Annotated in this window: 54 protein-coding genes and 1 pseudogene; 26 read left to right on the top strand and 29 right to left on the bottom strand. The window is 72.3% G+C overall.

From position 1 onward, the window contains the following. The 5 genes and pseudogenes from ACGFXC_RS31955 to ACGFXC_RS31935 all read left to right on the top strand — a co-directional run. Positions 1-999: pseudogene (locus ACGFXC_RS31955) on the top strand (2-oxoglutarate ferredoxin oxidoreductase subunit alpha); the annotation flags it as partial. Continuing rightward, entirely contained in the window at positions 992-2,062 is a 1,071-nt protein-coding gene (locus ACGFXC_RS31950) for a 2-oxoacid:ferredoxin oxidoreductase subunit beta (protein ID WP_393718370.1), read from the top strand. The pseudogene ACGFXC_RS31955 and the gene ACGFXC_RS31950, both read left to right, overlap by 8 nt. Before the next feature lie 161 nt (positions 2,063-2,223). Beyond that, the gene (locus ACGFXC_RS31945) at positions 2,224-3,078 is read left to right on the top strand and encodes an SDR family oxidoreductase (protein WP_393718369.1); all 855 of its coding nucleotides are present in this window, start codon (positions 2,224-2,226) and stop codon (positions 3,076-3,078) included. Between the two features lie 99 nt (positions 3,079-3,177). Next, positions 3,178-4,200 carry an EamA family transporter RarD gene (rarD, locus tag ACGFXC_RS31940; RefSeq protein ID WP_393718368.1) on the top strand — a complete coding sequence of 341 codons (1,023 nt, stop codon included), beginning with the start codon at positions 3,178-3,180 and terminating at the stop codon, positions 4,198-4,200. Between the two features lie 205 nt (positions 4,201-4,405). Continuing rightward, the gene (locus tag ACGFXC_RS31935; protein ID WP_393718367.1) at positions 4,406-5,722 is read left to right on the top strand and encodes a M28 family metallopeptidase; all 1,317 of its coding nucleotides are present in this window, start codon (positions 4,406-4,408) and stop codon (positions 5,720-5,722) included. A 21-nt stretch (positions 5,723-5,743) separates the two neighbouring features. Here the strand turns inward: ACGFXC_RS31935 and ACGFXC_RS31930 are convergent, their stop codons facing one another. The 4 genes from ACGFXC_RS31930 to ACGFXC_RS31915 form a co-directional block, all read right to left on the bottom strand. Further along, positions 5,744-6,160, bottom strand: a complete 417-nt coding sequence (locus ACGFXC_RS31930) for a hypothetical protein (protein WP_393718366.1) — start codon at positions 6,158-6,160, stop codon at positions 5,744-5,746. Continuing rightward, positions 6,157-6,360 (bottom strand): hypothetical protein, encoded by a 204-nt coding sequence (locus tag ACGFXC_RS31925; RefSeq protein ID WP_251050317.1) that lies wholly within the window; start codon positions 6,358-6,360, stop codon positions 6,157-6,159. The genes ACGFXC_RS31930 and ACGFXC_RS31925 overlap by 4 nt, the downstream gene beginning before the upstream one ends. A 106-nt stretch (positions 6,361-6,466) precedes the next feature. After that, positions 6,467-7,678 carry an outer membrane lipoprotein carrier protein LolA gene (locus tag ACGFXC_RS31920; RefSeq protein ID WP_393718365.1) on the bottom strand — a complete coding sequence of 404 codons (1,212 nt, stop codon included), beginning with the start codon at positions 7,676-7,678 and terminating at the stop codon, positions 6,467-6,469. 227 nt (positions 7,679-7,905) lie between these two features. Continuing rightward, positions 7,906-8,916 (bottom strand): polyprenyl synthetase family protein, encoded by a 1,011-nt coding sequence (locus ACGFXC_RS31915; protein WP_393718364.1) that lies wholly within the window; start codon positions 8,914-8,916, stop codon positions 7,906-7,908. Positions 8,917-9,106: 190 nt separating this feature from the next. Between ACGFXC_RS31915 and ACGFXC_RS31910 the strand changes: the two genes are divergently transcribed. Together ACGFXC_RS31910 and ACGFXC_RS31905 are read left to right on the top strand one after the other, a co-directional pair. Next, the gene (locus ACGFXC_RS31910; protein ID WP_393718363.1) at positions 9,107-10,624 is read left to right on the top strand and encodes a peptide MFS transporter; all 1,518 of its coding nucleotides are present in this window, start codon (positions 9,107-9,109) and stop codon (positions 10,622-10,624) included. Between the two features lie 22 nt (positions 10,625-10,646). Next, positions 10,647-12,653 (top strand): CocE/NonD family hydrolase, encoded by a 2,007-nt coding sequence (locus ACGFXC_RS31905; protein WP_393718362.1) that lies wholly within the window; start codon positions 10,647-10,649, stop codon positions 12,651-12,653. A 20-nt stretch (positions 12,654-12,673) separates the two neighbouring features. Here ACGFXC_RS31905 and ACGFXC_RS31900 read toward each other — a convergent pair whose 3' ends face one another. Genes ACGFXC_RS31900 through ACGFXC_RS31890 form a run of 3 tightly spaced genes read right to left on the bottom strand, consistent with a single transcriptional unit; the run spans position 12,674 to position 13,916 of the window. Continuing rightward, the gene (locus tag ACGFXC_RS31900; RefSeq protein WP_393718361.1) at positions 12,674-12,868 is read right to left on the bottom strand and encodes a DUF397 domain-containing protein; all 195 of its coding nucleotides are present in this window, start codon (positions 12,866-12,868) and stop codon (positions 12,674-12,676) included. A gap of 20 nt (positions 12,869-12,888) precedes the next feature. Then, entirely contained in the window at positions 12,889-13,083 is a 195-nt protein-coding gene (locus ACGFXC_RS31895) for a DUF397 domain-containing protein (RefSeq protein ID WP_393718360.1), read from the bottom strand. Next, positions 13,080-13,916: a Scr1 family TA system antitoxin-like transcriptional regulator gene (locus ACGFXC_RS31890; protein ID WP_393718359.1), complete on the bottom strand. Its 837-nt coding sequence runs from the start codon at positions 13,914-13,916 to the stop codon at positions 13,080-13,082. Before ACGFXC_RS31890 ends, ACGFXC_RS31895 begins: the two co-directional genes overlap by 4 nt. A 115-nt stretch (positions 13,917-14,031) precedes the next feature. On the opposite strand from ACGFXC_RS31890, the gene ACGFXC_RS31885 reads away from it, so the two are divergent. After that, on the top strand, positions 14,032-14,262 hold the full coding sequence (locus tag ACGFXC_RS31885) for a hypothetical protein (RefSeq protein WP_393718358.1): 231 nt from the start codon (positions 14,032-14,034) through the stop codon (positions 14,260-14,262). Positions 14,263-14,362: 100 nt separating this feature from the next. Next, entirely contained in the window at positions 14,363-14,737 is a 375-nt protein-coding gene (locus ACGFXC_RS31880) for a hypothetical protein (RefSeq protein WP_393718357.1), read from the top strand. Here ACGFXC_RS31880 and ACGFXC_RS31875 read toward each other — a convergent pair. Beyond that, a complete protein-coding gene (locus ACGFXC_RS31875) occupies positions 14,728-15,534 on the bottom strand; it encodes an HAD family hydrolase (protein ID WP_393718356.1) in 807 nt (268 codons plus the stop codon). The two genes, ACGFXC_RS31880 and ACGFXC_RS31875, sit on opposite strands and share 10 nt — an antisense overlap. A 141-nt stretch (positions 15,535-15,675) precedes the next feature. Here ACGFXC_RS31875 and fahA point away from each other — a divergent pair, with 141 nt between their 5' ends. The 10 genes from fahA (at position 15,676) to ACGFXC_RS31825 (ending at position 26,020) form a co-directional block, all read left to right on the top strand. Beyond that, positions 15,676-16,905: a fumarylacetoacetase gene (gene fahA, locus ACGFXC_RS31870; protein WP_393718355.1), complete on the top strand. Its 1,230-nt coding sequence runs from the start codon at positions 15,676-15,678 to the stop codon at positions 16,903-16,905. A 132-nt stretch (positions 16,906-17,037) separates the two neighbouring features. After that, positions 17,038-17,808, top strand: coding sequence for a GntR family transcriptional regulator (locus ACGFXC_RS31865; protein ID WP_393718354.1), 771 nt, complete (start codon positions 17,038-17,040; stop codon positions 17,806-17,808). A gap of 67 nt (positions 17,809-17,875) precedes the next feature. Further along, the gene (locus ACGFXC_RS31860) at positions 17,876-18,103 is read left to right on the top strand and encodes a ferredoxin family protein (protein WP_393718353.1); all 228 of its coding nucleotides are present in this window, start codon (positions 17,876-17,878) and stop codon (positions 18,101-18,103) included. A 14-nt stretch (positions 18,104-18,117) separates the two neighbouring features. Next, on the top strand, positions 18,118-19,464 hold the full coding sequence (locus ACGFXC_RS31855; protein ID WP_393718352.1) for an ABC transporter substrate-binding protein: 1,347 nt from the start codon (positions 18,118-18,120) through the stop codon (positions 19,462-19,464). Next, positions 19,461-20,360 (top strand): ABC transporter permease, encoded by a 900-nt coding sequence (locus ACGFXC_RS31850; protein ID WP_393718351.1) that lies wholly within the window; start codon positions 19,461-19,463, stop codon positions 20,358-20,360. Before ACGFXC_RS31855 ends, ACGFXC_RS31850 begins: the two co-directional genes overlap by 4 nt. Next, positions 20,357-21,097, top strand: a complete 741-nt coding sequence (locus tag ACGFXC_RS31845; RefSeq protein ID WP_393718350.1) for an ABC transporter ATP-binding protein — start codon at positions 20,357-20,359, stop codon at positions 21,095-21,097. The genes ACGFXC_RS31850 and ACGFXC_RS31845 overlap by 4 nt, the downstream gene beginning before the upstream one ends. 63 nt (positions 21,098-21,160) lie before the next feature. Next, positions 21,161-23,917, top strand: a complete 2,757-nt coding sequence (locus ACGFXC_RS31840; RefSeq protein WP_393718349.1) for a fumarate reductase/succinate dehydrogenase flavoprotein subunit — start codon at positions 21,161-21,163, stop codon at positions 23,915-23,917. Positions 23,918-23,975: 58 nt separating this feature from the next. Next, a complete protein-coding gene (locus tag ACGFXC_RS31835) occupies positions 23,976-24,605 on the top strand; it encodes a hypothetical protein (protein WP_393718348.1) in 630 nt (209 codons plus the stop codon). Positions 24,606-24,697: 92 nt separating this feature from the next. Further along, on the top strand, positions 24,698-25,312 hold the full coding sequence (locus ACGFXC_RS31830; RefSeq protein WP_393718347.1) for a hypothetical protein: 615 nt from the start codon (positions 24,698-24,700) through the stop codon (positions 25,310-25,312). 108 nt (positions 25,313-25,420) lie between these two features. Continuing rightward, positions 25,421-26,020: a Uma2 family endonuclease gene (locus tag ACGFXC_RS31825; RefSeq protein ID WP_393718346.1), complete on the top strand. Its 600-nt coding sequence runs from the start codon at positions 25,421-25,423 to the stop codon at positions 26,018-26,020. Between the two features lie 57 nt (positions 26,021-26,077). On the opposite strand, the gene nuoN is transcribed toward ACGFXC_RS31825, so the two are convergent. From nuoN to ACGFXC_RS31755, 14 genes are read right to left on the bottom strand one after another with little or no spacing between them, the layout of a single operon-like run. Next, a complete protein-coding gene (nuoN, locus tag ACGFXC_RS31820) occupies positions 26,078-27,706 on the bottom strand; it encodes an NADH-quinone oxidoreductase subunit NuoN (protein WP_393718375.1) in 1,629 nt (542 codons plus the stop codon). 23 nt (positions 27,707-27,729) lie between these two features. Further along, positions 27,730-29,331, bottom strand: coding sequence for an NADH-quinone oxidoreductase subunit M (locus ACGFXC_RS31815; RefSeq protein ID WP_393718345.1), 1,602 nt, complete (start codon positions 29,329-29,331; stop codon positions 27,730-27,732). A gap of 1 nt (position 29,332) precedes the next feature. Beyond that, on the bottom strand, positions 29,333-31,228 hold the full coding sequence (gene nuoL, locus ACGFXC_RS31810) for an NADH-quinone oxidoreductase subunit L (RefSeq protein ID WP_393718344.1): 1,896 nt from the start codon (positions 31,226-31,228) through the stop codon (positions 29,333-29,335). Between the two features lie 12 nt (positions 31,229-31,240). Beyond that, positions 31,241-31,540: an NADH-quinone oxidoreductase subunit NuoK gene (gene nuoK, locus ACGFXC_RS31805; protein WP_030864698.1), complete on the bottom strand. Its 300-nt coding sequence runs from the start codon at positions 31,538-31,540 to the stop codon at positions 31,241-31,243. After that, positions 31,537-32,352 (bottom strand): NADH-quinone oxidoreductase subunit J, encoded by an 816-nt coding sequence (locus tag ACGFXC_RS31800; RefSeq protein WP_393718343.1) that lies wholly within the window; start codon positions 32,350-32,352, stop codon positions 31,537-31,539. The genes nuoK and ACGFXC_RS31800 overlap by 4 nt, the downstream gene beginning before the upstream one ends. Beyond that, a complete protein-coding gene (nuoI, locus tag ACGFXC_RS31795) occupies positions 32,349-32,882 on the bottom strand; it encodes an NADH-quinone oxidoreductase subunit NuoI (RefSeq protein ID WP_393718374.1) in 534 nt (177 codons plus the stop codon). Before nuoI ends, ACGFXC_RS31800 begins: the two co-directional genes overlap by 4 nt. A 60-nt stretch (positions 32,883-32,942) precedes the next feature. After that, positions 32,943-34,301 (bottom strand): NADH-quinone oxidoreductase subunit NuoH, encoded by a 1,359-nt coding sequence (gene nuoH / locus ACGFXC_RS31790; RefSeq protein ID WP_393718342.1) that lies wholly within the window; start codon positions 34,299-34,301, stop codon positions 32,943-32,945. Continuing rightward, the gene (locus ACGFXC_RS31785; protein WP_393718341.1) at positions 34,298-36,805 is read right to left on the bottom strand and encodes an NADH-quinone oxidoreductase subunit G; all 2,508 of its coding nucleotides are present in this window, start codon (positions 36,803-36,805) and stop codon (positions 34,298-34,300) included. Before ACGFXC_RS31785 ends, nuoH begins: the two co-directional genes overlap by 4 nt. Continuing rightward, positions 36,802-38,151, bottom strand: a complete 1,350-nt coding sequence (nuoF, locus tag ACGFXC_RS31780) for an NADH-quinone oxidoreductase subunit NuoF (RefSeq protein WP_393718340.1) — start codon at positions 38,149-38,151, stop codon at positions 36,802-36,804. Before nuoF ends, ACGFXC_RS31785 begins: the two co-directional genes overlap by 4 nt. Next, the gene (gene nuoE / locus ACGFXC_RS31775; protein WP_393718339.1) at positions 38,151-38,900 is read right to left on the bottom strand and encodes an NADH-quinone oxidoreductase subunit NuoE; all 750 of its coding nucleotides are present in this window, start codon (positions 38,898-38,900) and stop codon (positions 38,151-38,153) included. The genes nuoF and nuoE overlap by 1 nt, the downstream gene beginning before the upstream one ends. Next, positions 38,897-40,231: an NADH-quinone oxidoreductase subunit D gene (locus ACGFXC_RS31770; RefSeq protein ID WP_393718338.1), complete on the bottom strand. Its 1,335-nt coding sequence runs from the start codon at positions 40,229-40,231 to the stop codon at positions 38,897-38,899. Before ACGFXC_RS31770 ends, nuoE begins: the two co-directional genes overlap by 4 nt. Next, positions 40,231-40,953 carry an NADH-quinone oxidoreductase subunit C gene (locus ACGFXC_RS31765; protein ID WP_393718337.1) on the bottom strand — a complete coding sequence of 241 codons (723 nt, stop codon included), beginning with the start codon at positions 40,951-40,953 and terminating at the stop codon, positions 40,231-40,233. The genes ACGFXC_RS31770 and ACGFXC_RS31765 overlap by 1 nt, the downstream gene beginning before the upstream one ends. After that, positions 40,950-41,504 carry an NADH-quinone oxidoreductase subunit B family protein gene (locus ACGFXC_RS31760; protein ID WP_007265818.1) on the bottom strand — a complete coding sequence of 185 codons (555 nt, stop codon included), beginning with the start codon at positions 41,502-41,504 and terminating at the stop codon, positions 40,950-40,952. Before ACGFXC_RS31760 ends, ACGFXC_RS31765 begins: the two co-directional genes overlap by 4 nt. A 15-nt stretch (positions 41,505-41,519) precedes the next feature. Continuing rightward, positions 41,520-41,879, bottom strand: coding sequence for an NADH-quinone oxidoreductase subunit A (locus ACGFXC_RS31755; RefSeq protein WP_045946775.1), 360 nt, complete (start codon positions 41,877-41,879; stop codon positions 41,520-41,522). A gap of 831 nt (positions 41,880-42,710) precedes the next feature. Between ACGFXC_RS31755 and ACGFXC_RS31750 the strand changes: the two genes are divergently transcribed. The 4 genes from ACGFXC_RS31750 to ACGFXC_RS31735 all read left to right on the top strand — a co-directional run bounded on the left by ACGFXC_RS31750 (position 42,711) and on the right by ACGFXC_RS31735 (position 44,788). Continuing rightward, complete coding sequence (locus ACGFXC_RS31750) at positions 42,711-43,586, top strand: C40 family peptidase (protein WP_393718336.1); 876 nt, start codon at positions 42,711-42,713, stop codon at positions 43,584-43,586. Between the two features lie 150 nt (positions 43,587-43,736). Beyond that, positions 43,737-44,027, top strand: coding sequence for a hypothetical protein (locus ACGFXC_RS31745; RefSeq protein WP_393718335.1), 291 nt, complete (start codon positions 43,737-43,739; stop codon positions 44,025-44,027). Between the two features lie 69 nt (positions 44,028-44,096). Continuing rightward, the gene (locus ACGFXC_RS31740) at positions 44,097-44,339 is read left to right on the top strand and encodes a hypothetical protein (RefSeq protein ID WP_393718334.1); all 243 of its coding nucleotides are present in this window, start codon (positions 44,097-44,099) and stop codon (positions 44,337-44,339) included. Then, positions 44,336-44,788, top strand: coding sequence for a DNA-binding protein (locus ACGFXC_RS31735; protein ID WP_393718333.1), 453 nt, complete (start codon positions 44,336-44,338; stop codon positions 44,786-44,788). The genes ACGFXC_RS31740 and ACGFXC_RS31735 overlap by 4 nt, the downstream gene beginning before the upstream one ends. A 58-nt stretch (positions 44,789-44,846) precedes the next feature. On the opposite strand, the gene ACGFXC_RS31730 is transcribed toward ACGFXC_RS31735, so the two are convergent. Next, positions 44,847-46,130, bottom strand: coding sequence for a geranylgeranyl reductase family protein (locus tag ACGFXC_RS31730; protein ID WP_393718332.1), 1,284 nt, complete (start codon positions 46,128-46,130; stop codon positions 44,847-44,849). A 99-nt stretch (positions 46,131-46,229) separates the two neighbouring features. Here ACGFXC_RS31730 and ACGFXC_RS31725 point away from each other — a divergent pair, with 99 nt between their 5' ends. Further along, complete coding sequence (locus ACGFXC_RS31725; protein WP_393718331.1) at positions 46,230-46,760, top strand: GNAT family N-acetyltransferase; 531 nt, start codon at positions 46,230-46,232, stop codon at positions 46,758-46,760. A gap of 60 nt (positions 46,761-46,820) precedes the next feature. Here the strand turns inward: ACGFXC_RS31725 and ACGFXC_RS31720 are convergent, their stop codons facing one another. Both ACGFXC_RS31720 and ACGFXC_RS31715 read right to left on the bottom strand, forming a co-directional pair. Next, positions 46,821-47,747, bottom strand: coding sequence for a glutaminase (locus ACGFXC_RS31720; RefSeq protein WP_393718330.1), 927 nt, complete (start codon positions 47,745-47,747; stop codon positions 46,821-46,823). A 6-nt stretch (positions 47,748-47,753) separates the two neighbouring features. Next, a complete protein-coding gene (locus tag ACGFXC_RS31715; protein ID WP_393718329.1) occupies positions 47,754-48,446 on the bottom strand; it encodes a demethylmenaquinone methyltransferase in 693 nt (230 codons plus the stop codon). A gap of 168 nt (positions 48,447-48,614) precedes the next feature. Here ACGFXC_RS31715 and ACGFXC_RS31710 point away from each other — a divergent pair, with 168 nt between their 5' ends. Next, a complete protein-coding gene (locus ACGFXC_RS31710) occupies positions 48,615-49,373 on the top strand; it encodes a DUF3152 domain-containing protein (protein ID WP_393718328.1) in 759 nt (252 codons plus the stop codon). Between the two features lie 24 nt (positions 49,374-49,397). Here the strand turns inward: ACGFXC_RS31710 and ACGFXC_RS31705 are convergent, their stop codons facing one another. The 4 genes from ACGFXC_RS31705 to ACGFXC_RS31690 form a co-directional block, all read right to left on the bottom strand. After that, entirely contained in the window at positions 49,398-50,051 is a 654-nt protein-coding gene (locus ACGFXC_RS31705) for a hypothetical protein (protein WP_393718327.1), read from the bottom strand. Positions 50,052-50,057: 6 nt separating this feature from the next. Then, positions 50,058-51,257 (bottom strand): cyclic dehypoxanthinyl futalosine synthase, encoded by a 1,200-nt coding sequence (gene mqnC / locus ACGFXC_RS31700; protein ID WP_393718326.1) that lies wholly within the window; start codon positions 51,255-51,257, stop codon positions 50,058-50,060. 73 nt (positions 51,258-51,330) lie between these two features. Then, positions 51,331-53,091 carry a serine/threonine-protein kinase gene (locus ACGFXC_RS31695; protein WP_393718325.1) on the bottom strand — a complete coding sequence of 587 codons (1,761 nt, stop codon included), beginning with the start codon at positions 53,089-53,091 and terminating at the stop codon, positions 51,331-51,333. A 379-nt stretch (positions 53,092-53,470) separates the two neighbouring features. After that, positions 53,471-54,334, bottom strand: a complete 864-nt coding sequence (locus ACGFXC_RS31690) for a menaquinone biosynthetic enzyme MqnA/MqnD family protein (protein WP_393718324.1) — start codon at positions 54,332-54,334, stop codon at positions 53,471-53,473. Positions 54,335-54,572: 238 nt separating this feature from the next. Between ACGFXC_RS31690 and ACGFXC_RS31685 the strand changes: the two genes are divergently transcribed. Beyond that, positions 54,573-54,776 (top strand): cold-shock protein, encoded by a 204-nt coding sequence (locus tag ACGFXC_RS31685; protein ID WP_007265804.1) that lies wholly within the window; start codon positions 54,573-54,575, stop codon positions 54,774-54,776. The last annotated feature ends 222 nt before the right edge of the window (positions 54,777-54,998 follow it).

The following is a 54,998-nucleotide window of genomic DNA, read 5'->3' as shown; positions in this document are numbered from 1 at the left end:
CAGGCGGAGGACGAGATCGCGGGGATCGGGGCGGCGCTGGGCGCGGCGTTCGGTGGTGCGCTGGCGGTGACGACGACGTCGGGGCCGGGGGTGGCACTGAAGTCGGAGACGATCGGGCTGGCGGTGTCGCTGGAGCTGCCGCTGCTGATCGTGGACATCCAGCGCGGTGGCCCCTCCACGGGTCTGCCGACCAAGACCGAGCAGGCCGATCTCCTCCAGGCCATGTACGGGCGCAACGGCGAGGCCCCCGTCCCGATCGTCGCCCCCCGCACCGCCGCCGACTGCTTCGACGCCGCGATCGACGCGGCCCGCATCGCGCTCACCTACCGCACCCCGGTGTTCCTGCTCTCGGACGGCTACCTCGCCAACGGCTCCGAGCCCTGGCGGATCCCGGACGTGGCGGACCTGCCCGATCTGAAGGTGCAGTTCGCGACCGGCCCGAACCACACCCTGGCGGACGGCACCGAGGTGTTCTGGCCCTACAAGCGCGATCCGCAGACCCTGGCCAGGCCCTGGGCCGTGCCGGGCACCCCGGGCCTGGAGCACCGGATCGGCGGCATCGAGAAGCAGGACGGCACGGGCAACATCTCCTACGACCCCGCCAACCACGACCTCATGGTCCGCACCCGCCAGGCCAAGACCGACGGCATCGAGGTCCCCGACCTGGAGGTCGACGACGCCACCGGCGACGCCCGGACCCTCGTCCTGGGCTGGGGCTCCACCTACGGCCCCATCACCGCCGCCGTCCGCCGGCTGCGGCTCGCGGGGCACCCCATCGCGCAGGCCCACCTGCGCCACCTCAACCCCTTCCCGAGGAATCTCGAAGAGGTCCTGAAGCGTTACGACAAGGTAGTGGTGCCCGAGATGAACCTCGGACAGCTGGCCACCCTGATCCGGGCCAAGTACTTGGTCGACGCCCAGTCGTACACCCAGGTCAACGGAATGCCCTTCAAGGCGGAGCAGCTCGCGACGGTTCTCAAGGAGGCCATCAATGACTGAGGTGACCGACGCTCCCCATCACCTGCTGTCCCTCGTGCCCAAGGCCGAGGCGAAGCAGTCGATGAAGGACTTCAAGTCGGACCAGGAGGTGCGCTGGTGTCCGGGCTGCGGTGATTACGCCGTCCTCGCCGCCGTGCAGGGCTTCATGCCCGAGCTGGGCCTGGCCAAGGAGAACATCGTCTTCGTCTCCGGCATCGGCTGCTCCTCCCGCTTCCCCTACTACATGAACACCTACGGGATGCACTCCATCCACGGCCGGGCCCCCGCCATCGCCACCGGCCTCGCCACCTCCCGCCGCGACCTCTCCGTCTGGGTCGTCACCGGCGACGGAGACGCCCTCTCCATCGGCGGCAACCACCTCATCCACGCCCTCCGCCGCAACGTCAACCTCAAAATCCTCCTCTTCAACAACCGGATCTACGGCCTCACCAAAGGCCAGTACTCCCCCACCAGCGAAGTCGGCAAAATCACCAAGTCCACCCCCATGGGCTCCCTCGACGCCCCCTTCAACCCCGTCTCCCTCGCCCTCGGAGCCGAAGCCACCTTCGTCGCCCGCACCATCGACTCCGACCGCAAACACCTCACCGAGGTCCTGCGCGCCGCCGCCGACCACCAGGGCACCGCACTCGTCGAGATCTACCAGAACTGCAACATCTTCAACGACGGCGCCTTCGACGCCCTCAAAGACAAAGACCAGGCCCTCGAAGCCCTCATCCCCCTCCACCACGGCCACCCCATCCGCTTCGGCCCCGACCAGGCCAAGGGCGTCGTACGCGACCCCCGCACCGGAGACCTCGACGTGGTGGACGTGACCGCCCAGAACGAACACCAGATCCTGGTCCACGACGCCCACACCACCAGCCCCACCACCGCCTTCGCGCTCTCCCGCCTCGCGGACCCCGACACCCTCCACCACACCCCCATCGGCGTCTTCCGCGACACCACCCGCCCCGTCTACGACACCCTCATGGCCGACCAGCTCGACACCGCCATCGACCAGAAGGGCAAGGGCGACCTCGCCACCCTCCTCACCGGCAACGACACCTGGACCGTCACCGGCTGACGGTGGCCGCGCGCGCCGCAGGGCCGGGCCCGGATCCCGCTACGGGGTCCGGGCTCCGTCGTAGGCGAGGCGAGGCGACCTCAAGCACTTTCAAAAAGTTAGCGCTTTCTGTAGGGTGGTGTAATCACCGCACGGAAATCCCGCACAGGAGCGTGAACACCATGAGCATCGTCGTCACCGGAGCCACCGGATCCCTGGGCCGCCTCGTCGTCGAGGAGCTGCTGACGAAGGTTCCCGCCGACGCGCTGGCCGTCGTCGTGCGCGACGAGGAGAAGGCCGCCGACCTGAAGGCGCGCGGCGTCGAGGTGCGGGTCGCGGACTACGACGACCCGGCGGCGCTGGCCGGTGCCTTCCGGGCCGGCGACCGGGTCCTGCTGATCTCCGGCAGCGAGGTCGGCCGGCGCGTGCCCCAGCACACCGCCGTGATCAAGGCGGCGGAGGCGGCCGGGGTGGCCCAGCTGGCCTACACCGGGATCCTCGGCGGGCCCGAGGCCGACTTCGCGCTGGCCGCCGAGCACAAGGTCACCGAGCAGGCGGTGCTGGACTCCGGCCTGCCGTACACCTTCCTGCGCAACGGCTGGTACCACGAGAACTACACCGCCCAGCTGCCCGTGGTCCTGGAGCACGGGGCCGTCCTCGGCAGCGCGGGCGAGGGCCGCATCGCCTCGGCGGCGCGGGCGGACTACGCGGCGGCGGCCGCCGCCGTGCTGACCGGCGAGGGCCACCTGAACCGGGTCTACGAGCTCTCCGGCGACACCGCCTGGAGCCTGGCCGAGTACGCCGACGAGGTCGCCCGGCAGTCCGGCCGCGAGGTCGCGTACGCCGCGCTGCCCGCGTCGGAGCACCTGGCGGCGCTGACCGGCGCCGGGGTGCCGGAGGGCTTCGCGGAGGTCCTCGTCGACGTCGACGCGGCGATCTCGCGCGGCCGGCTGGCCGGGACCAGCGGGGACCTGGCGCGCCTGATCGGCCGCCCGACGACTCCGGTGGCCCGTGCCATCGCGGAGGCGCTGGCCTGAGTGTCATGAGTATCTCGCCGGAACGGGCATGACAGCGACTCCTCGCGGCGCTACCGTCGTGAGGTTGTGAGATTGGCCGGAAGTCGCACTGGAGGGCCCGTGAAGGCAGACAACGAGCAGCGCACGGGTCTGCTCTGCGGATTCGGCGCGTACGGGATGTGGGGGCTGGTCCCGCTCTTCTGGCCGCTCCTGAAGCCGTCCGGGGCGATCGAGATCCTGGCCCACCGCATGGTGTGGTCGCTGGCCGTGGTCGGGGTCGCGCTCCTCGCGCTGCGCCGCTGGCGCTGGATCGGCGAACTGCTGCGCCAGCCGCGCAAGCTCGCCCTCACCGCGCTCGCGGCGACCGTGATCAGCGTCAACTGGGGCCTGTACATCTGGGCGGTCAACAACGGGCAGGTCGTCGAGGCCAGCCTCGGCTACTTCATCAACCCGCTGGTCACCATCGCGCTCGGGGTGCTCGTGCTCGGCGAGCGGCTGCGGCGGGTGCAGTGGGCGGCCGTCGCCATCAGCCTCGCCGCGGTGGTGGTGCTGGCCGTCGGGCACGGGCGGCCGCCGTGGATCTCGCTGACGCTGGCCTTCTCCTTCGCCACCTACGGGCTGATCAAGAAGAAGCTCGGCATGGGCGGGCTGGAGTCGCTGACCGCCGAGACGGCGGTGCTGTTCCTGCCCGCCCTCGGCTACCTGCTGTGGCTGGGTGCGGAGGGCCGCTCGACCTTCGCCGCACAGGGGCTCGGGCACTCCGCGCTGCTCGCCTCGACGGGGCTGGTCACCGCGATCCCGCTGGTCTGCTTCGGGGCGGCCGCGATCCGGGTGCCGCTGTCCACGCTGGGGCTGCTCCAGTACCTGGCGCCGGTCTTCCAGTTCGGGCTCGGGGTGCTGTACTTCCACGAGGCGATGCCGCCGGAGCGCTGGGCCGGCTTCGCGCTGGTCTGGGTCGCGCTGGTGCTGCTGACCTGGGACGCGCTGCGCGGCGCCCGGCGTTCGCGGGTCCGGCTGGCCGAGGCGGCGGCCGCCGCGGCGGCGCCCGCCGGCCTCCCGGACGCGACCGCTGCGGGCGGCTCCGTCCCGCAGGGGGCGGCGGACGGCGCGGCGGACGGGGCGAGCGCCCGCGAACCCGCGTAACGCCTTCCCCTCCTCCCACCCGGTCCCCGGTACGAAACCCTCGTACCGGGGACCGTCCGTTTACCGAACTCCCCTGTCCGAATCGTGGTCTTGACGGGCAGTCATGCTCTCGCTGAACATCAGGCTCGCACTGGCGCACGATCGTTCACCTGCTCCATCCCCGCACGTTCCGTCTCATCCCCATACGGAATCCCGGAGCCCCCACATGAGCCTGTCCGTCTCCCGGCGCCTGGCCGCCGTGACCGCGCTCGCGGTCGCCGGTCTGCTGGCCGCCACCTCTCCCGCCGCGCTCGCCGCCCCGACGGCCCACGCCGCCGCGCCGACGCCGCCCGACATCCCGCTGGCCAACGTCAAGGCGCACCTGTCGCAGTTCTCGTCCATAGCCGCCGCCAACGGCGGCAACCGCGCGCACGGCCGGGCCGGCTACAAGGCCTCGATCGACTACGTGAAGGGCAAGCTGGACGCGGCGGGCTTCACCACCACGCTGCAGACCTTCACCTCCAGCGGCGCCACCGGCTACAACCTGATCGCGGACTGGCCGGGCGGTGATCCCAACTCGGTGCTGATGTCCGGCTCGCACCTGGACTCGGTGACCGCCGGCGCCGGCATCAACGACAACGGCTCCGGTTCGGCGGCCGTCCTGGAGACGGCGCTGGCCGTCTCGCGCGCGGGCCTCCAGCCCACCAAGCACCTGCGCTTCGGCTGGTGGGGCGCGGAGGAGCTGGGTCTGGTCGGCTCGAAGTACTACGTCAACAACCTGCCGGCCGCCGAGAAGGCGAAGATCTCCGGCTACCTGAACTTCGACATGATCGGCTCGCCGAACCCGGGCTACTTCGTCTACGACGACGACCCGACGATCGAGCAGACCTTCAAGAACTACTACGCGGGCCTCGGCATCCCCACGGAGATCGAGACCGAGGGCGACGGCCGCTCCGACCACGCGCCCTTCAAGAGCGCGGGCATCCCGGTCGGCGGCCTGTTCTCCGGCGCCGACTACACCAAGACGGCGGCGCAGGCCCAGAAGTGGGGCGGCACGTCCGGCCAGGCCTTCGACCGCTGCTACCACTCCTCCTGCGACACCACGGCGAACATCAACGACACCGCCCTGGACCGCAACGCCGACGCCATCGCGTACGCGGTCTGGAACCTGGGGGCGGCCACCCCGGTGCCGCCGGGCAAGTCCTTCGAGAACACCACGGACGTGAACATCCCGGACTCCCCCGCCGCCGCGGTGACCTCGCCGATCACGGTCTCCGGCGTGACGGGCAACGCCCCCGCCACCACCAAGGTCGACGTCAACATCGTCCACACCTACCGCGGTGACCTGGTGATCAACCTGATCGCCCCGGACGGGACCGCGTACCTGCTGAAGAACTCCAGCTCGGACTCGGCCGACAACGTGATCGCCACCTACACCGTCAACGCGTCGAGCGAGGTCGCGAACGGCGTCTGGAAGCTCCAGGTCAAGGACGTCGGCGCGCAGGACGTCGGCTACATCAACAGCTGGAAGATCACCTTCTAGCGGCGGTCCGCAGCCCGCCGGCTACGCGTCCTCGCCGTGGGACCTCAGCGAGGCGGGCAGCGGCTCCTGCATCCGGGCGCGGAGCTCCTCCGCGACCCCTCCGATGTCCACCCGGCCCAGCTTGGCGGCCTCGACCAGGTCGCCCAGCTCCTCCGGCGAGGGCAGCTGCTTGGCCCCGGCCACCCGCAGGTACGAGCGGGTGGCCGCGGCCGCGTAGAACTCGTTCATCGGGGATTCCAGCGCGGGGCACACGGCGAGGGTGTGCAGGAACGCGGCGGCCCGCCAGGCGGTGTCGGGGGCGGGCTGCTCGGGCACCAGCACCAGGTCGTTCTGGTGACGGGCGACGGCCGCGGCGACCCCGGAGGGGTCCCACACGGCGGGATCCGACGGCAGATGGTGGGCGAGGGCGGTCCAGGCCCACTCCATGGTGATCTTCAATTGCCGAACCGCTCCTGGAAGTAGCCCCAGTGGTCGGCGAACTCGTCGATCCCGGAGAGGAAGCTCTTCCGGTCCTCGTCGAGTTCGCGCTCGGTCACCTCGGTGATGAGCGCGGTGACCGTCGTCCCCAGCGCCGCCGCGCGCGCCTTGAGGCGTTCGTGGAACTCTTCGTCCAGGCGGATGGTGACGTGTCTCGACATGGGCAACACCGTACAGCGGCCGTGCTGTACGCAGGAGCGGAACGGGCCGGGGGTGGCCGGGGACACATTCCCCGGCCACCCCCGGCCACCCGCGGCCCCGACGGCGCTACTTGGCGGAGTCGGCCGTCTTCACGAGCTGGTCCTTGGTGACCGCGCCGACGTAGACCTTGCCGTCGTCGGTGATCAGCGCGTTGACGACGCGGGTGGAGAAGATCCGGCCCTGGCCGAACTTCCCGCTGACCTTGTCGCCGAGGGAGTCCATGAACTGCTTGGCCTCCTTCGGCGCGTTCTTGTCGTTCTGGAGGTCGCCGAGGTTCTTGCCGGCGCCCGTGTCGATGCGCGCGACCGTCGCCCAGCCCTCGCCGAAGACCTTCACGTCCCCCTTGCCGCCCGCTCCGGCGCCGGTCAGGGCGTCCAGGCCGGGGATGGACTCCAGGCCCTTGAAGTCCTTGCCGTGTTCCCCGCCCTTGCGGGCCCCGTCGGCGCCCTCGGTCACCTTGGCGCCCTTGGGCGGGGTGAAGGCGAAGGTGTCGGCGCCGGGCTTGGTGAAGGAGACCTGGCTGAAACCGGCCTCGGCGATCGGCTTGCCGCCCTGACTGGAGAGCACCTGGACGCGCAGCGGCACGCCGTTCTTGGCGTCGACGGCGATCTGGACGGATCCGATGGTGGAGCCGCTCTGCTTGGGCTTCAGGACGAGCTGGTAGGCGTCGCGGCCGGCGACCTGGGCGGTGTCGCCCACGCCGATGTCGGTGGTCGGCCCGGCCTCCTTGAGGAGGTCCTGGGCGAGCTGCTGCGGGGAGGCCCCGAGCCGGTCGGCGGTCTTCTTGTCGTCCGCGCCCCGGCCGGCGTCCTTGCCGTCGGCCTTCTCGTGGAAGGCCTCGTTGGACTTGGAGTCGTAGCCCCAGACGTCGGTGCCGTTGTGGACGAGGGTGTACTCGTCCCGGCCGTCCAGGAAGGTCAGCTTCTGGCGGTCCGGGCCGTCGGCCGCGACGCGGAAGGTGTGCGTGCCGTTGGCGAGCTGCGCCACCTTGTCCTGCGGGTCGGCCGAGCCGCCCGCGATGCCGCCGCCGCCCAGCAGGCCGGAGGCGAGGGTGGGCAGACCGAGGTCGGTGCTGAGCTTCGCCGTGCCGGTCAGCTGCTGGACGTCGGAGGCCGCCACCTTCTCGATCAGCTGCTGCGCCGTCACCTTGGGCAGGTCCGGGCCGCCCGCGTTGGCGAAGGCCGGGACCATCGCCACGCTCGCCGCGGCGACGCCCGCCACCGCTACCGGTACGGCGTACCGGGCGGCCTTGCGAGAGGTCTTCGTGTTCGCTGCCATGTCAGTGCCCTGCCCTCTGTGTCTACGGCGGTGACCCCCGCGTCACCGCGCTCACCCGATCCGGTGGGGTTCGATGACTCCATATGACCAAATCGGCGGCTCCGGGGCGTCAGCCCCGGGGGCCAACCGCGCGTACGACCGTGGGATGACACGCGCCGGGCCCCCCGCCCCCGACCCGTAGGGGTCGCCGGGGGCGCGGGGGCCCGTTCCGCGGTGCGCGCCGGCGCTCAGCCGGCGCGGTGGACCACCGCGTCGCACAGTTCCTCCAGGGCCGCCTTCGCGAAGCACTCCGGCAGGGGGGCGAGCGTGGCGCGCGCCTCCTCGGCGTAGCGGATGGTGTCGCGGCGGGCCTGCTCCAGGGCGGGGTGCACCCGCAGCCGGGCCAGGACCTCGGCGTGCAGGGCGTCGTCCGTCAGGTCCCCGTCGAGCAGGCGTACGAGTTCCAGGTCCTCCGGAAGGCCCTCGCGCGCGGCCCGCTCGCGCAGCAGCAGCACGGGCAGGGTCGGGATGCCCTCGCGCAGGTCGGTGCCGGGGGTCTTGCCGGACTCGTGCGAGTCGGAGGCGATGTCGAGGACGTCGTCGGCGAGCTGGAAGGCGGTGCCGAGGCGCTCGCCGTACTGGGTCAGGATGTCGACGACGGACTCGTCGGCGCCGGACATCAGCGCGCCGAAGCGGCCGGAGACCGCGATCAGCGAGCCGGTCTTGCCCGCGATGACGTCGAGGTAGTGGGCGACCGGGTCGCGGCCGTCGCGCGGGCCGGCGGTCTCCAGGATCTGGCCGGTCACCAGCCGCTCGAAGGCCTCGGCCTGGATGCGGACGGCCTCGGGTCCGAGGTCGGCCAGGATGTGCGAGGCGCGGGCGAAGAGGAAGTCACCCGTCAGGACGGCCACGGAGTTGCCCCAGCGGGCGTTCGCGCTCTCCACGCCGCGGCGCACGTCCGCCTCGTCCATGACGTCGTCGTGGTAGAGGGTGGCGAGGTGCGTGAGCTCCACGACCACCGCGGAAGGGACGATCCCGGGGGCGTAGGGGTCGCCGAAGCGGGAGGCGAGCATCACCAGCAGGGGCCGGAAGCGCTTGCCTCCGGCGCGCACGAGGTGCTGCGCCGCCTCGGTGATGAAGGGGACTTCGCTCTTGGTGGCTTCCAGCAGACCCGCCTCGACGGCGGCCAGTCCGGCCTGGACATCGGTTTCAAGAGCCTGGTCCCGCACGCTCAGTCCGAACGGCCCGACGACGGTCACGAGGGGTACTCCTGTCTGCTGACGATCACGCTGACGATCACCTGGATTGTCGATGTGTCGCTGCCATCACTCAAGCCAGCGTATCCGGTCCGTTTTCGATCACCCAGAGCGCCTGCCCGGTCGCCACGCGCGCATCGCCCGATGCGCACCGGTATGTTCAGAGGAAGCCGAAACAACCGGAGAATGTGTTTTGTCCAGATCTGCGACCGACATAGACGAGCCCGGGGACCCCGAGGCGGACCAGCCGCCCCCCGGAGACGACCACGCCTTCCTCGGGCACCCGAGGGGGCTGGCCACGCTCTCCGGGCTGGAGGTCTGGGAGCGGTTCTCCTTCCTGGGCATGCAGGCCATCCTCGTCCTCTACTTCGCCGACACGGTCGCACACGGCGGCCTGGGGATGGATCCCGCCACCGCCGCGTCCGTCTCGGCCGCGTACGGGACCATGGTCTACCTCGTCTCCGTGGCCGGCGGGTGGCTCGCCGACCGCATCCTCGGTTCCTACCGCGCCGTGCTCACCGGCGGCATCCTGATCGCCTGCGGGCACTACGCCATGGCCGTGCCCACGGGCGTCATGACCTGGGTGGGCCTCGGCCTGATCAGCGCGGGCACCGGCCTGCTCAAGCCCAACGTGGCCAGCATGGTCGGCAAGCTGTACCGGACGGACGACCAGCGCCGCGACGCCGGCTTCGCCCTCTACTACATGGGCATCAACATCGGCGCCTTCGCCGGCCCGCTCATCACCGCCTGGCTGGGCGAGCACGAGGGCTGGCACTGGGGCTTCTCCGCCGCCGCCATCGGCATGACCTTCGGGCTGGTCCAGTACGTCCTGGGCCGCCGCCATCTGGCCGGACGCAAACACTCGGCCGAGTACGCGCTGGCCCCCGACGCGATGCGCCGCGCGGTGTGGTGGATCGTCGGCGGCCTGCTCGCGTTCGCCGTCATCGCCACCCTGCTGTCGGTCGTCGGCTGGTTGACGATGGGCCGGTTCGTCGACGTCCTGACCCTGGTCTCGGTGATCGCGCCGGTCGTGTACTTCGCGGTCATGTTCCGCAGCCCGCGCGTCACCCGCGAGGAACGCACCCGGCTGCGCCCGTACGTGGTCCTCTTCCTGGCCTCCGTCGCCTTCAACTTCATCCTCTTCCAGGCCTACTCGACGATGATGCTGCTGGCCTCGACCAACGCCCGGACCGAGATCCTCGGCTTCCACTTCCCGGCCGGCTGGTACGCCTCCGCCCTCGGCGCCTTCGAGGTGGCCCTCGCCCCGGTGGTGGCCGCGCTCTGGTCGCGGATGGGCCCCCGCCAGCCGCACGCCTCCAACAAGATCGCCATCGGGGTGATCCTGGGCGGCCTGTCGTTCCTGCTGATGGTGATCCCCACCTCCGGCCACGCCGGGGACGCGTACAAGATGGCCGCCTGGTGGATCGTCGGCTCGTACCTGCTGCTGGGGCTCGGCGACGTCCTGCTGGAGACCTCCGGCATGTCCGCCACCACGAAACTCGCCCCCAAGGCCTACGCGAGCCAGACGATGGCCCTGTGGTTCCTCTCGCTGGCCCTCGCCAACGGCATCCAGGCCCAGGTCGTCAAGGTCTACGGCCACGTCTCCAACCCCGCCTACTTCGGCGTCAACGGCGCCATCGCGGTCGCGGTCGGCCTCGCCGTGATCGCCATGGCGCCCTGGCTGCGCCGCACCATGCATCCCGTCCACTGAGGGGCCCGGTGAACCGACTCCGATGATCATCCGTACCGACTTCCCGTACGCGGCCGCCCACGAGGACGTCCGGATCCCGATGCCCGACGGCGTCGAGCTGTACGCCCGGATCTGGCGCCCGGTGACCGGCGGGCCCGTCCCGGCCCTGCTGGAGTACCTCCCGTACCGGCTGACCGACTGGACGGCCCCGCGCGACGCCCAGCGCCACCCCTGGTACGCGGGCCACGGCTACGCCTCCGTACGCGTCGACGTGCGCGGCCACGGCAACAGCGGCGGCCTGCCCGGCGACGAGTACGACGCCCGGGAGCTGGCCGACGGGGTCGCGGTCGTGGAGTGGCTCGCGGCCCAGCCCTGGTGCACCGGCGCGGTCGGCATGTTCGGCATCTCCTGGGGCGGCTTCAACAGCCTCCAGATCGCCGCGCTGGCCCCCGAGGCCCTCAAGGCCGTCGTCACCGTCTGCTCCACCGACGACCGCTACGACAACGACGTGCACTACATGGGCGGCTCCGTGCTCGCCGTGGACATGCACGCCTGGGCCGCCACCATGCTGGCCTTCGCCTGCCGCCCGCCCGACCCCCACTACGCCGGGGACGGCTGGCGCGCGCAGTGGCTGGAGCGGCTGGAGGGCGTGGAACCCCTGATCCACACCTGGCTCGCGCACCAGACCCGCGACGACTACTGGCGCCACGGCAGCGTCTGCGAGGACTACGGGGCGGTGCGGGCGGCCGTCCTCGCGGTGGGCGGCTGGCACGACCCCTACCGGGACACGGTGCTGCGGCTGGTCTCCGCGCTGCCCGCGAACCGGGTCCGGGGGCTGATCGGCCCCTGGTCGCACCAGTACCCCGACCGGGGGCTGCCGCCGGGCCCGGCCATCGGCTTCCTCCAGGAGACCCTGCGCTGGTGGGACCACTGGCTCAAGGGCGAGGACAACGGCGTCATGGAGGAGCCGCTGCTGCGCTCCTGGATCAGCGAGTCGCACCCCCCGGCGACCGTGTACGAGCGTCTGGAGGGCCGCTGGGTCGGCGACCGGGCCTGGCCCTCCCCCACGGTCGTCCCGGTCTCCTACGGGCTCCAGGGCCCCCCGGTGGTGGTCGCCTCGCCGCAGCACACCGGGCTGGACGCGGGCCGCTTCTTCCCCTTCGGCAACGACGCCGACCTGCCGCCGGACCAGCGCGAGGAGGACGCGAAGTCGGCGTGCTTCGAGTTCCCGGTGGCCCCGGACGAGCCGGTGGAGATCCTGGGCCGCCCCTCGGTGACCCTGCGGCTGCGGATGGACGTCCCGTACGGGCAGGTCGTGGCCCGGCTGTGCGACATCGCCCCCGACGGGTCCTCGACCCTGGTCACCCGGGGCGCGCTGAACCTCTCGGCGCGCCGGGGGCGCGAGCGGGCGCTCCCGTGGACGCCCGGCGCGCAGGAGGACGTCACCTTCGCGCTGAACGGCATCGGCCACACCTTTCCGCCGGGTCACCGGATCCGCCTCGCGTTGTCGTCGGCGTACTGGCCGTGGATCTGGCCGCGGGCCGGCTCGGAGGCGGGCTGGACCGTGGACCCGGAGGGCAGCACGCTGGAGCTCCCCGTCCGGGCGGCGTCGCCCTCGACGGACGACGGGATCGTCTTCGAGGCGCCCGAGCAGGCGGAGCCGCTGGCGGTGGTCTACCCGGACACGCTGGACGGGCCGCGCCCGGAGCGGCTGGTCGTACGGGACGTGGCGCGCGGCTCCTGGCGCCTGGAGGTCGACCCCCGCTACGGGGGCACCCGCGTGTACCCGGACGGGCTGGAGTTCTCCGAGGACGCGGCGGAGGTCTACGAGATCGAGGACGGCGACGCCCTGTCGGCCCGGACCCGCAGCGACTGGCGGATCCGGCTGCACCGGCCGCAGGAGGGCTGGGACGCCCGGGTGGAGACCCGCTCGGAGATCTCCTGCGACGAGGGCGGCTTCCTGACGTCCAACGAGGTGGTGTGCCGGGAGGGCGACGAGGTCGTCTTCCACCGCACCTGGGAACGCCGCCTCCCCCGCACGGCCGGCTAGCCGCGCGGGGGGCGGGGGGCTCAGACGGCCTTGAGGCCGTCCACGAACGCGGCGAACGCGGCGGCGGACACGTCCACCACCGGCCCGTCCGCGCACTTGGAGTCCCGGACGGGTACGAGGCCGCGCGCGGCGACGAGGTTGGTGGCCACCTCGACGCACGCGCCGCCGTTGTCGCTGTAGGAGGACGTGAACCAGCGGGGGGATTCGGTCGTCACGGGGTTTCCCTTCCGGAGGATCAGACGGCCTTGACGCCGTCCACGAACGCCGCGAACGCGGCGGCGGTGAAGCCGAGCACGGGGCTGTCGTCCCGCTTGGAGTCCCGGACGGGGACGACACCGCGCGAGGCGACGAGGTTGGTGGCGACCTCGACGCACTGGCCGCCGTTTTCGCTGTAGGAGGACGTGAACCAGCGGGGGGATTCGGTCGTCACGACGTGCCCTTTCTAAGCTGCTCGATCATGGCCACTGAAGTCGCCTGGGTATGCGCTTCGGCCTGGAGCTGATGGTAGGCCGTCAGCATGGGCACTACAGAGTTGTTCTCCCGCTCCAGATGGCCCCGTTGGGCGGATTCCGCGTAGGACATGATCGAGCGGTCTTGCAGCGTGAGCACGGTAAACGGCAGGCTGAGCGGACGCCGCTCCCCCATGGTGAACGGAGCGATCTGAAGCACCGTGTTCGGCAGCTCGGCGAATTCCAGCAGCCGCGTGAACTGGTCCCGCATGACGTCGGGTCCGCCGATGGGTCGACGCAGGCAGCTCTCGTCGAGGACCGCGAAGACCACGGGAGGCGGCGTGCGCCGCAGCGAGGCTTGCCTCCCCGCGATGACGGCGATCCGTTCGCCCGCCTGATCCGCTGTGATGGCCCCGCGCTTCACGGTGCTCTCGGTGACGACCGTCGCGTACTCCGGCGTCTGGAGCAGGCCCGGTATGACGCCGACCTCGTACAGCCGGATCTCCGCCGCCCGGCTCTCGTAGCCGAGGAACTCCGGGAAGCCCTCCAGCAGGACGCCGTGCCGGATCTCGCGCCACTGGCGTTCGAACGTGTCCTCGGTTCCGGCGAGGCCGAAGACCGCGTCCGCACTGGTCGAGAAACGCAGAGTCGAAATCTTGCGGCCGGTTTCCACGGCCGAGATGTGCGTGGCGGAGAACCCCATCCGCCCCCCGAGCTGCTCCTGCGTCCAGCGGCGCTCCTCGCGCGAGCGGCGCAAACGCGCCCCGTAGGCGGCCTCGGGGCCGGCCTCGGGGTTCAACTCCTTACGGTTCACAGGCTCGTGACCAATCTTCCGTTCGTTCCTGGCAAGTTGAACCATTCCCCCGGGCGGGCCAGTCTGAACGCACCTGGTAGCGATGCAGCTACGGAGAGGAACCGCCATGTGTGGAATGCCCCTTCCCCCGCCCCCCGTCCCCGGAACCTTCGTCGTGGACACCGGCCGCGCGGACCGCGTCGGGGAGTTCCGGGGACTCGCCGGTCCGTACTGGTCGCTGCGGCCCGTGCGCGGGGGGCCCGAGTGGGAGGCGGAGCCGGCCGCGGTGCGGCTCGCCGACCCCATGGAGCGGCTGCGCGCCGAGACCGCCCGGCGCAACGCCCGCAGCACGGAGGGGCTGCTGTGAGGGACGGCCGCGGGGACGCGTGGGCGGCGGTCGCCGTGACGCTGGGCGCCGCCGCCTGGATCTGCTGCGTGGCCTGGGTCGTCGCGCGGGGGTGGCTCGCGTGAGGGAGGCGTGCGGGGCGCGCGGCCTGCTGTCGGCCGCCCACCTCGACGCCCTCGCCGAGCTGCTCTGCGGGAACGCCCGCGTCCTGCGGGCCGTCCTCGCGGACGGCCCCGAACTGCGGTGCGTGCTCGAAAGCCACGCCGGGCCGCACATGGACCTGGTCCACGACTCCGGCTCGGGCCGGGCCCTGTGGGCCCAGTGGGCCGGGCCGGACGCGGGCTGGCCGGAAACCGTCCTCACGCTCCCCGACTGTCCGGCCGCCACCCGGCGCGGCCCGGTCTGCTGGTCGTACCTGTCCCACCCGGGCGCGCACACCTGGGAGCTGACCCCGCTGTGGGCCACCGGGATGAGCCCGGCCCCGCCTCAGGCGTAGAGCCGCTCCAGCACCACCGCGACGCCGTCGGCCTCGTTCGAGAGGGTCACCTCGTCCGCGACGGCCAGCAGCTCCCGGTGCGCGTTGGCCATGGCCACCCCGTGGGCCGCCCAGGCGAACATCGGGACGTCGTTCGGCATGTCGCCGAAGGCGACCGCCCGGGCCGCCGCCAGCTCCAGGACCTCCGCCGCCCGGGCCAGCCCGAGGGCCTTGTCGACGCCCGGGGGCTGGAGCTCGACGGTGTGTTCCCCGGCCATGGTGACGTTCACCAGGTCCCCGGCCACCGCCCGCGCGACCCGGGTCAGCTCGTCGTCGCCCAGCCGCGGGTGCTGGAGCAGCACCTTGATGATCGGCTCCGCCCAGAGGTCGTCCCGGCGCCGCACCCGGACCATGGGCAGGTGGGGGTGCCAGACGCGGTAACCGGGGCCCATGAGGGTCTCCCCGTACAGCCCCTCCTGGTTGACGGCGGCGTAGACCTCGCCGATCTCCGCCTCGATCTTGCCGAGGGCGACCTCCGCCAGCTCGCGGTCCATGGAGACGGAGTGCAGCAGGGCGCCGCGCGCCGTGTCGTAGAGCTGTGCGCCCTGCCCGCACACCGCCAGCCCCGCGTAGCCGAGCCCGTCCAGGACGTGCCGGACCTGGGGAACGGGGCGGCCGGTGACGACGATGTGGTGGGCGCCCGCCGCGCGCGCCCTCGCGAGCGCCGCGTACGAGCGGGCGGAGACGGTGTCTCCGGCGCACAGCAGAGTCCCGTCCAGGTCGGTGGCGATCAGGGCGGGGGGGAGGGCGGAAGTCACGGCGCCAAGGATACGGACCCCTGCGGACAAGTCCTACAAATAGCGCAGGAATCCGGCCTCCCACAGACCCCACCAGCCACGTAACGTGTCAACCAGCCCCCGGGACACCCCCGGACCGCGTCGAAAGCGAGGCAGCATCCCATGCCCCAGCAGAGCCCCCTCGATGTCCCCGAGGGCGACCCGTTCGGGCCGCACAACCTCCCGTACGGCGTGTTCTCCACCGCCGACGAGCCGGGCAGGCGCCGGGTCGGCGTCCGGATCGGCGCCTTCGTGCTCGACGCGGGGGCCGTCGCCCACGCCCTCGGCTCCCCGTACGCCGGGCTGCTCCTCCAGGGCTCGCTGAACCCGCTGTTCGACGCGGGCCGCACCGCCTGGCGCGACGTGCGCCGCGCGCTGACCGCCTGGGTCACCGACCCCGGCCACCGCGAGACCGTCGAGCCGCACCTCCTCCCGCTCGACGCCGTCACCATGCACCTGCCGTACGAGGTCGCCGACTACGTCGACTTCTACGCGAGCGAGCACCACGCCACCAACGTCGGCAAGATCTTCCGCCCGGACGGCGACGCGCTGACCCCCAACTGGAAGCACCTGCCGATCGGTTACCACGGCCGCTCGGGCACCGTCGTCGTCTCGGGCACCGACGTCGTGCGCCCCTCGGGCCAGCGCAAGGCGCCCACCGACCCGGCGCCCGTCTTCGGCCCGTCCGTGAAGCTCGACATCGAGGCCGAGGTCGGCTTCGTCGTCGGCACCGGCTCCGAGCTCGGCGTCCCGGTGCCGCTCGCCGACTTCGAGGACCACGTCTTCGGGCTGTTCCTGCTCAACGACTGGTCCGCGCGGGACATCCAGGCCTGGGAGTACGTCCCGCTGGGCCCCTTCCTCGGCAAGTCCTTCGCCACCTCCGTCTCCGCCTGGGTGACGCCCCTGGAGGCCCTGGACGCCGCCCGGGTCGCCCCGCCCGCCCGGGACTTCCCGCTCCTGCCCTACCTGGACGACGCCGACGCCGACCGCCCCGGCGGCTTCGACCTGCACATCACCGTCTCGATCAACGGGCAGGCGGTGGCCGAGCCGCCGTTCGCCTCGATGTACTGGACCGCCGCCCAGCAGCTGGCCCACATGACCGTCAACGGCGCCTCCCTGCGCACCGGCGACGTCTACGGCTCCGGCACCGTCAGCGGCCCCGAGACCGGCCAGCGCGGCTCCCTGCTGGAGCTCACCTGGAACGGCCGCGACGCCATCGAGCTCGCCGACGGCAAGCGCACCTTCCTGGAGGACGGCGACACCGTCACCCTCACCGCCTGGGCGCCCGGCGCCGACGGCACCCGCGTCGGCCTCGGCGAGGTCACCGGCCGGATCGCCCCCGCCCGGCACTGACCCGTCCCCCGGGGTGGCGGATCTCGCCGCCACCTCGGGAAAACCGCAGCTCACAGCCGTGCGCCCGGGCCCTTTGGTGGCGCAACACTGCGGCAACACCACGGCCCCCGCACCGCCGGTACGTTCCCTGCCATGCCAGCCGAACGCACCAGTGCCCACACCGTCCCGGTCGCCGCCGCGCGCCGCCGGCGGCTGCGCGCGGACCTGGCGCGCCAGCTCGCCGACCTGCTGCGCCACCAGATCCTGACCGGCGGTTTCCCCGGCGGGGTGCTGCCCCTGGAGGACAGCCTCGCCGCCGACTACGGCGCCGGGCGCAACACCGTCCGCCAGGCCCTGGACCTGCTGCGCGGCGAAGGCCTCGTCGAGCGCCGGCCGGGCGTGGGCACCGTCGTCGTCTGCGAGAAGTACCCGCACGGCCTCGACCGCCTCCAGGGCCTCGCGGAAACCCTGCACGAGCACGGCGAGGTCACCAACGAGGTCCGCACGGCGGGCCCCGTCCGGGCCCCCGCGCCCGTCGCCGGCCGGCTGGGCCTGCCCGAGCACTCCGACGTGCTCTACATCGAACGCCTGCGCCGGCTCAACGGCCTGCCGCTCTCCCTCGACCTCACCTACCTCCCGCTGGACATCGGCGCCGCCCTCCTGGACTGCGACCTGGAACACACCGACGTGTTCCGGCTGCTGGAGGAGCTCACCGGACAGCCACTGGGCCACGCCGAGATCACCGTCGAGGCCGTCAACGCCGACGCGCACTCCGCCGCCGTCCTCCAGGCCCCGCGCGGGGCCGCCGTCCTGATGCTGGAGCGGCTCACCCACCTCGCCGACGGGCGGCCCGTGGACCTGGAGTTCATCCGCTTCCGCGGCGACCGCATCACCATGAGCGGCCTGCTGCGCCGCACCCGGTGACACCGCCCCCTCCCCCACCCCCGCCCCCCCCACCCCCGCCCTTCCTTCCCGGAGACCGGAGACAGCCATGCCCGTGGTCCCCCAGCGCGCCGACGTACCCGTGACCATCGACGCCTCCCTGTGCATCGAAGGCTGCACCCTCTGCGTCGACATGTGTCCGCTCGACTCGCTCGCCCTGCGCGAGGAGGACGGCACGGCGTACATGCACGTCGACGAGTGCTGGTACTGCGGCCCCTGCGCCGCCCGCTGCCCCACGGGCGCGGTCACCGTCAACATGCCCTACCTGCTCCGGTGAAGGGCGCCCCCGCGATGCGCACGAGAACCCTCGCACCCGCCCTCGTCCTGCTGCTCGCCCCGCTCGCCGGCGCCTGCGGACAGGCCTCCGGGGCCGCGGCGGACAAGACGGTCACCGTGACCGTCGGCTACCAGTCCAAGACCATCAACACCGTCACCGCCGGAACCCTGCTGCGCTCGCTGGGCTACTTCGAGCAGGAGCTCGCCGCGCGCGGCGAACGCGAGGGCGTCACCTACCGGGTGGACTGGCAGGACTACGCGACCGGCGCGCCGATCACCGCCCAGATGACCGCCGGGAAGGTGGACATCGGCTCGATGGGGGACTTCCCGCTCCTGATCAACGCGGCGCGCGGCAAGGAACTGAAGCAGCCCACCCGGCTGGTCTCGGTGACCGGCTACAACCTGCGCGGCGGCCTCAACACCATCGTCACCGCACCGGACTCGAAGCTGGAGTCCGTGGCGGACCTGCGCGGCAAGAAGGTGTCCACCAGCGTGGGCTCGGCCGCCGACGGCACCCTCGTACGGGCCCTCCAGCAGGCCGGGATCGACCCCTCGAAGGGCGTCCAGAAACTCAACCAGCAGCCCAGCGTGGGCGCTTCGGCCCTCCAGGCGGGCAGCGCCGACGCCCTCTCGCAGTTCGTGGCCTGGCCGGGACAGCTCGCCTTCGAAGGGCGGGCGAAGGCCCTCTACGACGGCGCCGAGCTGAACGTCCCCACCTTCCACGGGGTCACCGTCCGCCAGCGCTTCGCCGACCGGCGGCCCGGGGTGCTGGAGGACTTCCTGCGGGCCCAGGGCCGGGCGACGGCGTACCTGCGCGCCGAACCGGTGGCCGCCGCCGAATCGGTGGCGAAGGAGACCGGCCTCCCGGCGGAGGTGGTCTACCTCTACAACGGCGCGAACGGCATCGCCGCCTTCGACCCGGCCCTGCGGCCCGAGCTGATCGCGGCGCTGAAGGCGGACGTGCCGGTGCTGAAGGAGGCCGCGCTGGTGGGCGACGTGGACGTGGACGCCTTCGTGGACCCGGAGCCGCTGCGCCGCGCCACGGCCCGGGGCGGCGCGGCCTACCCGCCCGCGGTCCCCGCCCGGCCGGAACTGTGGCTGAGGGGGCAGGCGGGCACCCGGACCTACGACTCCCCGCGCGAGCTCCTCAGGGCCGCCCGCGGGGCCGACGTCCGGGCGGCGTACGTACCGGACGCGCGGACCGGGACCCTCTGGTTCGCCGACCGGGCGGTGTGGGTCGTGGAGGGGAGCGAGCCGCGCGCCTTCATGACGGCGGCGGGCGCGCGGGCGTACGTGGAGGCCCACCGTGCCTCCGGGGCGCGGATCGTGAGCTTCGCCGAGGCCACCGGGCTCGCCGGATGACCCCCGCGCGGCGGGCCCTGCGGGCCGCCTCCCTGCTGGCGGCGCTGCTGCTGTGGCAGGCGCTGACCATCTGGGACGTGCACCTGTGGCTGCGGTTCGAACAGTTCCCGACGGCCGGGGAGGTGGCCGCCGAGCTCGTCTCGCGGGCGTCGGCGGGACCGTACTGGCAGGACCTGGCGGACAGCCTCCGGCGGATCGTGACGGGATTCGCGCTGGCCGCCCTCCTGGGCGTGGCGGCGGGCACCGCGGTGGCCCGCTCCCGGCTCGCCTGCGACCTGCTGACGCCGGTGCTGGAGGTGCTGCGGCCGATCCCGGCCATCGCGCTGGTGCCGGTGGCGATCCTGCTGTTCCCGTCCAACGAGCAGGGGATCGTCTTCATCACCTGCGCGGCGGCCTTCTTCCCGGTGCTGGTCTCGACCCGGCACGCGGTGGCCGCGCTGTCCCCGGTGTGGGAGGAGGCCGTGCTCACGATGGGCGGCGGGCGGCTGCGGGTGCTGTTCTCGGTGGTCCTGCCGGGGGCGCTGCCGGGCATCTTCGGCGGGCTGTCGGTGGGGATCGGGGTGTCCTGGATCTGTGTGATCTCCGCCGAGATGATCTCCGGCGAGTACGGGGTCGGCTACCGGACCTGGCAGGACTACACGGTGGTGGACTACCCCGGCGTCTTCGCCGGCATGGTCACCATCGGGGCGCTGGGCTGGCTCACCTCGACGCTGGTGGAGCGGACGGGCCGGCGCCTGACGCGCTGGCTCCCCTCGCGCGCCGCCCCGCCCCGCCCGGAACCTCCCGCCCGCCGCCGCCCGGCCGCACCCGGCACCCGGACCCCGCGGCCCGCGTCCGACCGGCTCCCGGCAGCGGCCTCGGCCGGACGGGACCTGACCGAAGGGGTGAGCCCATGAGCACGACCACCACCACCGGGGCGGCCCTCGCACTGCGCGGGGCCCGGCTCGGACACGGCGGGGGCGTCGTCCTCGACGGCGTCGACCTGAGCGTCGAAGCGGGGGAGGTGCTGGCCGTCGTCGGCCCGTCCGGATGCGGCAAGTCGACGCTGCTGCGGACCCTCGCCGGGCTGCTGGCGCCGCTCGGCGGAAGCGTCGAGCAGGACGGACGGCCCGTCACCGGGCCCGGCGCCGACCGGGCGCTGGTCTTCCAGGACGACGCCCTGCTGCCCTGGCGGACCGTACGGGCCAACGTCGAACTCCCCCTGGCCATCCGGCGGCCCGCCGCCGGACGCCCCGCCGCGCGCGCCGAGCGGCGGCGCACCGCCGGGCAGTGGCTGGAGCGGGTCGGCCTCGCGGAGCACGCCCACAAGCTGCCGCACCAGCTCTCCGGCGGCCAGCGCCAGCGCGTCCAGCTGGCCCGCGCCCTCGCCGCGCGGCCCCGGGCCGTCCTGATGGACGAACCGTTCGGGGCGCTCGACGCCCAGACCCGCGCCGGGATGCAGGACCTCCTCGTGGAGGTCCTGGCCGGCACCGGGGCCACCGTCGTCTTCGTCACCCACGACGTGGACGAGGCCCTGCGGCTCGGCGACCGCATCGCCCTGCTGGGCACCGGCGAGGTGCTCCCCGTCCCCCGCCCGCGCACCCGCGCCGCCGACCGCGGCGCGCTCCGGCAGCGGATCCTCGCCTCCCTCTGACCGCTCCGGCCTGCGACCCGAAGACCGGACACCCGAAGACCCGAAGACCCGAAGGGCAGCACCGTGGACATTCCCGCGATCGGCGACGCCGAGGAACTCTCCTGCGACGTCCTCGTCATCGGCGGCGGCACCGCCGGCACGATGGCCGCGCTGACCGCCGCCGAACGCGGGGCCAGCGTCCTGCTGCTGGAGAAGGCGCACGTGCGCCACTCCGGCGCGCTCGCCATGGGCATGGACGGGGTGAACAACGCCGTCGTGCCCGGCCGCGCCGAACCCGACGACTACGTCGCCGAGATCACCCGCGCCAACGACGGGATCGTCGACCAGTCCACCGTGCGCCAGACCGCCACCCGCGGCTTCGCGATGGTGCGCCGGCTGGAGTCGTACGGCGTGAAGTTCGAGAAGGACGAGCACGGCGAGTACGCGGTCCGCCAGGTGCACCGCTCCGGCTCGTACGTGCTGCCGATGCCGGAGGGCAAGGACGTCAAGAAGGTCCTCTACCGGCAGTTGCGGCGCCGCGAGATGCGCGAGCGGATCCGCATCGAGAACCGGGTGATGCCGGTCCGCGTCCTGACCTCCCCCGAGGACGGCCGGGCGATCGGGGCCGCGGCCTTCAACACCCGCACCGGCGCCTTCGTGACGGTCCGGGCCGGAGCGGTGGTCCTGGCGACCGGGCCGTGCGGCCGGCTCGGCCTGCCCGCCTCCGGATACCTGTACGGCACGTACGAGAACCCGACCAACGCCGGTGACGGCTACGCCATGGCCTACCACGCGGGCGCCGCGCTCACCGGGATCGAGTGCTTCCAGATCAACCCGCTGATCAAGGACTACAACGGCCCGGCCTGCGCCTACGTCGCCAACCCCTTCGGCGGCTACCAGGTCAACCGGCACGGCGAACGGTTCGTGGACTCCGACTACTGGTCGGGGCAGATGATGGCGGAGTTCGCCGCCGAACTCGCCTCCGACCGGGGGCCGGTGTACCTCAAGCTCAGCCACCTCCCCGAGGAGTCGGTGGGCGCCCTCGAATCGATCCTGCACACCACCGAGCGGCCCACCCGCGGCACCTTCCACGCCGGGCGCGGCCACGACTACCGCACGCACGACATCGAGATGCACATCTCGGAGATCGGCCTGTGCGGCGGCCACTCGGCCTCCGGCGTACGGGTCGACGACCACGCCCGCACCACCGTGCCCCGGCTGTACGCGGCCGGTGACCTGGCCTCCGTACCGCACAACTACATGATCGGGGCGTTCGTCTTCGGGGACCTGGCCGGCGCGGACGCCGCGCGCCACCGCGCCTACGAGGGCGAGCTGCCGGCCGATCAGCTCGCCGCCGCGCACGAGCTGGTGTACCGCCCGCTGCGCAACCCGGACGGGCCGCCGCAGCCGCAGGTGGAGTACAAGCTCCGGCGGTTCGTGAACGACTACGTGGCTCCGCCGAAGACGGGCGCGCGGCTGTCGCTGGCGGTGGAGGCCTTCGACCGGATGACGCACGAGCTGGCCGGGATGGGGGCGGCGACGCCGCACGAACTGATGCGCTGCGCGGAGGTGTCCTTCATCCGGGACTGCGCCGAGATGGCGGCGCGGGCCTCGCTGGCCCGCACGGAGTCCCGCTGGGGGCTCTACCACGAGCGCCTGGACCATCCGCTGCGCGACGACGAGGACTGGCTGTACCACCTGGACCTGCGCAAGTCGGCCTCGGGCGGGATGGAGTTCACGGCCCGGCCGGTCGAGCCGTACGTGGTCCCGGTCGCGGAGTTCACCCCCCGGGGCGGGCCGTCGCGGCTGCTGGGCGAGGTCCGCCTGACGCCGGTGGCGGTGGCCGGGGCCGGTGCGCCGGGCTCCGGGGCGGCGGCGGGCTCCCCGGCGGCGGCGGCCGGGGAGCCCGGCGGGGCGGAGCCCGGCGCGCGGGGCGCCGGGCCCGGGGGCTCCCCGCGGATCCTGGAACTGCTCGCGCTCGCCGAGGAGGCCCCCGAGCTGGCGGCGCTGCGGCCGTACCTGGAGGACCCGGACCCGGCGGTGCGGGCCGCCGCCGTCGCCGCCGTCGGGGAGACCGTCCCCGACGGGGCCGGTCCCGCGCTGGCCGCCCGGCTCGGGGACGGGGCCGCCTCCGTACGGGCGGCGGCCGCGGGCGCGCTGCGCGAGCTGCTGGAGGTGCTGCCGGGCGACCCCGGGCTGGACGCCGGGCTGCGCGCCGCGCTCGCCGTGCCCGACCGGGCCGTGCGGGCGGCCGCCCTGGAGGCCCTGCGCGCGCTGCGGCTGGGCGACGCCCCGCTGTACGCGGCGGCGCTGGCCGACCCCGAACCGGAGGTCCGCGTCCACGCCGTACGGGCCCTGGTCTCGGTGGACGCCGTCCCGGAGCTGGCGGCGGCCGCCGCGGACCCGGCCCGCGAGGTCCGCGTCGCCGTCGCCAAGGGCCTCGCCTCCGTCACCGCCCGCCCCGGCGCCGGGCCGCAGGGCGTGCACGAGGCGCTCGGGCCGCTGTTGCGGGACGGGGATCCGCTCGTGCGCGGGGCCGCGCTGGGGGCGCTCGCCGCCACCGGGTGCCCGCCCGGGTACGCGGAGCTCGCCGTGGCGGCGCTCGGGGATCCGGCCTGGCAGGTCCGCGCGGGCGCGGCGGCGGCGCTGTCCGCGGCCCCGCCCGCCACCGCGGTGGCCCCGCTCGCCGGGGCCCTGGCCGACCCGGAGGCCGATGTCCGCAAGGCCGCCGTGCTGGCCCTGCTCGCCCACCGGGACGCCCCCGGGGCGCGGGCCGCGCTGGCCACGGCCGTCGCCGACACCGACGCCGATGTCCGCGCCTACGCCGCACGGGCGGCCTGACCACCCGTACGCTCCCCCACCCGTGGCGGGGCGGCGCGGGCGAAGCGACGCTGCTCGCATGCTCCCTCGCAACGCGAAGCTCATCCCGGCGGCGCTCGCGGCCGCCGCCGCGCTGGCGGCCGCGCCGTCCGCCGCCGCCAGCGCCACCGCCGCGCCCGCCCCCGTCCCGCCCGCCGCCGGGGCGCAGGCCTCCGCCCGGCTCACCCCCCGCGCCCAGCTGGCGCTGGCCTACCGGGCCACCGCGAAGTACCACCGGCACGAGACGGGCGTCGGGGCCGGCTACGTCCCGGACAAGTACTGCGTCGTGAACCCCGAGCCCGGCGGCACCGGCGCCCTCGGCTACCCGCACTTCAACCACGCGTACGACGGCTCCCTGGACCCGGCCAAGCCCACCGCCCTGCTCTACGAGGGCGACGGCAAGGGCCGCTGGCGGCTGGCGGGCCTGGAGTGGATGGTGGTGGACAAGGACGGCCGGGTGGACACCGACGACGACCGGCCCTCGCTGTTCGGGGAGCCCTTCCGCGGCCCGCTGCCGCCCCGCTACCCGGGCCAGAAGGTGCACTACTCGCTGCACCTGTGGCTGTGGAAGGACAATCCGGCGGGCCGCTTCGAGCCGTTCAACACCTCGGTCGCCTGCCGCCCCGGCACCACCCGGCCCCGCCCGGCGACGGCCGCGCCCGCCTCCTGACCGGTCGGCCCCCGTTCGGACGTCCGCCGCGTGCAGGGCCCCGGGGGTGCCGGGATGGTGGACGAAACGGCCCCACGTCACCAGGAGTACCGATGCCCGTACGCAGCCTGAAGCCCGTCCTCGTCTGCGCGGCCGCCGTGTCGCTCGGCCTGGCCGCCGTCGCCCCGGCCCAGGCGGTCGACGGTCCGGCACCCGACCCGCGCAACCGGCAGGCGATGCGGGACATGGCGACGGCGATCCGGGTGACGGCCAAGTACGTGGACGAGCGGGAGGCCATCAAGGACGGGTACGTCCCGCACGGCGAGGCCTGCATGAGCAACCCGTTCGGGGTGGGCTCCATGGGCTACCACTACGTCAAGCAAGCCAACTGGGGTTCCAAGGACCCCGCCAGGCCGACCGCCCTGCTCTACAGCTACACCAAGGACAGCAAGGGCCGGCGCAAGCTCCAGACGGTGGAGTGGATGTCCACCGACCGCGACCAGGACCTGAAGACCACCGACGACCGGCCCAGCATGTTCGGGCTGCCCTTCGACGGGCCGATGCCCGGGCACTGGGCGGGCATGCCCAAGCACTACGACCTGCACATGTGGGCGTACGAGAAGAACCCGGCGGGCCGCTTCCACAACTGGAACCCGGCCCTGCCCTGCCCCAACAAGCCCCCGAAGGTCCCGGGCGCCGCGGCCTCGGAGCACGCCCACGGCCACTAGCCCGGCCCCGCCGGTCCGTCAAGTGCTCACCACATATGCCTCACCCGGAAGGACGGCGTTCCGCGGACCCCCGGCCCTATGCTGGCCGCGTCCGCGAGACTCCGGCTCATGGGAGCACTGATGAACCCGGAACACAGCTGGCCGATCCCCCCGCCGGGCGGCTGGACTGCCGACGACCTGGACACGCTTCCGCATCTGCCTCCGCACACGGAGCTGATCGACGGCAGCCTGATCTTCGTGAGTCCGCAGACCCGATTCCACTCCGAAACGGTCGACCATCTGACCTGGGAACTGCGGTCCCGGGTCCCCGAGTCCCTTGGCGTCCTCCGCGAGTTCACGATCGACATCGACCGGCACAACCGTCCCGAACCCGATGTCATCGTGTTCCGAGAAGATGACAGCCACGGCCTCGAACAGACCCGCCTGCCCGCCGAGTCCGTTCTCCTGGCCATCGAGGTCGTGTCTCCGGAATCGGTCGACCGGGATCGCGAGACCAAGCCGGCCAAATACGCACGGGCTGCGATCCCCCACTTCTGGCGCGTCGAGAACGTGGACGGACGGGCGGTCGTGTACGTCTACGAAATCGACCCGGCCACTGGGAAATACGTCGCCACCGGCATCTTCCACGACCGGCTGAGGGTCTCCGTCCCCTTCCCCATCGACCTCGATCTCGCAGAGATCACCACGAGGCGGCCCCGCCCCGCGTGAACAAGAGGGCCCGGCTCCCCCGAAGGGGGGCCGGGCCCCGTCACGCGGTGGATCCGCTCAGCGCACGAACGTGCTCGCCTGGCCCGCCAGGTCCAGGAAGTACTGCGGGGCCAGACCCAGCACCAGGGTGACCGCGACGCCGACCGCGATGGTCGTCATCGTCAGCGGCGAGGGGACGGCCACGGTCGGGCCGTCGGCCTTCGGCTCGCTGAAGAACATCAGCACGATCACCCGGATGTAGAAGAACGCGGCGATCGCGGACGACAGGACACCGACCACGACCAGCGCCCCGGCACCGCCCTCCGCGGCCGCCTTGAACACGGCGAACTTGCCCGCGAAGCCGGAGGTCAGCGGGATGCCCGCGAAGGCCAGCAGGAACACCGCGAACACGGCCGCGGTGAGCGGCGAGCGCCGGCCCAGGCCCGCCCACTTGGACAGGTGGGTCGCCTCGCCGCCCGCGTCCCGCACCAGCGTGACCACCGCGAAGGCGCCGATCGTCACGAAGGAGTACGCGGCCAGGTAGAACAGCACCGCCTGGACGCCCTCCGCCGAGGTGGCGATGACACCGGCCAGGATGAAGCCCGCGTGCGCGATCGAGGAGTACGCCAGCAGCCGCTTCACGTCGGTCTGGGTCACGGCGATCACCGCGCCCGCGAGCATCGTGACGATCGCGACCCCCCACATCACCGGCCGCCAGTCCCAGCGCAGGCCGGGCAGCACCACGTACAGCAGCCGCAGCAGCGCGCCGAAGGCGGCCACCTTCGTCGCCGCCGCCATGAAGCCGGTGACCGGGGTCGGGGCGCCCTGGTAGACGTCCGGGGTCCACATGTGGAAGGGGACCGCGCCGACCTTGAAGAGCAGGCCCATCAGGATCAGCGCGCCGCCGATCAGCAGCAGCACGTCGTTGCCCATGGTGGAGGCGAGCGCCGGGTCGAGCTTGGCGACGGTGCCGTCCACGACGTCGGCGATCACCGCGTAGGAGACCGAGCCCGCGTAGCCGTAGAGCAGGGCGATGCCGAAGAGCAGGAAGGCGGAGGAGAAGGCGCCGAGCAGGAAGTACTTCACCGCGGCCTCCTGCGACATCAGCCGCTGGCGGCGGGCGAGGGCGCAGAGCAGGTACAGCGGGAGGGAGAAAACCTCCAGCGCGATGAACAGCGTCAGCAGGTCGTTCGCCGCCGGGAAGATCAGCATGCCGGCGATGGCGAACAGGGCCAGCGGGAAGACCTCGGTGGTGGTGAACCCGGCCTTGACGGCGGCCTTCTCGCTGTCGCTGCCCGGCACGGACGCGGCCTGCGCGGCGAAGGAGTCCACCCGGCTGCCGTGGGCCACCGGGTCCAGGCGGCGCTCGGCGAAGGTGAACACGGCCACGACCGACGCCAGCAGGATGGTGCCCTGGAGGAACAGGGCCGGGCCGTCCACGGCGATGGCGCCCATGGCCGCGATGTGCGCCTTGGTGCTGCCGTAGCCGCCCGCGGCGAGGGCGACGACCGCCGCGAACGCCGCCGCCAGGGCGATGACCGAGAGGAACACCTGGACGTAGTAGCGGGACTTGCGCGGGACGAAGGCCTCGACGAGGACTCCGAGGATGGCCGCGCCCACCACGATCAGCGTGGGCGCGAGCTGGGCGTACTCGATGTGCGGGGCCGGGATCCGGTCGGCCGGTCCGTTGGCCGCCAGTGTCAGCAGGCCCTGGGCAGCAGTCGCGGTGCTCACTTGGCCGCCTCCCCCTTCTTGGCGGTGCCCGCGTCGACGGCCACCTCGGGCTTCGGGTCGGTCTGCTTCACGTCCGACATGGTGTGCTCCACCGCCGGGTTGACGATGTCGGTGAGCACCTTCGGGTAGACGCCCAGCCCGATCAGCAGCGCGATCAGCGGGGCGACCACGAGGACCTCGCGCAGGCGCAGGTCCGGCATGGTGCGGACCTCCTCCCGGACGGGGCCCGTCATGGTGCGCTGGTAGAGCACCAGCGTGTAGAGGGCCGCCAGCACGATCCCGACGGTGGCGATGATGCCGACGGCCGGGTAGCGGGCGAAGGTGCCGACCAGGACGAGGAACTCGCTGACGAACGGCGCGAGGCCGGGCAGGGACAGGGTGGCGAGGCCGCCGATCAGGAAGGTGCCGGCGAGGACCGGGGCCACCTTCTGCACGCCGCCGTAGTCGGCGATGAGCCGGGAGCCGCGGCGCGAGATCAGGAACCCGGCGACCAGCATCAGCGCCGCCGTGGAGATCCCGTGGTTGACCATGTAGAGCGTGGCGCCCGACTGGCCCTGCGAGGTCATCGCGAAGATGCCGAGGATGATGAACCCGAAGTGCGAGATCGAGGCGTAGGCGACCAGCCGCTTGATGTCCCGCTGGCCGACCGCGAGCAGCGCGCCGTAGACGATGCTGATCAGGGCGAGGACCAGGATCACCGGGGTGGCCCACTTGCTGGCTTCGGGGAAGAGCCCGAGGCAGAAGCGGAGCATCGCGAAGGTGCCGACCTTGTCGACGACCGCGGTGATGAGGACGGCGACCGGGGCGGTGGCCTCGCCCATCGCGTTGGGCAGCCAGGTGTGCAGCGGCCACAGCGGGGCCTTCACCGCGAAGGCGAAGAAGAACCCGAGGAAGAGCAGCCGTTCGGTGTTGGTGGCCATGTCGAGGGTGCCGGCCGCGCGGGCGGCGGCGATCTCCTGGAGGGAGAAGTTCCCGGCGACGACGTAGAGGCCGATGACGGCGGCCAGCATGATCAGGCCGCCGACCAGGTTGTAGAGGAGGAACTTGACCGCCGCGTACGAGCGCTGCGCGGCCGCGTTCTCCTCGCTCCCGGAGTGCGCCCGGTCGCCGAAGCCGCCGATGAGGAAGTACATCGGGATGAGCATGGCTTCGAAGAAGACGTAGAACAGGAAGACGTCGGTGGCCTCGAAGGAGATGATCACCATCGCCTCGACCATGAGGATCAGGGCGAAGAAGCCCTGCGTCGGCCGCCAGCGCGAGGAGTGCGTCTCCAGCGGGTCGGCGTCGTTCCAGCCGGCGCCGATCACGAAGGGGATGAGCAGGGCGGTGAGGGCGATCAGCACCACCGCGATGCCGTCGACGCCCAGTTCGTAGCGGACGCCGAAGTCCTTGATCCAGGCGTGGGACTCGGTGAGCTGGTAGCGGTCGCCACCGGGTTCGAAGCGGACCGCGACCAGCACGGCCAGGGCCAGTGTGGCCAGGGAGAACAGCAGCGCGAGCCACTTGGCGGCGGTCCTGCGGGCGGCCGGGACGGCCGCCGTGAGGACCGCGCCGACCGCGGGCACGGCCGCCGTCACCGTCAGAAGCGGGAAACTCATCTCACACCGCCCTCATCAGCAGGGTCGCGGCGATGAGGATCGCCGTGCCCCCGAACATCGAGACCGCGTAGCTGCGGGCGTAGCCGTTCTGCAGCTTGCGCAGCCGGCCCGAGAGCCCGCCGACCGAGGCGGCCGTGCCGTTGACCACTCCGTCGACCAGGCTGTGGTCCAGGTAGACGAGCGAGCGGGTCAGGTGCTCGCCGCCGCGTACGAGGACCACGTGGTTGAAGTCGTCCTGGTACAGGTCCCGCCGGGCCGCCCGGGTCAGGAGGGAGCCGCGCGGGGCGAGGACGGGGACGGGCTTCCTGCCGTACATCGCCCAGGCGATGCCCACACCGATCACGAGGACCACCATCGTGGACAGGGTCACGGTCAGCGCGCCGATGGGCGGGTTGCCGTGCTCGTGCCCGGTGACGGGCTCCAGCCACTTCAGGAAGCGGTCGCCGACCGAGAAGAGGCCGCCCGCGAAGACCGATCCGAAGGCGAGCACGATCATCGGGACGGTCATCGACTTCGGGGACTCGTGGGGGTGCGGCGCGTGGCCCTCGGCGTCGGGCTGCCAGCGCTTCTCGCCGAAGAAGGTGAGGAGCATGACGCGGGTCATGTAGAAGGCGGTGATCGCCGCGCCCAGCAGGGCCACGCCGCCGAGGATCCAGCCCTCGGTGCCGCCCTTCGCGAAGGCCGCCTCGATGATCTTGTCCTTGGAGAAGAAGCCGGACAGGCCCGGGAAGCCGATGATGGCGAGGTAGCCGAGGCCGAAGGTCACGAAGGTGACCGGCATGTACCGGCGCAGGGCGCCGTACTTGCGCATGTCCACCTCGTCGTTCATCCCGTGCATCACGGAACCGGCGCCGAGGAAGAGGCCCGCCTTGAAGAAGCCGTGCGTGACCAGGTGCATGATCGCGAAGACGTAGCCGATGGGGCCGAGGCCCGCGGCGAGGATCATGTAGCCGATCTGCGACATCGTGGATCCGGCGAGGGCCTTCTTGATGTCGTCCTTCGCGCAACCGACGACCGCACCGAAGATCAGGGTGACCGCGCCGACGACGGTGACCACCAGCTGGGCGTCCGGCGCCCCGTTGAAGATCGCGCCCGAGCGGACGATCAGGTACACGCCGGCGGTGACCATCGTCGCCGCGTGGATCAGGGCCGAGACCGGGGTCGGGCCCTCCATCGCGTCGCCCAGCCAGGACTGCAGCGGCACCTGCGCCGACTTGCCGCAGGCGGCCAGCAGCAGCATCAGGCCGATCGCCGTCAGCTTGCCCTCGGTGGCCTCGCCCACCGCGCCGAAGACCGGCCCGAAGGCGAAGGTCCCGAAGGTGGTGAACATCAGCATGATCGCGATCGACAGGCCGATGTCGCCGACGCGGTTGACGAGGAAGGCCTTCTTCGCGGCGGTGGCCGCGCTGGGCTTGTGCTGCCAGAAGCCGATCAGCAGGTACGAGGCCAGGCCCACGCCCTCCCAGCCGAAGTAGAGCAGGAGGTAGTTGTCGGCGAGGACGAGCAGCAGCATCGCCGCGACGAACAGGTTGAGGTAGCCGAAGAAGCGGCGGCGGCGCTCGTCGTGCTCCATGTAGCCGATGGAGTAGACGTGGATGAGCGTGCCGACCCCGGAGATCAGCAGGACGAAGGTCATCGACAGCTGGTCCAGCTGGAAGCCCATGTCGGCCTGGAAGCCCTCGACGGGGATCCAGGTGAACAGCCGCTGGTGCAGGGTGCGGTCCTCGGCGCCCCGGCCGAGCATGTCGGCGAACAGGGCCACGCCGATCCCGAAGGAGACCGCGGCGAACAAGGTGCCGAGCCAGTGCCCCGCCTTGTCGAGGCGGCGGCCGCCGCAGAGCAGCACCACCGCTCCGAGCAGGGGCGCGGCGATCAGCAGCGCAATCAGATTCTCCACTGTGAACGCCCCTTACAGCTTCATCAGGCTGGCGTCGTCGACCGAGGCCGAGTGGCGGGTACGGAACAGCGACACGATGATCGCGAGGCCCACCACGACCTCCGCGGCGGCGACGACCATCGTGAAGAACGCGATGATCTGTCCGTCGAGGTTGCCGTGCATCCGGGAGAAGGCCACGAAGGCGAGGTTGCAGGCGTTGAGCATCAGCTCGACGCACATGAACAGCACGATCGCGTTCTTGCGGATGAGCACCCCGGCCGCGCCGATGGTGAACAGCAGCGCCGCCAGGTACAGGTAGTTGACCGGGTTCACTTCGATGCCTCCTCACGGCCCAGACGCTCCGCGGAGCGCTGTTCCAGCGCCTTGAGGTCGTCCATGGCCTGGCCCGACACGTCGCGGATCTGGCCGCGGGCGCGCAGGGTCTTGCTGACGGTCAGCTCGGACGGGGTGCCGTCCGGGAGCAGGCCGGCGACGTCCACCGCGTTGTGCCGGGCGTAGACGCCGGGGGCGGGCAGCGGCGGGAGCTGGACGCCCTCGCGCACGCGCCGCTCGGCGAGTTCGCGCTGGGTGGCGGCGCGCTCGGTGCGCTCGCGGTGGGTGAGCACCATCGCGCCGACGGCCGCCGTGATCAGCAGGGCGCCGGTGATCTCGAACGCGAAGATGTAGCGGGTGAAGATCAGTTCGGCGAGGCCCTCGACGTGCCCGGCGGAGTTGACCCGGCCGAGCCCGTTGAAGTGCGTGAGCCGGGCGTTGGCGATGCCCGCGATCAGCAGGACGCCGAAGCCCAGGCCGCACAGGGCGGCGAGCCAGCGCTGCCCCTTGATGGTCTCCTTCAGCGAGTCGGCCGCCGTGACGCCGACGAGCATGACCACGAAGAGGAAGAGCATCATGATCGCGCCGGTGTAGACGACGACCTGGACGACGCCCAGGAAGTACGCCCCGTTGGCGAGGTAGAAGACCGCCAGGATGATCATCGTCCCGGCGAGGCAGAGGGCGCTGTGGACGGCCTTCTTCATCAGGATCGTGCACAGCGCGCCGATCACGGCGACGGTGCCCAGCACCCAGAACTGCACGGCCTCGCCGGTGGAGGTCAGGGTGGCGCCTGCGGCTGCGAGGGCGCTCATGCCCGTACCTCCCCGTCCGAGCCGGCGGCGCTCTCGCCCTTGGAGACGGCCACCTGCCGGACGGTGCCCGGAGCGGCCTCCGTCACCAGCCCGCGGTAGTAGTCCTGCTCGTCCGTGCCCGGGAAGATCGAGTGCGGGGACTCGACCATGCCCTCGGTCAGGCCGGCCAGCAGCTGGTCCTTGGTGTAGATCAGCGCCTCGCGGCTGGAGTCGGCCAGCTCGAACTCGTTCGTCATCGTCAGCGCCCGCGTGGGGCACGCCTCGATGCACAGCCCGCACAGGATGCAGCGGGCGTAGTTGATCTGGTAGACGCGGCCGTACCGCTCGCCCGGGGAGTAGCGCTCCTCCTCGGTGTTGTCCGCGCCCTCCACGTAGATCGCGTCGGCGGGACAGGCCCAGGCGCACAGCTCGCACCCGATGCACTTCTCCAGACCGTCGGGGTGGCGGTTGAGCTGGTGGCGTCCGTGGAAGCGCGGAGCGGTCGTCTTCTCCTGCTCCGGGTACTGCTCGGTGAGGCGCTTCTTGAACATGGCCTTGAAGGTCACGCCGAACCCGGCGACCGGGTTCTGCCACTTTTCCTCAGACACGTCTCAACCCTCCTCTCGGTCACTGTCGGGGTTCGCCCCGCCGCTGACGATCAGCTCCCGCTCCGCGCGGGGCCTGCGGCGCGGTACGGGTGCCAGGTGCTGGCCGGGCTTGGGCGGTACGGGGAAGCCGCCCGCCATCGGGTCGAAGGGCTCCGCCGCGGCGGCCGATCCGGCCTCCTCGGCGGCGGCCCTGTGGCGTTTGTCGCGGAAGAGGTCCGCGACGAAGGAGAGCAGCAGGATCGCGACGACGGCCCCGCCCACGTAGAGGACGATCGCGCTGAAGTCGTACGCCTCGTTGCGCAGCGCCCGGACGGTGGCCACCAGCATCAGCCAGACCACCGAGACGGGGATCAGCACCTTCCAGCCGAGCTTCATCAGCTGGTCGTAGCGCACGCGCGGGAGCGTGCCGCGCAGCCAGATGAAGAAGAAGAGGAGGAGCTGGACCTTGATGACGAACCAGAGCATCGGCCACCAGCCGTGGTTCGCGCCCTCCCAGTAGGTGGAGATCGGCGCCGGAGCCCGCCAGCCGCCCAGGAAGAGGGTGACGGAGACCGCGGAGACGGTGACCATGTTGACGTACTCGGCCAGCATGAACAGCGCGAACTTGATGGAGGAGTACTCGGTGTTGAAGCCGCCGACGAGGTCGCCCTCGGACTCCGGCATGTCGAAGGGGGCGCGGTTGGTCTCGCCGACCATCGTGATGACGTAGATGATGAAGGAGACCGGCAGCAGGACGATGTACCAGCGGTCCGCCTGTGCCTCCACGATCGCCGAGGTCGACATCGACCCGGAGTAGAGGAAGACCGAGGCGAAGGCCGCGCCCATCGCGATCTCGTAGGAGATCATCTGCGCGCAGGAGCGCAGGCCGCCGAGCAGCGGGTACGTCGAGCCGGAGGACCAGCCCGCGAGCACGATGCCGTAGATGCCGACGGAGGCCACCGCGAGGACGTAGAGCATCGCGATGGGCAGGTCGGTCAGCTGCATCGTGGTGCGCTGTCCGAAGATCGACACCTCGTTGCCCGAGGGGCCGAAGGGGATCACCGCGATGGCCATGAAGGCCGGGATCGCCGCGATGATGGGGGCCAGGACGTACACCACCTTGTCGGCCCGCTTGACGATCAGGTCTTCCTTCAGCATCAGCTTGACGCCGTCGGCGAGCGACTGGAGCATGCCCCAGGGGCCGTGCCGGTTGGGGCCGATGCGCAGCTGCATCCAGGCGACGACCTTGCGCTCCCACACGATGGAGAAGAGCACGGTCACCATCAGGAAGGCGAAGCAGAACACCGCCTTGACGAGGACCAGCCACCAGACGTCGCGGCCGAAGAGGGAAAGGTCCTCCGCGGCGAGCTGTACCGCGTTCACGCGTCCACCTCCGCAGTGGTGTCGCCTGCGCCGGCCGGGGTCGCCGGACCGATGCGCACGAGGGTGCCCGGGCGGGCGCCGGTGTCGGCGAGGACGCCGGAGCCGGTGGAGTTCAGCGGGAGCCACACGACCCGGTCGGGCATGTCGGTGATCCGCAGCGGGAGTTCCACCGAGCCGGCCGGGCCCGTGACGGCGAGGACGTCGCCGTCCTTGACGCCGGTCTCGGCGGCGGTGGCGGCCGAGAGGCGGGCGTTCGCCTCGTGCCGGGTGCCGGCCAGGGCGTCGTCGCCGTCCTGGAGCAGGCCCCGGTCCAGCAGCAGCCGGTGGCCCGCGAGGACGGCCTCGCCGGCCCCGGGGCGGGGCAGCGGCTCGGTGACGGTGGACTGCTCCGCCGCCGGCTCCCCCTCCCAGGGGCCGAGCCGCTCCAGCTCGCGCCGTACGGCGTGGACGTCGGGCAGCGCGAGGGGCCGGTCGGCCGCGTCGGCCAGCATGTGCAGCACGCGGGCGTCGGCGGGGGCCAGCCGCCGCGTCATCTGGTCGGGCTTCAGCGCGGCCTCGAACGGCCGGACCCGGCCCTCCCAGTTGATGAAGGTGCCGGACTTCTCCGCGACGGCGGCGACCGGCAGGACCACGTCCGCGTGGTCGGTGACCGCGCCGGGCCGCAGTTCGAGGGAGACCACGAAGGCCTCCTTCAGCGCGGTGACGGCCCGCTCCGGGTCCGGCAGGTCGTCGATCTCGACGCCGCCGATCAGCAGGGCGGACAGTTCGCGGGTGGCGGCCGCCTCCACGATCTGCCCGGTGTCCCGGCCGTAGCGGTGCGGGAGTTCGTCCAGCCCCCAGGCGGTGGCGACCTCGTCGCGGGCCCGCGGGTCGGTGGCCGGGCGCCCGCCCGGCAGCAGCGCGGCGAGCGCGCCCGCCTCCAGCGCGGCCCGCTCCCCGGCCCGGCGCGGGATCCACACCAGCCGGGCCCCGGTCGCGGCGGCCGCGCGGACGGCGGCGGTCAGCGCGCCGGGGACCCCGGCGAGCCGCTCGCCGACCACGATGACCGCGCCGGGCCGGCGCAGCGCCTCGGCGGCCTCGGCCCCGCCGGCCTCCAGGCCGGTGCGGGTCGCGAGGGCCGACAGCCAGGCGGGTTCGGTGCCGGGCGCCGCGGCCAGCAGGGTGCCGCCCGCCTTGGCCAGGCCGCGGGTGGCGAAGGGGGCCAGGGCGAAGGTCCGCTGCTTGTGCCTGCGGTGGGCCTTGCGCAGCCGCAGGAAGACCCCGGGGGCCTCCTCCTCGGCCTCGATCCCGGCGAGCAGCACCGTGGGGGCCGCCTCCAGGGAGGCGTTGGTGACGCCCGTGCCGTCCAGGTCCTTGCCGCTGCCGGCCACGGAGGCGGCCAGGAAGTCGGCCTCCTCCGCGCTGTGCACGCGGGCCCGGAAGTCGATGTCGTTGGTGTCCAGGACGACCCGGGCGAACTTGGCGTACGCGTACGCGTCCTCGACGGTGAGCCGGCCGCCGGTCAGCACTCCGGCCCGGCCGCGCGCGGCGACGAGCCCGGCGGCGGCGGCCTCCAGGGCCTCCGGCCAGCTCGCCGGGGCGAGGATCCCGTCGGCGCCGCGCACCAGCGGGGTGGTGAGCCGGTCCGGGCGCTGCGCGTAGCGGAACGCGAAGCGGCCCTTGTCGCAGATCCACTCCTCGTTGACCTCGGGGTCCTCGGCGGCGAGGCGGCGCAGCACCTTGCCGCGGCGGTGGTCGGTCCGGGTCGCGCAGCCGCCCGCGCAGTGCTCGCACACGCTCGGGGAGGAGACGAGGTCGAAGGGGCGGGAGCGGAACCGGTAGGCGGCCGAGGTGAGGGCGCCGACGGGGCAGATCTGGATGGTGTTGCCGGAGAAGTACGACTCGAAGGGGTCACCCTCGCCGGTGCCGACCTGCTGGAGCGCGCCGCGTTCCAGCAGTTCGATCATCGGGTCGCCGGCGATCTCGTTGGAGAAGCGGGTGCAGCGCGCGCAGAGCACGCAGCGTTCGCGGTCCAGGAGCACCTGGGTGGAGATGGCGACCGGCTTCTCGTAGGTCCGCTTGCGGCCCTCGAAGCGGGATTCGGCGTTGCCGTGGGACATCGCCTGGTTCTGCAGCGGGCACTCGCCGCCCTTGTCGCAGACGGGGCAGTCCAGCGGGTGGTTGATGAGCAGCAGCTCCATCACCCCGCGCTGGGCCTTGTCGGCGACGGGGGAGGTGAGCTGGGTCTTGACGACCATGCCGTCGGTGCAGGTGATGGTGCAGGAGGCCATCGGCTTGCGCTGGCCCTCGACCTCGACGATGCACTGGCGGCAGGCGCCGGCCGGGGGCAGGAGCGGGTGGTCGCAGAACCGGGGGATCTCGATGCCGAGCTGTTCGGCGGCCCGGATGACGAGGGTGCCCTTGGGCACCGACAGTTCGAGTCCGTCGATGGTCAGCGACACGCTGTCCTCGGGCGGGAGGACGGCCTCTCCGCCACCGGTCGGAGCGTTCGTGGTGACGGTCATGCGTTCACCTCCGAGTCAGCCCAGAGGGTCGACTTCTTGGGGTCGAAGGGGCAGCCCTTGCCGGTGATGTGCTGCTCGTACTCCTCGCGGAAGTACTTCAGCGAGGAGAAGATGGGGCTGGCGGCGCCGTCGCCGAGGGCGCAGAACGACTTGCCGTTGATGTTGTCGGCGATGTCGTTCAGCTTGTCGAGGTCGGACATGACGCCCTTGCCGGCTTCGATGTCGCGCAGCAGCTGGACGAGCCAGTAGGTGCCCTCCCGGCAGGGGGTGCACTTGCCGCAGGACTCGTGGGCGTAGAACTCGGTCCAGCGGGTGACCGCGCGGACCACGCAGGTGGTCTCGTCGAAGCACTGCAGGGCCTTGGTGCCGAGCATGGAGCCGGCCGCGCCCACGCCCTCGTAGTCGAGCGGGACGTCGAGGTGCTCGTCGGTGAACATGGGGGTGGAGGAGCCGCCGGGGGTCCAGAACTTCAGCCGGTGCCCGGGGCGCATCCCGCCGCTCATGTCGAGGAGCTGGCGCAGGGTGATGCCGAGGGGGGCCTCGTACTGGCCGGGGCCGACGACGTGGCCGGAGAGCGAGTAGAGCGTGAAGCCGGGGGACTTCTCCGTCCCCATCGCCTTGAACCAGTCCTTGCCCTTGTTGAGGATCGCGGGAACCGAGGCGATGGATTCGACGTTGTTCACGACAGTGGGACAGGCGTAGAGGCCCTCGACGGCGGGGAAGGGGGGCCGCAGCCGGGGCTGGCCGCGCCGGCCTTCGAGGGAGTCGAGCAGGGCCGTCTCCTCGCCGCAGATGTAGGCGCCCGCGCCCGCGTGCACGGTGATGTCGAGGCTGCGTCCGCTGCCGCCGATGTCCTTGCCGAGGTATCCGGCCGCGTACGCCTCGCGCACGGCCTCGTGCAGGCGGCGCAGGACGGGGACGGTCTCGCCGCGCAGGTAGATGAAGGCGTGCTCCGACCGGATGGCGTAGCAGGCGATGATCATGCCCTCGACGAGGGAGTGCGGGTTGGCGAAGAGCAGGGGGATGTCCTTGCAGGTCCCCGGTTCCGACTCGTCCGCGTTCACGACGAGGTAGTGCGGCTTGCCGTCGCCCTGCGGGATGAACTGCCACTTCATCCCGGTGGGGAAGCCGGCGCCGCCGCGGCCGCGCAGTCCGGAGTCCTTGACGTACGCGATCACCTCGTCCGGGGTCATCTCCAGCGCCTTGCGCAGGCCCTCGTACCCCTCGTGGCGCCGGTAGGTCTCCAGCGTCCACGACTCGGGCTCGTCCCAGAAGGCCGACAGGACGGGCGCGAGGAGCTTCTCCGGACTCGTACCGTTCTTGCTCAGTTCCGTCGACACGGTCATCACTCCCCTCCCCCGGTGGCGGTGGTGCCCCGGGACTCGCCGCGCGGGTGGACGATCGGCGCGTGCGGGGTTTCGCCGCGGGCGATGCGCAGGCCGATCAGCGAGGCGGGACCGGCGCCGCCGCTCGCCGCGACCGCTCCCTCGCGCTCGTCGGGGAAGCCCGCCAGGATCCGGGCGGTCTCCTTGTACGTGCACAGCGGCGCGCCCCGGGTCGGCTCGACGGCGCGGCCGGCCAGCAGGTCGTCGACGAGGGCCTTGGCGGACTCGGGGGTCTGGTTGTCGAAGAACTCCCAGTTGACCATCACGACGGGGGCGTAGTCGCAGGCCGCGTTGCACTCGATGTGTTCGAGGGTGACCTTGCCGTCGGGGGTGGTCTCGTTGTTGCCGACGCCCAGGTGCTGCTTGAGCTCGTCGAAGATGGCGTCGCCGCCCATCACCGCGCACAGGGTGTTGGTGCAGACGCCGACCTGGTAGTCGCCGGAGGGCCCCCGCCGGTACATCGTGTAGAAGGTGGCGACCGCGGTGACCTCGGCGGTGGTCAGTCCCAGCACCTCGGCGCAGAAGCGGATGCCGGTGCGCGAGACGTGCCCCTCCTCGGACTGCGTCAGGTGCAGCAGCGGCAGCAGCGCGGAGCGGCTGTCGGGGTAGCGGGCGATGACCTCGGCCGCGTCGGCCTCCAGCCGGGCCCGGACCTCCGCGGGGAAGTCGGGGGCGGGCAGCTGCGGCATGCCCAGTTGCACGTCTGTCATCGGTCGACGCCTCCCATCACGGGGTCGATCGAGGCGACGGCCACGATGACGTCGGCGACCTGGCCGCCCTCGCACATCGCTGCCATGGCCTGGAGGTTGGTGAAGGACGGGTCGCGGAAGTGGACCCGGTAGGGGCGCGTGCCGCCGTCGGAGACGACGTGCACCCCGAGCTCGCCCTTGGGGGATTCGACGGCGGCGTACGCCTGGCCGGCCGGTACCCGGAAGCCCTCGGTCACCAGCTTGAAGTGGTGGATGAGGGCCTCCATGGAGGTGCCCATGATGTTCTTGATGTGGTCGAGGGAGTTGCCGAGGCCGTCGGGTCCCATCGCGAGCTGTGCGGGCCAGGCGATCTTCTTGTCGGCGACCATGACCGGGCCCGGCTCCAGCCGGTCCAGGCACTGCTCGACGATCCGCAGGGACTGGCGCATCTCCTCCAGGCGGACGAGGAAGCGTCCGTAGGAGTCGCAGCTCTCGGTGGTGGGGACGTCGAACTCGTAGGTCTCGTAGCCGCAGTACGGGTCCGCCTTGCGCAGGTCGTGCGGCAGGCCGGCCGAGCGCAGGATCGGGCCGGTGGCGCCGAGCGCCATGCAGCCGGTGAGGTCGAGGTAGCCGACGTCCTGCATGCGGGCCTTGAAGATGGGGTTGCCGGTGGCGAGCTTGTCGTACTCCGGCAGGTTCTTCTTCATGGTCTTCACGAAGTCGCGCAGCTGGTCGACCGCGCCCGGGGGCAGGTCCTGGGCGAGGCCGCCGGGGCGGACGAACGCGTGGTTCATGCGCAGGCCGGTGATCAGCTCGAAGACGTCGAGGATGAGTTCGCGGTCCCGGAAGCCGTAGATCATGATCGTGGTCGCGCCCAGCTCCATGCCGCCGGTGGCGATGCACACCAGGTGGGAGGAGAGCCGGTTGAGCTCCATCAGCAGGACGCGGATGACGGTGGCGCGGTCCGGGACCTGCTCGGTGATGCCGAGGAGCTTCTCGACGCCGAGGCAGTAGGCGGTCTCGTTGAAGAACGGCGTCAGGTAGTCCATGCGCGTGACGAAGGTGGTGCCCTGGGTCCAGTTCCGGAATTCGAGGTTCTTCTCGATGCCGGTGTGCAGGTAGCCGATGCCGCAGCGGGCCTCGGTGACGGTCTCGCCGTCGATCTCCAGGATCAGGCGGAGCACCCCGTGGGTGGAGGGGTGCTGGGGGCCCATGTTGACGACGATGCGCTCGTCGTCGGCGCGGGCCGCCGACTGGACGACCTCGTCCCAGTCGCCGCCGGTGACGGTGTAGACGGTGCCCTCGGTGGTTTCCCGGGAGGAGGCGTGGTGCGACGCGTTGGGGGTGTTCATCAGCTGTACGACCTCCGCTGGTCGGGAGCCGGGATCTGGGCGCCCTTGTACTCGATCGCGATGCCGCCGAGCGGGTAGTCCTTGCGCTGGGGGAAGCCCTGCCAGTCGTCCGGCATCATGATCCGGGTGAGGGCCGGGTGGCCGTCGAAGACGATGCCGAAGAAGTCGTACGCCTCGCGCTCGTGCCAGTCGTTGGTCGGGTAGACCGCGACGAGCGAGGGGACGCGCGGGTCGTCGTCCGGCACCGACACCTCCAGCCGGACGACCCGGCCGTGGGTGAGGGAGCGCAGGTGGTAGACGGCGTGCAGCTCGCGGCCCTTGTCCCCGGGGAAGTGGACGCCGCTGACGCCGGTGCAGAGCTCGAAGCGCAGGGCCGGGTCGTCGCGCAGGGTGGAGGCCACCCGTACCAGGTGCTCGCGGGCGATGTGGAAGGTGATCTCGCCCCGGTCGACCACCGTCTTCTCGATGGCGTTGCCGGGGACCAGGTCCTGCTCCTCCAGCGCGCCCTCCAGTTCGTCGGCCACCTCGTCGAAGTAGGAACCGTAGGGCCGGGCGGAGGCGCCGGGCAGGGCCACGGTGCGGACCAGGCCGCTGTAGCCGCTGGTGTCGCCGCCCTTGTCCGCCCCGAACATGCCCTTGCGCACGCCGATGACCTCGGGCCCGGCGGAGGTGCGGGGGGCGGGGAGGTTGCTGCCGTTCTCGACGGCGGGGTCGTCGCTCACCGAAGGAGCCCCTTCATCTCGATGGTGGGGAGGGCCTTGAGGGCCGCCTCCTCCGCCTCGCGGGCCGCCTCTTCCCGGTTCACGCCGAGCTTCGAACCCTGGATCTTCTGGTGGAGCTTGAGGATCGCGTCCATCAGCATCTCGGGGCGGGGCGGGCAGCCGGGGAGGTAGATGTCCACCGGGACGATGTGGTCGACGCCCTGGACGATCGCGTAGTTGTTGAACATTCCGCCCGAAGATGCGCAAACACCCATGGAGATGACCCACTTGGGAGCGGGCATCTGGTCGTACACCTGCCGGAGCACCGGCGCCATCTTCTGGCTGACGCGTCCCGCCACGATCATCAGGTCGGCCTGGCGCGGGGAACCGCGGAAGACCTCCATGCCGAAACGGGCCAGGTCGTAGCGGCCGGCTCCGGTGGTCATCATCTCGATGGCGCAGCACGCCAGGCCGAAGGTCGCCGGGAAGACGGATGACTTGCGCACCCATCCCGCGGCCTGTTCGACGGTGGTCAGCAGGAAGCCGCTCGGCAGCTTCTCTTCCAGTCCCATGGAAAATTCAGCCCCTCAGTCCCATTCCAGGCCGCCGCGGCGCCACACGTAGGCGTAGGCGACGAAGACGGTGAGCACGAAGAGGAGCATCTCGACGAGCCCGAAGATCCCCAGGGAGTCGAAGGTGACGGCCCAGGGGTAGAGGAAGACGATCTCGATGTCGAAGACGATGAAGAGCATCGCCGTCAGGTAGTACTTGATGGGGAAGCGTCCGCCGCCGGCGGGCATCGGGGTGGGCTCGATGCCGCACTCGTAGGCTTCGAGCTTCGCCCGGTTGTACCGTTTTGGGCCGATCAGCGTGGCCATGACCACGGAGAAGATCGCAAACCCTGCGCCGATGGCGCCGAGCACGAGGATGGGTGCGTACGCATTCACGCTCCTCGCTCCTTCCAGTCGTCCTTGACCGTTGGACCGCTGCGCTCCGGCGCCGAGTGCTCCGCCTCGCGAAGATCGCCCCGCAGGTCGGGGGGATCGCATGTGAGGCAGTTCACAAGCCGGGCTGGTGCGCATCTTATGCCTGCCGGTCTGTGATCTGCGACACGGGTAACAACACCGAGTTTGTGATCTCCACCACCTGACGAACGATCATGAAGTCCGATGAGTGGTGATCTTCGTACGCAAGGCATCCACATGATCACCAAAGGTGACATCCGGGCCCGTCGTCGCAGGTGGAGGGCGTGGCGCTCTATCAAATGATGCCGAGCACAGGCAAATTGGCGGGGCAGCGGCCCAAGTGGTAAAGGAATCCGCCCCCCTCGGACGGGGGAACGCCCGCGTACCGGAGTGGACGGGGCTCGCCGCGGCGGCCGGGGACCGCCGGAGCGGACCGGATGGCCGGGAGTCGACGGCCGGGCGGCGGGGACCCGGATGCTGTGCATCCGTTCACGAACCGCACGGGGACTTCACAGTCGGATCACGGACCGGCCACAGCGCCCTCACGGCGGCAGGTCACTGTGACCTGCGACACACCCCGCGAGGGCCGTCGAAAGGGGGCTTGGCCATCTGTGCGGCGGGATGGTAGGCAGTGGATCAATTCGGACTTAATACTGAAACCCCATGATCACAGGCTTGTGAAAGGGTGTCCGTTAAGCCCGTTACGGCGTCAATAAGAGGCGGTGCGCCGCCGGTTCGCGGGCTCCAGCCGCAACTGTGGCGCAGACCACGTTTCTTGAAGCGGACCCCGCACCCCTGATAGCGGTTGTTCTCATGTCCCACACCGCTCACATACCCAGCCACCGGAAGCCGCGCCGTAGCGCCTCGAAGCTCGCGGTACGCGCCGGAGTTGCCGGTGGCGTTCTCAGCACGCTGGCCATGGCCGGCACCGCGAGCGCGACACCCTCGTCCCCCGAGCCCGTCGCCGAGACGACGCTCGAAATGCCCGTGCTCGACCTGAACCTCGGCACCGAGGTCTCCAACGCCGTCAACACGGCCGCCGAGACCACCCGTGTCGCCGCCGTGGAGGCCGCCGTCACCGGCGAGCTGAACGCCCAGGAGGAGAGCGCCCGTACGGGAGCCGCCGCCGAGGCGAAGCAGGCCAAGGACGACGCCACCAAGGCCGCCGAGCAGAAGGCCAAGCAGGAGGCCGACCGCAAGGCCGACGCCGAGCGCGCGGGCCGCAGCTCCGGCCGCACCACGCTGGCCAGCGCCTCCGCGTCCGACGACGGCGGCTTCGCCCCGTCCAAGGGCACCGGCAGCGGCTCCAGCACCGGTTCCACGTCCAAGGCGACCGGCTCCGCCGCCGCCATCGTCAACTTCGCCCGCGCCCAGGTCGGCAAGGCGTACGTCATGGGCGCCACCGGCTCCTCCGCGTACGACTGCTCGGGCCTCGTCCAGGCCGCCTACCGCCAGGCCGGCATCTCCCTGGACCGCACCTCGCAGGACCAGTCCCTGGCCGGCACCTCGGTCTCGCTGAGCAACCTCCAGCCCGGCGACATCCTCTTCTGGGGCTCCAAGGGCAGCGCGTACCACGTCGCCATCTACGTCGGCGGCGGCAAGTTCGTCGGTGCGCAGAACCCCAGCACCGGCGTCGTCGAGCGCAACCTCAGCTACGACATGCCCACGGGCGCCGTCCGCGTCCTCTGATCCCCGCGCTCGCGCCGGAGGGCCGGCACTCCCCCGCTCGGGAGTGCCGGCCCTCCGGCGTGCCCGCGTACCGGAGCCGGGTACCGCGGGCGCCGGGGCCCTGCGAAGATGGGCGGGCGCGCCGAACGAAGACCTGGAGGTGGTGATCCGGTGAGCAGACGCTCCTCCGGGGCCCCCGGCACCGCCGGCCCCGCCCCCGACCCCACCGCCGTCCCGGCGGCCGCCGGGCTCGCCCTCCTCGCCGTCGGCGGCTGGCTGTTGACCACCGCCCGCCCCTGGCACAAACCCGGACACGTCCTGACGCTCGCCCTCGGCTGGACGGTGTCGGGCGCCCTCCTGGTGTCCGGGCTGGTGCTCCTGACCCGCTGCGTCCGCACGGTCCACGCCACCCCCGACGCCCCCGCGCTCCCCGACGCCCCCAAGAACCCCGAGAACGCCTGAGCCGCCCCCCGGAGCCACCGGGGATCCGCCGGACGGGAAACTTCCTACCGCCGGTGGTACGTTTTAGGTATGAGCAGCCACGCAGCACCCCAGTCCGTCGAGCGGGCCGGCAAGAGATCCGTGTCGCTCGCCCAGTCGTTGATCAAGGAAGTCGAGGAGCGCGCGGGCAAGAGCGGGTTCTCCTCGGTCGTGGCCGAAGCCCTGGAGGAATGGCTCGCCGCGCAGAAGCTCCGCGAGGTCGTGACCGCCGACCGCAAGGCGTTCGGCCCCGTCTCCGCCGAAGCGCGGCGGCAGGCGGAACAGGAGTGGTGAGCAAGCGCCTCAAGGTCAAGGCCAAGAGCGAAGGCACGCTCGTCCTGGACGCGCAGGGACTTTCACTGCACGTCGAGGGCGACGGCGACGAAAGCATGCGTGCACGCATCGAGGTCGCCCAGCGGAGCGGCCGGCGCGTGGCACTGTCCGCGCTGACGCCCCTGGAGGTCCGCCGCACCGGCAAGGCCGCCGAGCGGCTCCAGTTCCTGCTGTCCCGGTTCGACGTGAAACCGGTCAACGACGCGGTGACGGACGCCGCGGCGAAACTGCTGGACGCCTCGGGCCTCGACGGGCACGAATGCCTCGTGGACGCGCTCGTCGTGGCCACGGCCGCGCTCTGCACGCCTCCGGTACTGCTCGTCACCTCCGACACGTCGCACATCCCGGCGTTGTGCAAGGCGGCCGAAGTGCTTCCCGGCTCACCGAAGGTGAAGATCGTCCACGTGTGAGCGCGACCGCCGTGCGCCGGGCCGCCCGGCCTCCTGCCGCGCGGCCCGGTATGCACCGTCAGGCCTTGGGGGCCACCTTGGAGAGGCCGTTGATGACGCGGTCCATCGCGTCGCCGCCCGTCGGGTCGGTCAGGTTCGCCAGCATCTTCAGCGTGAACCGCATCAGCACCGGGTGCGTCAGGCCCCGCTGGGCGGCGATCTTCATGACCTTCGGGTTGCCGATCAGCTTCACGAAGGCGCGGCCCAGCGTGTAGTAGCCGCCGTAGGTCTCCTTCAGCACCTTCGGGTAGCCGTGCAGCGCCAGCTCGCGCTGGGCCGGCGTGGCCCGGGCGTGCGCCTGCACGATGACCTCGGCGGCGATCTGCCCCGACTCCATCGCATAGGCGATGCCCTCGCCGTTGAACGGGTTGACGAGGCCGCCCGCGTCACCGACCAGCAGCAGGCCCTTGGTGTAGTGCGGCTGGCGGTTGAACGCCATCGGCAGGGCCGCGCCGCGGATCGGCTGCGTCATGTTCTCGGGCGTGTAGCCCCAGTCCTCGGGCATCGACGCGCACCAGGCCTTGAGGACCTCTCGCCAGTCCAGCTCCTTGAACGCGGAGGAGGAGTTGAGGATGCCCAGGCCGACGTTGGACGTACCGTCGCCCATGCCGAAGATCCAGCCGTAGCCGGGCAGCAGCCGGTCCTGAGTGCCGCGCCGGTCCCACAGCTCCAGCCACGACTCCAGGTAGTCGTCGTCGTGCCGGGGCGAGGTGAAGTACGTGCGCACGGCCACGCCCATCGGGCGGTCCTCGCGCCGGTGCAGGCCCATCGCCAGCGAGATGCGCGAGGAGTTGCCGTCGGCGGCGACGACGAGCGGGGCGTGGAAGGTGACCGGGGTCTTCTCCTCGCCCAGTTTCGCCTGCACGCCGGTGATGTGGCCGGTGCGGGGGTCGCGGACCGGCTCGCCGACGTTGCAGCGCTCGTACAGCCGGGCCCCGGCCTTCTGCGCCTGGCGGGCCAGGGTCTCGTCGAAGTCGTCGCGCTTGCGGACGAGTCCGTAGTCCGGGTACGAGGCCAGTTCCGGCCAGTCCAGCTGGAGGCGCTGTCCGCCGCCGATGATGCGCAGGCCCTTGTTGCGGAGCCAGCCGGCCTCTTCGGAGACGTCGATGCCCATGGACACCAGCTGCTTGGTCGCGCGCGGGGTCAGACCGTCCCCGCAGACCTTCTCGCGCGGGAACGCCGTCTTCTCCAGGAGCAGGACGTCCAGTCCGGCCTTGGCGAGGTAGTAGGCGGTGGTCGAGCCGGCGGGCCCGGCACCGACGACGATCACATCCGCGGAGTGTTCGGAGAGGGGCTCGGTCACTGCGGGGTCTCCCGAAGGCTCGATAAGGGGTGCCCAACGGCACGGAACATGACGCAGTCTATTCAGCGCAAGAGATCGCGAACCCGAAGGGCTGCCCCGATGACCACATCGTCCATCCGGCCACTCCCCGACGTGCGGCTGCGCGTCCCGACCGACGAGGACGCGCACGAGTGGCACCGGCTCTTCGCCGACCCCGACGTGATGGAGTTCCTCGGCGGGCCGGCCGAGCTGTCCCGGTACGAGGAGTTCACCGCCCGGCAGCGGATGCACGACGCCCGGCTCGGCTACTGCCTGTGGACGCTGCTGGACGCGCAGGGGGAGGTCATCGGCTTCACCGGGGCGCAGCCGTGGCCGGCGGAGAAGGAGTGGGGGCCGGTCGGGGAGATCGAGATCGGCTGGCGGCTCGGGCGCTCCGCGTGGGGGCGGGGCTACGCGTACGCCGCCGCGCTGGAGACGCTCCGGCGGCTGCGCGCGGCGGGGGTTCCCCAGGTGGTGGCGATGATCGACGACGCGAACACCCGCTCGGCGGCGGTGGCGGAGCGGCTCGGCATGACGCTGGCGCGGACCTTCCCGCTCCCGGGCGGCCGCCGCCAGGGCCGCCGCTACGAACTCCCCCTCACGCGGGCCTGACCCCGCCCGGCCCCGGGATCCGGCCCCCGGGGCCCGCGGCCCCGGCCGGCCGGGGGCGGGTCAGAAGACGGACAGGCCCGTGAGGGTGGTGAAGCGGTCCAGGGCGGCGACGCCCGCGACCGAGTTGCCCTGGGCGTCCAGGCCCGGGCTCCAGACCGCGAGGGTGCAGCGGCCCGGGACGACCGCGATGATGCCCCCGCCGACGCCGCTCTTGCCCGGCAGGCCGACCCGGTAGGCGAACTCCCCCGCCGCGTCGTACGTCCCGCAGGTCAGCATCACCGCGTTGACCTGCTTCGCCTCGCTGCGCGTCAGCAGCCGCGAGCCGTCCGCCCGCAGCCCGTGCCGGGCCAGGAACCGCCCGGCCAGGGCCAGGTCCCCGCAGCTCATCTCGATGGAGCACTGCCAGAAGTAGTGGTCGAGCAGCGCCGGCACCGGGTTGTCGAGGTTGCCGTAGGAGGCCATGAAGTGCGCGACGGCCGCGTTGCGGTCGCCGTGCTCCTGTTCCGAGGCCGCCACCTCCGCGTCGAAGCCGATCTCCGGGTTGCCGCTCTCCTGCCGCAGGAAGTCCAGGAGTTCGCTGCTCGCGTCGCCGGTCAGCGTCTGCAGCCGGTCGGTGACGACGAGCGCCCCCGCGTTGATGAAGGGGTTGCGGGGGATGCCGCTCTCGTACTCCAGCTGTACGAGGGAGTTGAACGGGTTGCCGGACGGCTCCCGCCCCACCCGCTCCCACAGGCTGTCGCCGCCCTCCGCCAGGGCCAGCGCCAGCGCGAAGACCTTGGTGACGGACTGCGCGGAGAAGGGGGTCCGCCAGTCCCCGGCCCCGTACACGTTGCCGTCGAGGTCGGCCAGGGCCATCCCGAACTGCCCGGGGTCGACGGAAGCCAGGGCCGGGATGTACTCGGCGGGGGTGCCGCTGCCCACGAGCGGGGCGACGTCCGCCGCGATCCGCTCCAGGAGTTCCGCGTAGTCGTAGGGCCGGTTCGCCACCGTCGGCTACGCCTTGACCCCGCGGTGCAGGGCCACGATGCCGCCGCTCAGGTTCCGCCAGGCGACCTTGCCCCAGCCGGCCTTCTGCAGGAGCGCGGCCAGGGCCGGCTGGTCGGGCCACTCGCGGATGGACTCGGCGAGGTACACGTACGCGTCGGGGTTGGAGGAGACCGTGCGGGCCACCGGCGGCAGGGCGCGCATCAGGTACTCGGTGTACACGGTCCGGAAGGGGGCCCAGGTGGGCTGCGAGAACTCGCAGATCACGACCTGGCCGCCGGGCTTGGTGACCCGGTACAGCTCGCCGAGCGCGGCGTCGGTGTCCTGGACGTTGCGCAGCCCGAAGGAGATCGTCACGGTGTCGAAGACGCCGTCCTTGAAGGGCAGCTTCGTCGCGTCGCCCGCCGTCAGCGGCAGCCACGGGTTGCGCTTCTTGCCCTCGCTGAGCATGCCGAGGGAGAAGTCGCAGGGGACGACGTAGGCGCCGGTCGCGGCGAAGGGCAGCGAGGAGGTCGCGGTCCCGGCGGCCAGGTCGAGCACGAGCTGTCCGGGGCGGGCGGCGACCGCCTTGGCGACCTCCTTGCGCCACAGCCGGGCCTGGCCGAGGGACAGGACGTCGTTGGTGAGGTCGTAGTTCGCGGCCACGCCGTCGAACATGGAGGCGACTTCGTGCGGCTGCTTGTCCAGGGAAGCCCTTGTCACTGGCGTTGGCCCCTCGGTGCTCGGTGGATCTGCGGGTCGGCGGGTACGGGGCCATCCTCTCAGGCCGCCGCCCCGCCCGGACCGCTGCCCCGCCCCGGCCACCGGTCCGGCGGGGCCACAGCGGCGCCCGGCACACTGGGGGGACATGGCGAACAAAGGGTTTCGAGGATGCCGACAGGCAAGACAGTCAGCAGCGCCCGGCGCAGCGAGCGGCTGCGCCGGCTGCGCCGCACGCTCCTGACCGCGGGGGCGTTAGCCGCCCTGTGCGTGGCGGCCTACCGGTGCGGCGGCCCGGGCGGGGAGCCGCCCGCCGACGCCCGCCCCACGGGACGGCCCGCGCAGCGGCCCGCGCCGGAAGGGGCCACGGCCGCCTCCCCGGGGTTCACGGCCTCCACCGTCAGCGGCCGGGCCCAGGGGCGGGGGCCCGCGCTGCGCTGGCGGGTGGAGACGGAGCGGGGCAGCGGGGTGGACGCCGACGCGGCGGCCCGCGCCGTCGAGGCGATCCTCGGGGACCGGCGCGGCTGGATCCACGACCCCGCGAACGGCTTCCGGCTGGCCGGGCGCGGGGAGCCGGTGGACTTCACCGTGAAGATCGCCTCCCCGGGCACCACCGACCGGCTGTGCGAGGTGGTCACCCCGGAGCTCGTCGGGGAGACCAACTGCCGGGTGGGCCACACCGTCGTGGTCAACCTCAAGCGCTGGCAGGAGGGGTCCCCGCAGTTCGCGGGGCCGGTGGCCGAGTACCGGGCGCTGATCGTCAACCACGAGGTGGGCCACGAGCTCGGTCACGAGCACGAGACCTGCCCGCGCCCCGGCGCACCCGCCCCGGCGATGATGCAGCAGATCAAGGGCCTGCTCGGCTGCACCCCGAACGCCTGGCCGTACGCCGCGGACGGCACCTACCTGGCGGGCCCGCCCGTCCCCTGAGCCCGGCCCCGGCCGGGCCCCGGATCAGCGGCGGCGGTGCAGCAGCCGGCCACCGATGACGGTGGCCACGCAGGTCGTCGCGCCCCGCTCCAGCAGCTCCGCCGGACCGGCGACCGCGAACACCGCGAACCGGGCCGCGGCCCCCGCCTCCAGCACCCCGTGGAAGGCCTCCCCGGGGTCCGCCGTCCCGGCGAGCGGGTCCAGGGACGGCGCTCCCCCGCACGGCAACGGCGGCAGCGGCGCCAGCACGGTCAGGCCCGAGCGGACCACGGCGGTGCGCACCGACGGGACGGTGAACCGCCCGGCGACGGCGACCACCCCGCGCGCGAGGAGCTTCTGCGTGCCGCGCCGGGCGCTGTTGCCCCAGCGGGCCCCGGTCATCCCCAGGGCGTCGAGCGCCGCCGCCCCGGTGATCGGGGCGGCGCCCAGCTCGGCGATCTCGTACGGGTCGTCCGGGTAGTACGTCCGCTCCAGCAGCTCGTCCGCGCCGCGCACCAGCAGCCCCGGGGTGAGCATCCCGGGCCAGCGGCGGACCCGGGCGTGCGGGGCCGCGGCGGCGAGCTCCTCGAACGGGCCGGTACGGACGATCCGGTCGCCCTCGACGAGGACCGCGCCGCCCGCGAGCGGTGTGGATCCCGGTCCGGCGAGGAGGAGTCCGGCGGTGTGCAGCGTCAGCATCGGGCGTCAGTTCGTGGAGATGAGCTTCAGCTCGGGGTGCGCGGTGCCGCCCTCGATGGCGGTCGAGGAGATGTGGGAGACGACGCGGTCGTCGACGGGATCGTTCGCCGGGTCCTCGTGCACGAGGAGGTGCTCGTACGTCGTCGCGCGCTGCGCCGGAACGCGCCCCGCCTTGCGGATCAGGTCGATGATCTCCTGCCGGTTCGAGCGGTGCTTGGCACCGGCCGAGGAGACCACGTTCTCCTCCAGCATGATCGATCCGAGGTCGTCGGCGCCGTAGTGCAGGGAAAGCTGGCCCGCCTCCTTGCCGACGGTCAGCCAGGACCCCTGGATGTGCGCGACGTTGTCGAGGAAGAGCCGCGCGATGGCGATCATCCGCAGGTACTCGAAGACCGTCGCCTGGGTCCGGCCCTTGAGGTGGTTGTTCTCGGGCTGGTACGTGTACGGGATGAACGCGCGGAAGCCGCCGGTGCGGTCCTGCGTGTCACGGATCATGGCGATGTGCTCGATGCGCTCGGCGTTGGTCTCGCCGGTGCCCATCAGCATGGTGGAGGTGGATTCCACCCCCATGCCGTGCGCCATCTCCATGATCTCCAGCCAGCGTTCGCCGGACTCCTTGAGCGGGGCGATCGCCTTGCGCGGCCGCTCCGGGAGCAGTTCGGCGCCCGCGCCCGCGAAGGAATCCAGGCCGGCGGCGTGGATCCGCTGGATGGCCTCCTGCGCCGGGACGCCGGAGATGCGGGCCATGTGGTCGACCTCGGAGGCGCCGAGGGAGTGGATGACCAGCTGGGGGTAGGCCTTCTTGATGGCGGAGAAGTGCTCCTCGTAGTACTCCACGCCGTAGTCCGGGTGGTGCCCGCCCTGGAACATGATCTGCGTGCCGCCCAGCTCGACGGTCTCCGCGCAGCGGCGCAGGATGTCGTCGAGGTCGCGGGACCAGCCCTTCTTGGTGTCCTTGGGGGCCGCGTAGAAGGCGCAGAACTTGCACGCCGTGACGCACACGTTGGTGTAGTTGATGTTGCGCTCGATGATGTACGTCGCGATGTGCTCCGTACCGGCGTAGCGCAGGCGCCGCGCGGCGTCGGCGGCCTGGCCGAGCGCGTGCAGCGGAGCGTGCCGGTAGAGGTCGAGCGCCTCTTCCTTGGTGATCCGGCCCCCTGCGGCGGCGCGGTCGAGGACAGACTGGAGAGCGGCCTGGTCGGTCACCGGTGCGTCACCTTTCGGCGGTGTGTCAAGGGTCCGGACCGATCCAGCCTACGCCAGGGGCGGTGCGTGCTCGTCAGGGGCTACGGGTCAGGTCTCCCTCGGGGTTCCCGGCGGCCCGGTCGCCCGAGCGGTAGTGGAGGGTCCCGTTCGCGTTGAGGGTGAAGCGCTCGTCGGCGGAGCCGTCCGAACAGATGCCGGGGGCGGGGTTGGGGCCGCCCGACGAGTCCAGGACGAGGGAACGGTCGGTGGCGGAGACCAGCTTCCAGTCCCCCGCGCAGTCGGTGTCCAGGAGGTCGATCACGGACCTGTCCCGGCCGACGTCCTCGCCGACCCGGCCCGCCTTGATGGTGATCTCGAACTGGCTGGGCACGCCCATGCGGGCGGTGGTGACGGTGCCCCTCCAGGTGCCGGTCAGCGCCTCGGGCACGTCGCTGCGGGTGCCCTTGGGCGGGGCGCCCGTGGCCGGGGGCGACGCCGCGTCCGAGCCGGGCGGGACGGCCGGGACGGACCCGGCCGGGAGCGGGGTCCGGCTCGGGTCCGGGCTGCCGGAGGCCGCTTCGCGGCGCCCGTCGGGGCCCAGGCCCGGCAGCAGCCCGGACGCGTACAGCCCGCCGGCCAGCGCCACCGTCAGGGCGGCGGCGCCGAGCACCAGGGTGCAGCTGAAGCGGCGCCCCGCCACGCGCAGGCTCGCCCCGCGGCCCTCGGCGCCGCGCTGCGCCGGTACGGCCGCGCCGGGGTGCCCCGCACCGGACGGCCCGGACGCGCCGCCCGCTCCGTACATCCCGCGGCCCCCGCCGTACGGGCCCGCCGCGGCGGAGTAGGGGGAGGCGGGCCCGCCCCCGTACGAGGGGTCGGGGGTGCCGAAGCCGACGCCGACGGACCCGCCGGAGGAAGCCTCCGTGAACGGCACCGGCCCGGACGGGGGCTCGGGGACGGTACCGGCGGCGTCCGCGTCCAGGTCCAGCAGTGCCACCGCCGCCCGGCTCGCCTCCTCCACCAGCGGCCCCGGCAGCCAGCCCGGGGCGCCCAGGGCCCCGCCGAGCGCGGCCGCGAGGTCCTGCGGCGCGGGCCGCCCGGCGGGATCCTTGGCCAGGCAGGCGGCGATGAGCTCGCGCAGCGCACCGGCGGGCACCGCGTCCAGCTCCGGCGGTTCGTGGACCACCTTGTAGAGGAGGGTCGCGGAGTTGTCGCCGGTGAAGGGGGGCCGGCCGGTCGCCGCGAAGGCCAGCACCGCGCCCAGCGAGAACACGTCGCTGGCGCCGGTGACGCCCTTGCCGAGGATCTGCTCCGGGGCCATGTAGCCGGGCGAGCCGACGGACACCCCGGTGGAGGTCAGCGAGGCGGTGCCGTCCGTGGCCCGGGCGATCCCGAAGTCGATCAGCCGGGGCCCGTCCAGGGTCAGCATCACGTTGGACGGCTTCACGTCCCGGTGGACGAGTCCCAGCGCGTGCACCGCCACCAGCGCCCGGGCCAGGCCCGCGCCGACGGCCCGCACCGAGTGCCCGGGCAGCGGACCGTGCCCGGCCACCGCGCGGTCCAGCGAGGGCCCGGCCACGTACCCGGTCGCCACCCACGGCACGGCCGCCTCCGGGTCGGCGTCCAGGACGGGCGCGGTCCACTCCCCGCCGACCCGCCGCGCGGCCTCCACCTCGCGGCGGAACCGGGCCCGGAACTCCTCGTCGGCGGCGAAGTGCGGGTGCACGATCTTGACGGCGACGGTCCGGCCGCCCGCGCTGCGCCCCAGGTAGACCCGGCCCATTCCGCCCGCGCCGAGCCGGCCGAGCAGCCGGTAGGCGCCGATGACCCGCGGCTCGCCGGCTTCGAGCGGCTGCATCGCGTCCCCCGTCCCCGAGTTGGTGGTGTCGCGTCGACACGCAGCACCTTAGGCCGTCCCGCGGGGCCGGCGCCCAGCCCTGCGGGCAGACCGTCCCGGAGCCGGGGCCGGGGCTCCGCCGGGGCTCCCGGCACGGGGGCGCGCACCGCGCCGGACCGGGTGCGGGCGGCGGCGGACCGCGGGAGCGCTTCGCGGTCCGCCGGACCAATGGGGCGGCCGGCCCGTTCCCGTTCCGGCCGAATGCCGGCGGCTCCCCCGGCCCCCGTTCCTATTCACGGCCGGGGGACGGAAATGCGAAAGGGGAACGAATTCCCGGCAAACGGAACATTCCCCGTTCCGTACTGCCGGAGATCACCGGAGATCGGCTGGATAAACCCGCTCAGCGGTGCGGCCGGGCCACCTTCAGGAGCTCCACGGCGACATCCGCCGCGTACCCCGTGTCCGGACCCGTGCGCCGGGCGAATTCCCGCACTCCGGCGAGCTGCTCGGGGCCGAAGCGGAAGTCGAGGGTGGTGAAGTAGCGCTCCAGCAGCTCGGCGTCGAAGGCCTCCCAGCGGGCCGCCTGGTCGGCGACCTTCGTGACTTCCTCCAAGGAGAGGTCACGGGAGGCGAGGAAGGCCTCGTGGGCCTCATGGACCACCTGCGGCTCACGGGCGAGGTAGTCCTTGCGGGCGGCCCAGACGGCGAAGACGAACGGCAGTCCCGTCCAGTCCTTCCACATCTGCCCCAGGTCGTGCACGGTCAGCCCGAGGCGGGGGGCGTCGTGCAGCGACGCGCGCAGCGCGGCGTCGCCGATCAGCACCGCCGCCTCGGCCTCCTGCATCATGAGCCCCAGGTCAGGGGGGCAGGTGTAGTAGTCGGGCCGGACCCCGTACTGCTCGGAGAGCAGCAGCTGGGCGAGGCGTACGGAGGTCCGCGAGGTCGATCCGAGGGCGACCCGGGCGCCGTCCAGCTGCTCCAGCGGGACCTGCGAGACGATCACGCAGGACATGACGGGGCCGTCGCAGCCGACCGCGAGGTCGGGGAAGGCGACGAGCTGGTCGGCGTTGCGGAGGAACTCCACGAGGGTGATGGGGGCGATGTCCAGCTCGCCCCGTACGAGGCGCTCGCTGAGTTTTTCGGGAGTGTCCTTGGTCAGCTCCATGTCCAGCAGCGTGCCGGTGCGGGCCAGTCCCCAGTAGAGGGGCAGGCAGTTCAGGAACTGGATGTGGCCGACGCGGGGCCGGCTGCGATAGACGTCCACATCGCGAGACTAGCCCCCGCCTCTCCGTCAGCGATCAGGCGGGTCTCAAACGTCCGGGTGACGTGATCTTTCCCTCTGGTCTCGCCCCGAGGGTGCGTGCTAGGCTCGACGCAAGTTGCAGTTTTGGTTTCCCTTGCAGTACGAAGCCTGCGGAGCATGTGACCCGCGGGCTTTTGTAGTTTTCAGACTTCTTAGCAGGTTCTGGAGCAGGGCGACCCTTTGGCCCATAGGAGGGCTCATGGCTACCGGAACCGTGAAGTGGTTCAACGCTGAAAAGGGCTTCGGCTTCATCGCCCAGGACGGCGGCGGCCCGGATGTCTTCGTCCACTACTCCGCGATCAACGCCTCTGGCTTCCGCTCCCTGGAGGAGAACCAGCAGGTGAACTTCGACGTCACGCAGGGTCCGAAGGGCCCGCAGGCGGAGAACGTAACCCCGGCCTAGTCGCCTGGCCGACCGGATCGCGGTTGGATTAGCAGTACCCAAGGAGCCCTGTCTCCTCCGTGCGAGCGGAGGAGGCGGGGCTCCTGCCTTTCCCGTTCCGGCCGTTCAGGCCGGAACGCCAGTGGCCCGGGGACCCCGCGGGGGCCGGGGCCCCGGGGGGGGGGGCCCCCCGGCCCCCCCCCCGCCCGGGCCCGGGGCGGGGGGCCCCCCGGCGCAGCGCGG

The sequence above is a fragment of the Streptomyces sp. NPDC048507 genome (genome assembly GCF_043199995.1).
Classification (GTDB): domain Bacteria; phylum Actinomycetota; class Actinomycetes; order Streptomycetales; family Streptomycetaceae; genus Streptomyces.
The sequence above is the reverse complement of the archived record's forward strand: the minus strand, read 5'-3'. Positions and strand labels throughout refer to the sequence as shown.

Bases quoted from the DNA above. Each gene is read 5' to 3' on its own strand.
- ACGFXC_RS31950 (WP_393718370.1), top strand. From the start codon at position 992: ATGACTGAGGTGACCGACGCTCCCCATCACCTGCTGTCCCTCGTGCCC.
- ACGFXC_RS31945 (WP_393718369.1), top strand. From the start codon at position 2,224: ATGAGCATCGTCGTCACCGGAGCCACCGGATCCCTGGGCCGCCTCGTC.
- ACGFXC_RS31935 (WP_393718367.1), top strand. From the start codon at position 4,406: ATGAGCCTGTCCGTCTCCCGGCGCCTGGCCGCCGTGACCGCGCTCGCG.
- ACGFXC_RS31925 (WP_251050317.1), bottom strand. From the start codon at position 6,360: ATGTCGAGACACGTCACCATCCGCCTGGACGAAGAGTTCCACGAACGC.
- ACGFXC_RS31920 (WP_393718365.1), bottom strand. From the start codon at position 7,678: ATGGCAGCGAACACGAAGACCTCTCGCAAGGCCGCCCGGTACGCCGTA.
- ACGFXC_RS31905 (WP_393718362.1), top strand. From the start codon at position 10,647: ATGATCATCCGTACCGACTTCCCGTACGCGGCCGCCCACGAGGACGTC.
- ACGFXC_RS31885 (WP_393718358.1), top strand. From the start codon at position 14,032: ATGCCCCTTCCCCCGCCCCCCGTCCCCGGAACCTTCGTCGTGGACACC.
- fahA (WP_393718355.1), top strand. From the start codon at position 15,676: ATGCCCCAGCAGAGCCCCCTCGATGTCCCCGAGGGCGACCCGTTCGGG.
- ACGFXC_RS31865 (WP_393718354.1), top strand. From the start codon at position 17,038: ATGCCAGCCGAACGCACCAGTGCCCACACCGTCCCGGTCGCCGCCGCG.
- ACGFXC_RS31860 (WP_393718353.1), top strand. From the start codon at position 17,876: ATGCCCGTGGTCCCCCAGCGCGCCGACGTACCCGTGACCATCGACGCC.
- ACGFXC_RS31855 (WP_393718352.1), top strand. From the start codon at position 18,118: ATGCGCACGAGAACCCTCGCACCCGCCCTCGTCCTGCTGCTCGCCCCG.
- ACGFXC_RS31850 (WP_393718351.1), top strand. From the start codon at position 19,461: ATGACCCCCGCGCGGCGGGCCCTGCGGGCCGCCTCCCTGCTGGCGGCG.
- ACGFXC_RS31845 (WP_393718350.1), top strand. From the start codon at position 20,357: ATGAGCACGACCACCACCACCGGGGCGGCCCTCGCACTGCGCGGGGCC.
- ACGFXC_RS31835 (WP_393718348.1), top strand. From the start codon at position 23,976: ATGCTCCCTCGCAACGCGAAGCTCATCCCGGCGGCGCTCGCGGCCGCC.
- ACGFXC_RS31830 (WP_393718347.1), top strand. From the start codon at position 24,698: ATGCCCGTACGCAGCCTGAAGCCCGTCCTCGTCTGCGCGGCCGCCGTG.
- ACGFXC_RS31825 (WP_393718346.1), top strand. From the start codon at position 25,421: ATGGGAGCACTGATGAACCCGGAACACAGCTGGCCGATCCCCCCGCCG.
- ACGFXC_RS31815 (WP_393718345.1), bottom strand. From the start codon at position 29,331: ATGAGTTTCCCGCTTCTGACGGTGACGGCGGCCGTGCCCGCGGTCGGC.
- ACGFXC_RS31800 (WP_393718343.1), bottom strand. From the start codon at position 32,352: ATGAGCGCCCTCGCAGCCGCAGGCGCCACCCTGACCTCCACCGGCGAG.
- nuoI (WP_393718374.1), bottom strand. From the start codon at position 32,882: ATGTTCAAGAAGCGCCTCACCGAGCAGTACCCGGAGCAGGAGAAGACG.
- ACGFXC_RS31785 (WP_393718341.1), bottom strand. From the start codon at position 36,805: ATGACCGTCACCACGAACGCTCCGACCGGTGGCGGAGAGGCCGTCCTC.
- nuoF (WP_393718340.1), bottom strand. From the start codon at position 38,151: ATGACCGTGTCGACGGAACTGAGCAAGAACGGTACGAGTCCGGAGAAG.
- nuoE (WP_393718339.1), bottom strand. From the start codon at position 38,900: ATGACAGACGTGCAACTGGGCATGCCGCAGCTGCCCGCCCCCGACTTC.
- ACGFXC_RS31770 (WP_393718338.1), bottom strand. From the start codon at position 40,231: ATGAACACCCCCAACGCGTCGCACCACGCCTCCTCCCGGGAAACCACC.
- ACGFXC_RS31760 (WP_007265818.1), bottom strand. From the start codon at position 41,504: ATGGGACTGGAAGAGAAGCTGCCGAGCGGCTTCCTGCTGACCACCGTC.
- ACGFXC_RS31750 (WP_393718336.1), top strand. From the start codon at position 42,711: ATGTCCCACACCGCTCACATACCCAGCCACCGGAAGCCGCGCCGTAGC.
- ACGFXC_RS31740 (WP_393718334.1), top strand. From the start codon at position 44,097: ATGAGCAGCCACGCAGCACCCCAGTCCGTCGAGCGGGCCGGCAAGAGA.
- ACGFXC_RS31725 (WP_393718331.1), top strand. From the start codon at position 46,230: ATGACCACATCGTCCATCCGGCCACTCCCCGACGTGCGGCTGCGCGTC.
- ACGFXC_RS31710 (WP_393718328.1), top strand. From the start codon at position 48,615: ATGCCGACAGGCAAGACAGTCAGCAGCGCCCGGCGCAGCGAGCGGCTG.
- ACGFXC_RS31705 (WP_393718327.1), bottom strand. From the start codon at position 50,051: ATGCTGACGCTGCACACCGCCGGACTCCTCCTCGCCGGACCGGGATCC.
- ACGFXC_RS31695 (WP_393718325.1), bottom strand. From the start codon at position 53,091: ATGCAGCCGCTCGAAGCCGGCGAGCCGCGGGTCATCGGCGCCTACCGG.
- ACGFXC_RS31685 (WP_007265804.1), top strand. From the start codon at position 54,573: ATGGCTACCGGAACCGTGAAGTGGTTCAACGCTGAAAAGGGCTTCGGC.